Source organism: Mesomycoplasma ovipneumoniae ATCC 29419 (genome assembly GCF_028885435.1).
Classification (GTDB): domain Bacteria; phylum Bacillota_I; class Bacilli_A; order Mycoplasmatales; family Metamycoplasmataceae; genus Mesomycoplasma; species Mesomycoplasma ovipneumoniae.
The window spans coordinates 519,042-576,712 of record NZ_CP118522.1 but is presented as its reverse complement, the minus strand read 5'-3'; the positions used below and the strand labels follow the sequence as shown (position 1 = coordinate 576,712).

General features: G+C 28.5%; 42 protein-coding genes, 2 tRNA genes and 1 pseudogene (2 of these 45 cut by a window edge). 26 read left to right on the top strand and 19 right to left on the bottom strand.

Annotated elements, in window-relative coordinates:
* Together PWA39_RS02175 and pgmB are read left to right on the top strand one after the other, a co-directional pair.
* Positions 1-1,620, top strand: the 3' portion of a protein-coding gene (locus PWA39_RS02175) for a glycosyl hydrolase family 65 domain-containing protein (protein ID WP_069099602.1). Its footprint begins 753 nt before the window's first position; the window shows 1,620 of its 2,373 coding nt (coding positions 754-2,373); its start codon lies off the left edge, out of view; it ends in the stop codon at positions 1,618-1,620.
* On the top strand, positions 1,610-2,272 hold the full coding sequence (pgmB, locus tag PWA39_RS02170) for a beta-phosphoglucomutase (RefSeq protein ID WP_069099601.1): 663 nt from the start codon (positions 1,610-1,612) through the stop codon (positions 2,270-2,272). Before PWA39_RS02175 ends, pgmB begins: the two co-directional genes overlap by 11 nt.
* Before the next feature lie 436 nt (positions 2,273-2,708).
* Here pgmB and PWA39_RS02165 read toward each other — a convergent pair whose 3' ends face one another.
* Positions 2,709-2,849 carry a hypothetical protein gene (locus tag PWA39_RS02165; protein ID WP_165268365.1) on the bottom strand — a complete coding sequence of 47 codons (141 nt, stop codon included), beginning with the start codon at positions 2,847-2,849 and terminating at the stop codon, positions 2,709-2,711.
* A gap of 434 nt (positions 2,850-3,283) precedes the next feature.
* Between PWA39_RS02165 and PWA39_RS02160 the strand changes: the two genes are divergently transcribed.
* The 11 genes and pseudogenes from PWA39_RS02160 (at position 3,284) to PWA39_RS02110 (ending at position 21,688) form a co-directional block, all read left to right on the top strand.
* Positions 3,284-3,451 (top strand): hypothetical protein, encoded by a 168-nt coding sequence (locus tag PWA39_RS02160; RefSeq protein ID WP_274827402.1) that lies wholly within the window; start codon positions 3,284-3,286, stop codon positions 3,449-3,451.
* A gap of 229 nt (positions 3,452-3,680) precedes the next feature.
* Positions 3,681-4,793: a hypothetical protein gene (locus tag PWA39_RS02155; RefSeq protein WP_274827401.1), complete on the top strand. Its 1,113-nt coding sequence runs from the start codon at positions 3,681-3,683 to the stop codon at positions 4,791-4,793.
* The gene (locus tag PWA39_RS02150) at positions 4,765-6,540 is read left to right on the top strand and encodes a hypothetical protein (protein ID WP_318034665.1); all 1,776 of its coding nucleotides are present in this window, start codon (positions 4,765-4,767) and stop codon (positions 6,538-6,540) included. Before PWA39_RS02155 ends, PWA39_RS02150 begins: the two co-directional genes overlap by 29 nt.
* 161 nt (positions 6,541-6,701) lie before the next feature.
* The gene (locus tag PWA39_RS02145; protein WP_274827400.1) at positions 6,702-7,226 is read left to right on the top strand and encodes a hypothetical protein; all 525 of its coding nucleotides are present in this window, start codon (positions 6,702-6,704) and stop codon (positions 7,224-7,226) included.
* Positions 7,198-8,967, top strand: coding sequence for a hypothetical protein (locus PWA39_RS02140; protein WP_274827399.1), 1,770 nt, complete (start codon positions 7,198-7,200; stop codon positions 8,965-8,967). Before PWA39_RS02145 ends, PWA39_RS02140 begins: the two co-directional genes overlap by 29 nt.
* A 114-nt stretch (positions 8,968-9,081) precedes the next feature.
* On the top strand, positions 9,082-9,531 hold the full coding sequence (locus PWA39_RS02135) for a hypothetical protein (RefSeq protein ID WP_274827398.1): 450 nt from the start codon (positions 9,082-9,084) through the stop codon (positions 9,529-9,531).
* Between the two features lie 56 nt (positions 9,532-9,587).
* Positions 9,588-11,393 (top strand): annotated as a pseudogene (locus tag PWA39_RS02130) (hypothetical protein).
* 228 nt (positions 11,394-11,621) lie between these two features.
* On the top strand, positions 11,622-11,957 hold the full coding sequence (locus tag PWA39_RS02125) for a hypothetical protein (protein WP_069099682.1): 336 nt from the start codon (positions 11,622-11,624) through the stop codon (positions 11,955-11,957).
* Between the two features lie 198 nt (positions 11,958-12,155).
* On the top strand, positions 12,156-13,985 hold the full coding sequence (locus tag PWA39_RS02120; protein ID WP_274827396.1) for a hypothetical protein: 1,830 nt from the start codon (positions 12,156-12,158) through the stop codon (positions 13,983-13,985).
* Positions 13,986-14,852: 867 nt separating this feature from the next.
* Positions 14,853-18,710: a P97 family adhesin gene (locus PWA39_RS02115; RefSeq protein ID WP_069099289.1), complete on the top strand. Its 3,858-nt coding sequence runs from the start codon at positions 14,853-14,855 to the stop codon at positions 18,708-18,710.
* A 14-nt stretch (positions 18,711-18,724) separates the two neighbouring features.
* The gene (locus PWA39_RS02110) at positions 18,725-21,688 is read left to right on the top strand and encodes a P110/LppT family adhesin N-terminal domain (protein WP_069099290.1); all 2,964 of its coding nucleotides are present in this window, start codon (positions 18,725-18,727) and stop codon (positions 21,686-21,688) included.
* Positions 21,689-22,263: 575 nt separating this feature from the next.
* Here PWA39_RS02110 and PWA39_RS02105 read toward each other — a convergent pair.
* The 5 genes from PWA39_RS02105 to PWA39_RS02085 form a co-directional block, all read right to left on the bottom strand.
* A complete protein-coding gene (locus tag PWA39_RS02105; protein ID WP_069099415.1) occupies positions 22,264-25,404 on the bottom strand; it encodes an HsdR family type I site-specific deoxyribonuclease in 3,141 nt (1,046 codons plus the stop codon).
* 6 nt (positions 25,405-25,410) lie between these two features.
* A complete protein-coding gene (locus PWA39_RS02100) occupies positions 25,411-25,794 on the bottom strand; it encodes a restriction endonuclease subunit S (protein WP_240534018.1) in 384 nt (127 codons plus the stop codon).
* Positions 25,791-26,573, bottom strand: a complete 783-nt coding sequence (locus tag PWA39_RS02095) for a restriction endonuclease subunit S domain-containing protein (protein ID WP_075949686.1) — start codon at positions 26,571-26,573, stop codon at positions 25,791-25,793. Before PWA39_RS02095 ends, PWA39_RS02100 begins: the two co-directional genes overlap by 4 nt.
* The gene (locus tag PWA39_RS02090; RefSeq protein ID WP_069099414.1) at positions 26,573-29,254 is read right to left on the bottom strand and encodes a type I restriction-modification system subunit M; all 2,682 of its coding nucleotides are present in this window, start codon (positions 29,252-29,254) and stop codon (positions 26,573-26,575) included. Before PWA39_RS02090 ends, PWA39_RS02095 begins: the two co-directional genes overlap by 1 nt.
* Positions 29,255-29,627: 373 nt before the next feature.
* On the bottom strand, positions 29,628-31,292 hold the full coding sequence (locus PWA39_RS02085) for an Mhp366/Mhp367 family surface (lipo)protein (RefSeq protein WP_069099413.1): 1,665 nt from the start codon (positions 31,290-31,292) through the stop codon (positions 29,628-29,630).
* A gap of 166 nt (positions 31,293-31,458) precedes the next feature.
* On the opposite strand from PWA39_RS02085, the gene PWA39_RS02080 reads away from it, so the two are divergent.
* Complete coding sequence (locus PWA39_RS02080) at positions 31,459-31,977, top strand: hypothetical protein (protein WP_081311143.1); 519 nt, start codon at positions 31,459-31,461, stop codon at positions 31,975-31,977.
* A gap of 34 nt (positions 31,978-32,011) precedes the next feature.
* The gene (gene rnc, locus PWA39_RS02075) at positions 32,012-32,695 is read left to right on the top strand and encodes a ribonuclease III (RefSeq protein WP_069099412.1); all 684 of its coding nucleotides are present in this window, start codon (positions 32,012-32,014) and stop codon (positions 32,693-32,695) included.
* Here the strand turns inward: rnc and PWA39_RS02070 are convergent.
* A complete protein-coding gene (locus PWA39_RS02070) occupies positions 32,655-33,221 on the bottom strand; it encodes a DUF402 domain-containing protein (protein ID WP_069099411.1) in 567 nt (188 codons plus the stop codon). The genes rnc and PWA39_RS02070 overlap by 41 nt on opposite strands.
* A 74-nt stretch (positions 33,222-33,295) precedes the next feature.
* On the opposite strand from PWA39_RS02070, the gene PWA39_RS02065 reads away from it, so the two are divergent.
* Positions 33,296-34,159, top strand: coding sequence for an ECF transporter S component (locus PWA39_RS02065; protein WP_069099410.1), 864 nt, complete (start codon positions 33,296-33,298; stop codon positions 34,157-34,159).
* Here the strand turns inward: PWA39_RS02065 and metG are convergent.
* The 6 genes from metG to mraZ form a co-directional block, all read right to left on the bottom strand.
* Positions 34,156-35,697: a methionine--tRNA ligase gene (gene metG, locus PWA39_RS02060; RefSeq protein WP_069099409.1), complete on the bottom strand. Its 1,542-nt coding sequence runs from the start codon at positions 35,695-35,697 to the stop codon at positions 34,156-34,158. The two genes, PWA39_RS02065 and metG, sit on opposite strands and share 4 nt — an antisense overlap.
* Positions 35,690-36,460: a tRNA1(Val) (adenine(37)-N6)-methyltransferase gene (locus PWA39_RS02055; protein ID WP_069099408.1), complete on the bottom strand. Its 771-nt coding sequence runs from the start codon at positions 36,458-36,460 to the stop codon at positions 35,690-35,692. Before PWA39_RS02055 ends, metG begins: the two co-directional genes overlap by 8 nt.
* The gene (locus PWA39_RS02050) at positions 36,450-37,457 is read right to left on the bottom strand and encodes a nicotinate phosphoribosyltransferase (RefSeq protein ID WP_069099407.1); all 1,008 of its coding nucleotides are present in this window, start codon (positions 37,455-37,457) and stop codon (positions 36,450-36,452) included. The genes PWA39_RS02055 and PWA39_RS02050 overlap by 11 nt, the downstream gene beginning before the upstream one ends.
* A 202-nt stretch (positions 37,458-37,659) precedes the next feature.
* Positions 37,660-38,640, bottom strand: a complete 981-nt coding sequence (locus PWA39_RS02045; protein WP_069099406.1) for an FtsZ/tubulin family protein — start codon at positions 38,638-38,640, stop codon at positions 37,660-37,662.
* A gap of 32 nt (positions 38,641-38,672) precedes the next feature.
* A complete protein-coding gene (rsmH, locus tag PWA39_RS02040) occupies positions 38,673-39,563 on the bottom strand; it encodes a 16S rRNA (cytosine(1402)-N(4))-methyltransferase RsmH (RefSeq protein ID WP_069099405.1) in 891 nt (296 codons plus the stop codon).
* 1 nt (position 39,564) lies between these two features.
* Positions 39,565-40,005 carry a division/cell wall cluster transcriptional repressor MraZ gene (gene mraZ / locus PWA39_RS02035; RefSeq protein ID WP_044286005.1) on the bottom strand — a complete coding sequence of 147 codons (441 nt, stop codon included), beginning with the start codon at positions 40,003-40,005 and terminating at the stop codon, positions 39,565-39,567.
* 707 nt (positions 40,006-40,712) lie between these two features.
* Between mraZ and PWA39_RS02030 the strand changes: the two genes are divergently transcribed.
* The 5 genes from PWA39_RS02030 (at position 40,713) to PWA39_RS02010 (ending at position 44,207) form a co-directional block, all read left to right on the top strand.
* Entirely contained in the window at positions 40,713-42,095 is a 1,383-nt protein-coding gene (locus PWA39_RS02030; protein ID WP_069099402.1) for a hypothetical protein, read from the top strand.
* A gap of 78 nt (positions 42,096-42,173) precedes the next feature.
* Positions 42,174-42,257, top strand: a tRNA-Tyr gene (locus PWA39_RS02025).
* Between the two features lie 3 nt (positions 42,258-42,260).
* Positions 42,261-42,335, top strand: a tRNA-Gln gene (locus tag PWA39_RS02020).
* Positions 42,336-42,371: 36 nt separating this feature from the next.
* On the top strand, positions 42,372-43,811 hold the full coding sequence (gene proS / locus PWA39_RS02015; RefSeq protein WP_069099401.1) for a proline--tRNA ligase: 1,440 nt from the start codon (positions 42,372-42,374) through the stop codon (positions 43,809-43,811).
* A 66-nt stretch (positions 43,812-43,877) separates the two neighbouring features.
* Complete coding sequence (locus PWA39_RS02010) at positions 43,878-44,207, top strand: thioredoxin family protein (RefSeq protein WP_044284236.1); 330 nt, start codon at positions 43,878-43,880, stop codon at positions 44,205-44,207.
* 87 nt (positions 44,208-44,294) lie between these two features.
* On the opposite strand, the gene PWA39_RS02005 is transcribed toward PWA39_RS02010, so the two are convergent.
* From PWA39_RS02005 to PWA39_RS01980, 6 genes are all read right to left on the bottom strand, one after another.
* Positions 44,295-45,665 carry a hypothetical protein gene (locus PWA39_RS02005; protein WP_274827494.1) on the bottom strand — a complete coding sequence of 457 codons (1,371 nt, stop codon included), beginning with the start codon at positions 45,663-45,665 and terminating at the stop codon, positions 44,295-44,297.
* 698 nt (positions 45,666-46,363) lie between these two features.
* A complete protein-coding gene (gene gpmI, locus PWA39_RS02000; protein ID WP_069099400.1) occupies positions 46,364-47,881 on the bottom strand; it encodes a 2,3-bisphosphoglycerate-independent phosphoglycerate mutase in 1,518 nt (505 codons plus the stop codon).
* Positions 47,882-47,887: 6 nt separating this feature from the next.
* Positions 47,888-48,190, bottom strand: a complete 303-nt coding sequence (locus PWA39_RS01995) for a YneF family protein (protein WP_080684852.1) — start codon at positions 48,188-48,190, stop codon at positions 47,888-47,890.
* A complete protein-coding gene (locus PWA39_RS01990; protein WP_069099399.1) occupies positions 48,174-48,914 on the bottom strand; it encodes a ribonuclease HIII in 741 nt (246 codons plus the stop codon). Before PWA39_RS01990 ends, PWA39_RS01995 begins: the two co-directional genes overlap by 17 nt.
* Positions 48,901-52,095, bottom strand: a complete 3,195-nt coding sequence (locus PWA39_RS01985) for a DEAD/DEAH box helicase (protein WP_069099398.1) — start codon at positions 52,093-52,095, stop codon at positions 48,901-48,903. The genes PWA39_RS01990 and PWA39_RS01985 overlap by 14 nt, the downstream gene beginning before the upstream one ends.
* Before the next feature lie 44 nt (positions 52,096-52,139).
* Positions 52,140-52,496, bottom strand: a complete 357-nt coding sequence (locus tag PWA39_RS01980) for a PTS sugar transporter subunit IIB (RefSeq protein ID WP_069099397.1) — start codon at positions 52,494-52,496, stop codon at positions 52,140-52,142.
* Between the two features lie 66 nt (positions 52,497-52,562).
* Here PWA39_RS01980 and trpS point away from each other — a divergent pair, with 66 nt between their 5' ends.
* The 5 genes from trpS to PWA39_RS01955 all read left to right on the top strand — a co-directional run.
* The gene (gene trpS / locus PWA39_RS01975; RefSeq protein ID WP_069099396.1) at positions 52,563-53,546 is read left to right on the top strand and encodes a tryptophan--tRNA ligase; all 984 of its coding nucleotides are present in this window, start codon (positions 52,563-52,565) and stop codon (positions 53,544-53,546) included.
* A gap of 3 nt (positions 53,547-53,549) precedes the next feature.
* The gene (gene thrS / locus PWA39_RS01970; protein WP_069099395.1) at positions 53,550-55,289 is read left to right on the top strand and encodes a threonine--tRNA ligase; all 1,740 of its coding nucleotides are present in this window, start codon (positions 53,550-53,552) and stop codon (positions 55,287-55,289) included.
* Positions 55,282-55,695 carry an MAG3450 family membrane protein gene (locus PWA39_RS01965; protein WP_069099394.1) on the top strand — a complete coding sequence of 138 codons (414 nt, stop codon included), beginning with the start codon at positions 55,282-55,284 and terminating at the stop codon, positions 55,693-55,695. The genes thrS and PWA39_RS01965 overlap by 8 nt, the downstream gene beginning before the upstream one ends.
* A gap of 53 nt (positions 55,696-55,748) precedes the next feature.
* Positions 55,749-56,882 (top strand): type 2 glycerol-3-phosphate oxidase, encoded by a 1,134-nt coding sequence (gene glpO / locus PWA39_RS01960; protein WP_069099393.1) that lies wholly within the window; start codon positions 55,749-55,751, stop codon positions 56,880-56,882.
* Positions 56,883-57,151: 269 nt separating this feature from the next.
* Positions 57,152-57,671 carry the 5' portion of an IS1634 family transposase gene (locus PWA39_RS01955; protein WP_465223527.1) on the top strand. Its footprint extends 1,142 nt past the window's final position, so 520 of the gene's 1,662 nt are visible here — the first part of the coding sequence; the start codon lies at positions 57,152-57,154; the stop codon falls past the right edge of the window.

The window sequence follows — 57,671 nt, the reverse complement described above, 5'->3', positions numbered from 1 at the left end:
ATAAAATTAATGTCAGTTCATACTTCCATTGATGACTCCGAAAATTTAATTGAGGATTCTAAGCTCGAAAAACAAGCAAATTTAACACTAAAAACTTTACTAAATGCCGATTTTCATGAGTCTTTTTTAGAATCAAGCCAGGCTCTTGACAAAAATCTATGACAAAAATTTCTTGTCAAAATTGATTCAAATTCCCAATTTGACCAGCTTGGACTTGATTTTGGACTTTATCATCTAAATGGACTTTTTCGAAAAAATTCGACCGAAATTAACGCAGGAGCAAAAGGTCTAACCGGCGAAGGATATCAAGGCCATACCTATTGAGATTCAGAATTTTTTATTAATCCTAATTATCTTTTTGTTGAACCTAATGTTGTCAGAAATTTATTAATTTATCGTTATAAAGGCTTAGATGCTGCCCGAAAAAAAGCCGCTTCTGTTAAAGTCAGACCTCAAGAATCCAACCTTGAAGGAGCCCAATTTCCCTGAGAGATGGCACTGCCTAAAGATGGCGAAGTCTGTCCAATTTGAGGCCAGGTTGATATAATTTCTGGAAAACAAGTCCCAATTGCCTCTGCCCGTCAAGAAATTCATGTCTCAGCTGATATTGCATATGCAATTCAACAATATTTTGTTGTTACTTTGGATCAAGATTTCATGGAAAAATACGGCTATGAAATAATTTTTGATACTGCTTGATTTTACACTAACCGGGCTGAAAAAACTACTGACGGAAAATTTGAAATTAATGATGTAATGGGTCCAAATGAATACAAAGGCAATATTAACAATTCGGCCTACATTAATGCAATGGCAAAATATAACCTTGATCTAGCGCTTTTTTATTTTGAAAAAATAAAAAATACCCCAGTATTTGCTGAGGTTCTTGCAAAAATTCCTTATAAAATTGATTTTGAAAAAATCAAAAATGTTGGCCAAAATTTAGTCCAACAAAAACCAAATTCTGAGCTAATTATCGCCGAAAATGACAGCTTTTTAGAACTAGAACGAAACGATATTAGCGAATTTAAAATGCTTGGTGATGCAGGAAAAAAACTTTTTTCACTTGTAAAAGGGCAAAAAATTCTTGCATCTCAACTAGTTAAACAAGCTGATGTTGTCTTACTTTTATACCTATTTCCTGAACGCTATTCTGAAGAAATTAGAGCAAAAAACTTTGATTTTTACGAACAAATTACAACACATGACTCCTCACTTTCGGCGGCAACTTATGCAATTGAAGCAATAAGACTTAACAAAATCGACAAAGCTTATCAACTTTTTCAGTACGGAATTAACATTGATTTAGGTCAAAACATGAAAAGTTCTGATGCTGGAATTCATGCAGGATCGCTTGCTGCAATTTGACAAATGGTTGTTTTTGGCTTTGGTGGTCTAACTTATTTTGACCATAAAATTCATTTAAAACCTAATTTACCAAAAGAGTGAAATTCATTAATTTATAACTTTAGTTTTCAAGGTGCAAATTTACAAGTAAGAATTGATCACTCAACTTTTAGGGTTGAAAATTTCAATAAAAAACCTGTAAAAATTTGAATAAATAATCAAGAAGAACTTATAGAAAGCGTGCATTTTTTTGCAATAAACCATGAAAATTAAAGGACTAATATTTGATCTGGATGGAATAATAACAGATACTGCCCAATTACATTTTTTAGCCTGAAAACAATCACTTTTAGCCGAAAATATTGACTTTAGCGAGACTGAAAATGCCCAATTAAAGGGACTATCAAGAAAAGAAACGCTAAAAGCAATTTTAGAACTAAAAAAACTGACCTGAGATGAACAAAAAATTGACAATCTCTGTTTTAAAAAAAATGAAATTTACTTAAAATTACTTGAAAATCTAAATAAAGACCATCTTTTGCCAGGAATATTAGATTTACTAACAAGTGCAAAAAGTAAAAAAATGAAAATTGCACTTGCCTCAAGTAGCCTTAATGCCCCTTTAATTTTAGAAAAACTTGGAATTATTGCTTTTTTTGACTATATTGCTGATCCTAAAAAAATCAAAAAACCTAAGCCAGCGCCTGATATTTTTCTATTAGCTTCAGAAGGATTGTCTCTAAATCCCGAAAATTGCATTGGCTTTGAGGATTCTCTTTCAGGGTTTTTATCAATAAAAAGTGCGAAAATGAGATCGGTTGTTGTTTCTTTGGATCAATTTAGTGAATTTAATCAAGCTGATTTTTGATTTTCATCAACAGATCAGCTTAAAATCGACCATATTTTAACAGTTTTAAACAGCTAGTCCAAAAAATCTTTTTTAAATAACAAATTACTAAAAAAAATTCAGACACAAATAATTAAGCATCAACCCCATCTTTCTAAGAAAATTTTCCATTTTTCTTGATAAATTCCACTATCATTTTTCAGAAAAACCATTAATTTTCTATTTCTTTCTGCGCTAACAGAGATTTATTTTTCATAGATTTATCAAACTTTTTTGGCAATTTCTTATTAAACTGTTTCTTAAAAATGCAAAATTGACTTTTTGTGTCAATTTTGCATTTTTCTTTTTTATAAATTTGTCTAAATTCTTCCCGAAAATGCAAAATTGCAATTTTTAACCTTTAGATTTGTCAATTTTAATGTCCCGAGTTTCCCAGTTTCATAAGGTAATTTTAAAAAAGCATCTGGTTTTAGGCAGTTTTTAAGTTTTTTGGTAAAAGTTACTTACAATTTTTTTAGTGATTTATTAAGATATCAAAGTAAAAATCATACCTATTTCAAATATTCGGATCACTAGGAACACCATCTCGATTTTTAAATATCATTTGCTGATCTAAAGTGTTAAATTCAACCCTTTGCCTTAATTTTTGCAACATCGTTACTAAACCAACTTAGTTAATTTTTGTTTTTTCATAATTTATAATTATACCATAAAATTACTTAAAATGCTAGTAAATGATAGTAATAAAAATTAAGATTTTAAAATCAAAAAACACCGATTTACCGTTGTTTTTTCATATTTAGATTCACTAAAAAGCGAATTTTTGTCTTAAAACTGGGAAACTCGGGAAATTCTTCCCGAAAATGCAAAATTGCAATTTTTAACCTTTAGATTTGTCAATTTTAATGTTCTTAGATTTGTCTTGAACTATGAATCTGTATCGCTTGATTTTGACGCACCTTTTTGAAGATACCTAAAATTAGCGTGCTAATTTGTATTAATTTATTCTTTTTAAATGAAATTTTCACAAAAATTCTCAAATACATGTTACAATTTTATATTAAAGAATTTTAATATTAAGGAGAAAAAATGAAGAAAAAACTAAAACTTTTTAAGTTTATAACTAATATTATTGCTTTTTCATCATTAAGTCTAAGTGTTTTTGGGTCGCTTTGACACTTTCAAAATACAAAAACCTATTCAGATTTTAAACTTGAAACTCGTGATATAGATTTATCAAATTCAAAAAACCGGTAAATTTTGATGATTTAGTCCAAATTATTTCGACCAAAAACCAACAAAATTCGCTTGTCATCAACGCAAATATTAAAAAGCCAAAACACATCTAAACAAAACAAGTACTAATTCAGACTCTCCTAATCTAGATGATATCGAAATTCAAATTAATCAAGAAGGTGAGGTAATTTTAAATAGTGCTTCACTTGAATTCGTTAACAAAAAAGCTGAACTCTATTTTGAAGAAGGTGTGCCAAAACTAAAATTAGAAGGTTACGTTTTTGACTTTAGAGAGCTTCAAAATCAAATTCGGGTTGAAAAAACCTTCTTTTTCCTTTTGCCTTTTATTCCATTTATTTCAAACGCTGTCGCAGCTGCCATTGCCGCAGTAGCAGTTTCCACAGCTGCTGCGGTAGCTGTGGAAACTTTTCCAAAGGTTGTTGATGATGTAGGTAGATGATTTGGGAACCGTGAAAGTTACTATACGTCAGATGATTATAGTCCTGTTCATGACCCAGCTAATAATAACCCTGTTACTTGAAGAACTGAAAGCTCAATTGTGGTTGACTTAGATAAATTGCCAAAAGCAAAAGGTGAGCCTAGTATTAAAGAAATAGCAAATACAGCGACTTTAGAACTTTCTATTGTAAAAGCAAAAGATAAGGAAAAATTAAAACAATACACTGGAATTCATCCTGCATGATTTTTTAATTTTCACAATGAAAAGTTAGAACCTCATTTTGTTATTAGTAAACAAGCAATTCCAGAACCTGCAGCTTGACTTTTAGCGGTTGGAAGTTTGCTAGCCCAATCAGAATTAACCAAAATTATTATTAATAACTTGCTACCTAGTTCAGTAAAAAATAATAAAAATGTTGACGACCTTAAAATTATGGATAAAAAACTAAATTCACCTATTGATTTTTATTCATATAATGAACCAGTTATGAAAAGTTTGGCTGAAAAAACAAAATATACAGCAAATTTGATAGTGAGAAATAGATGGTCATGAGATCCAACTAATAATTTAAATAAAGATATCGGTTTTACTAAAGATCACTTTGTTGTTGGAGAAGGTCTAGCTAATGATGCTATTGATTGAACTAACCCTAAAAATGCGTTTGATATTTATGATACAAGTAAAAATGGAAATGAAAATGAAAATGAAAATGGAAATGAAAATGGAAATGAAAATAAAAACATACCATCATACGTAAAAATATATTTTCCCAGTTATCATGTAAGGAGAGCAAGAATGATAAAGCGAAAATTCGGAAAGAGGGAATTTATACCAAGAGAAAAAATGTTAAATGTTGAAAAGGTGCATTTTTTATATGGAGAAGCAATTAGATTCAGTAACTAAGGCAAAAAAACAGTTAATTAAACTAAAATATATAGAAATTAACATTAAAAGTCGCTGTTCAGTTGGCAATATGACTAAGGATGATGTTGATTTAACTTCTGATTGTTATTATAATAATTATCCATTTACAAATTTTTTATCCAATTATCTTTATGATAACATCTTCGATCCTAATCCAATTGAAAGAATTATAAGTTTAAATTATAAACAAGAAGATTATGTTTATAATTTAAAACTGGAAGATATCCCGAAAAGTGCGTTTTTTTCCAAAAAACTCAAAGATTTTCATTTTCATAACGATATTAAGTGTTTAATTGGCGACTGTCACCACATTGAATATTGTGAAATAAACGAAGAAGAAAATGTTGTTTATAAATCTGATCTTTATTCCGCATCTGCTTTACGCGATGGTAAAGCTTTTAAAAAGTTGTTGTTGTATTTGAAAACCTTGATGATATTGAAAAATGCGAATTTTCAATTTCTTATCCTGCTTATTTTTTGAAAAATATTTAAATCAAGAAGCAGATTGAGAGAAATTGAAGCTTTAATTATTAAGGAAATTCAGGAAAGTGTTCCTTATGCAAAGCCGAAAAATTTAGCAAATTACCACGAAAAAATCTTTGATTTTTTATCAAATAGATATGAATATAACTCAGAATTTCTAGACATAAATAAAGCATATTTAGGACAAAATGTAGAAAATATCTACAATTTGTTATTAAAAGAGAATTATAATTTTGGTGATAAAACGCAAATTGATCCAATTCAAAATGTATTTACTTTTGAAACTTATGAAAATTTGCTTAAAAAATTTGAAAAATACGGGATCAAAAAACTTAACTTAAATATTGAAAATCGTGATAAATTTATTCTTAGTTGATTTGATAAATTTGGTCCGGAATATCGCGAATATTGCATCAAACTTTTTGGTGAAGACGGAAAAAATTATTATGATCATGCGAATAATTGGACAAATAAAATCGAATTAATCTATTTGTTGCAAATTTTATTTGGCTCTAAATATTGAGTTGAAGATTGAGATTTTTATTATCCTACTGAACCTGATTTTTTTATTTTGCCAAGCTGAGCAAAATTAAAACTTGAAAATTTCGAAATTTTTTACTTTGGTGGACAAGAATATGGTCTTTTTGATGAAATAATTTCTCAATTTGACTCAAAAAAGCCAGTTTTTGATTTCAACCATATTACTACTCCGCCTATGGGTCGGCGATGCATGAATCTTGCCAATTGCATTGAAAAATTTTATTTTTATTGAATGTTGACGGTGAAAAAAATTTATTACTGATTTGGTCATTCAAATTTATATAATAATATTTATCAAGGTAAATACGAAATTTTAAAATATTATTTCAAACAAAAATTGGTCAAACTTGAACAAGATATTTTTCTGCGTGATGGCAAGGATCCGGAGTTCTATGTTTCTAGATCGCCAAGGCAAATCGATTTAGATAAAAATGTGATGGAATCATCTATGGAAGAATTAATTTTATATCGGGATGCGTTGAATAAATATTTAAAAGAAATAGACCATGAATTTGGGTTTTTTAGACGCTTTCTAGAAAATACTAATTTATATACCCAACAAGAAAAAGAATTAATTTTACAACAACACCTTATCTATTCTTCAGATAACGATGATAAAACTGAATATTATAATGAAATTGCAAGAGTAGATTTTCGCGGTTATAAAAGCAAAAAATTTATTGAGATAGAAGGGGAATCGTAGATCTTTTTGTTAATTAATAAATTTAAAGACAAAAGATTTAAGTTTATTTTTAAAATTCTTAACTTACTTTTTTAAATTCTTATTTATTTAAAAATAGCAATTTTGTTAGTTGAATTTATGTTTACTTGCGAAAATGTTACTGAATTTTAGCGGTTGGAAGTTTGCTAACCCAATCAGAATTAACCAAAATTATTATTGATACTTTCCTGCATAGTTCAGTAAAAGCTAAAATTAATGATAATTATTATGACCGTAAAAATATGGAGGAAAAATTAAAGTCCCCTATTGATTTTTATTCATTTAATGAGCCAGTTATGTGAACTTTGGCTCAAAAAACAAGAGATACAGCAAATTTGATTGTGGGAAATAGATGGTCAATTGATCCAAATAATAATTTAAATAAAGATTCCGGTTTTACTAAAGATCACTTTGTTGTTGGAGAAGGTCTAGCTAGCGATGCTATTGATTGAACTAACCCTAAAAATGCGTTTGATATTGATAAAAGTAAAGATGAAAAAATACCATCATACATAAAAATATATTTTCCCAATTATCATGTAAGGAGATTAAGAATGATAGGGGATGAGGAAAAGGGTATTGAGTCGGAATTTATACCAAGAAAAAAAATGTTAAATGTTGAAAAGGTGCATTTTTTATATGGAAAGGCAATTAGATTTAGTAACTAACGCAAAAAAACAATTAATTAAACTAAAATATATAGAAATTAATATTAAAAGTCGTTGTTCAATTGGCAATATGACTGATGATGATGTGGATTCAACGTCTGATTGTTATTATAAGAATTATCCATTTCCAAATTTTTTATACGATTACCTTAAAGAAACCTACAATCCTAATCCAATTGAAAGAATTATTAGCTTAAATTATAAACAAGAAGATTATATTTATAATTTAAAACTGGAAGATATCCCAAAAAGTTCGTTTTTTTCCAAAAAACTCGAAGATTTCCAATTTCATAACGATATTAAGTGTTTAATTGGCGACTGTCACCACGTTGAATATTGCGAAATAAACGAAGAAGAAAATGTTGTTTATAAATCTGATCTTTATTCTGCATCTGCTTTACGCGATGGTAAAGATTTTAAAAAAGTTGTTGTTGTCTTTGAAAACTTTGATGATATTGAAAAATGTGAATTTTCAATTTCTTATCCTGCTTATTTTTGAAAAATATTTAAATCAAAAAGCAGATTGAGAGAAATTGAAGCTTTAATTATTAAGGAAATTCAGGAAAGCGTTCCTTATGCAAAGCCAAAAAATTTAGCAAATTACCACGAAAAAATCTTTGATTTTTTATCAAATAGATATGAATATAACTCAGAATTTCTAGACATAAATAAAGCATATTTAGGACAAAATGTAGAAAATATCTACAATTTGTTATTAAAAGAGAATTATAATTTTGGTGATAAAACGCAAATTGATCCAATTCAAAATGTATTTACTTTTGAAACTTATGAAAATTTGCTTAAAAAATTTGAAAAATACGGGATCAAAAAACTTAACTTAAATATTGAAAATCGTGATAAATTTATTCTTAGTTGATTTGATAAATTTGGCCCAGAATATCGAAAATATTGCATCGAACTTTTTGGTAAAAGAGGCCAAACGTATTATGATATTGCGAATAATTGGACAAATAAAATCGAATTAATCTATTTGTTGCAAATTCTATTTGGTCCTAAATATTGAGTTGAAGATCTAGATTTTTATCCCGATGAGCCTGATTTTCTTATTCTACCAAGTTGGGCAAAATTAAAACTTGAAAATTTCGAAATTTTTTACTTTGACGGGCAGGAATATGGCCTTTTTGATGAAATAATTTCCCAATTTGACTCAAAAAAGCCAGTTTTTTGATTTCAACCATTTTACTATTCCGCCTATGGAGCTGGTGAAGCACGGATTTTGCCAATTGCATTAAAAAATTTCATTTTATTGAATGTTGATGGTCAAAAAATTTATTACTGATTTGGCCATTCAAATTTATATGATGATATTTATGGAGGTAAATACGAAATTTTAAAATATTATTTCAAACAAAAATTAGTCAAACTTGAACAAGATATTTTTCTGCGTGATGGTAAGGATCCGGAGTTCTATGTCTCATGACCACCAAGGCAAAATAATTTAACTAAAAATGTGATTGGATCATCTATGGAAGAATTAATTTTATATCGAGATGCCTTGAATAAATTTCTAAAAGAAACAGATCATGAATTTGAGTATTTTAGACGCTTTCTAGAAAATACTAATTTATATACCCAACAAGAAAAAGAATTAATTTTACAACAACACCTTCTCTTTTCTTGAGATTCTGATGATTGGACTGAATATTATGATGAAATTGCAAGAGTAGATTTTCGTGGTCATAAAAGTAAAAAATTTATTGAGATAAAAGGAAAATCGTAGGTCTTTTTGTTAATTAATAAATTTAATGATAAAAGATTTAACTTTATTTTTAAAATTTTTAACCTGTTTTTCTTTTTTATCTATTTAAAAATAGCAATTTTGTTAGTTGAATTTATGTTTACTTGTAAAAAATGTGCCTGACTTTTAGCGGTTGGAAGTTTGCTAGTCCAATCAGAATTAACCAAAATTATTATTGATATTTTCTTGCCTAGTTCAGTAAAAAATAATAAAAATGTTGATGACCTTAAAATTATGGATAAGAAACTAAATTCACCTATTGATTTTTATTCATATAATTGACGAGTTATGATAAATTTGGCTGAAAAAACAAGAGATACAGCAAATTTGATTGTAGGAAACGGATGGCTACGAAGACAAAATAATAATTTAAATAAGGATCCCGATTTTACTAAAGGTCCTTTTGTTACTGGAAGTGGACTTGCTCATGATTCTATTGATTGAAAGTACCCTAAAAATGCTTTTGAGATTCCTGATAAACAATCTAATCCAAAATCATATACAAAAATTTTTCCCAAGTTATCATGTAAGAAGAGTAAGGCTTAAAAAGAAACATGTAGACAGGGATAAAATGTTAAGTGTAGAAAAGGTACATTTTTTATATGGCAGTCCAATTAGATTTGAAGTCTAAAGCAAAAAAACAATTAAAAGAACTAAAATATTTAGAAATTGATATTAAAAGTTATTGCTTAATTGAACGGATATTTTCCGATGAAGATTTTCCCAATGATTGTAATAATGAATATCGAGCAATTCCAGACTTTTTATGAGTTTATGTCATGGATTCTTGCGCGGTTGTAAACAATCCAATTGAAACTATTATTGCCTTAGATTACAAACGTGATGATTATGTTTATAATTTAAGACTAGAAGATATCCCAAAAACAGTCTTTTTTTTGAAAAAACTGAAAGACTTTGATTTTTATGATGAAATTAGGTGTTTGTCACGTAGATGAACTGATAAAGATTATTGTCGAAAAAAAGAAAATCTAAGTGATAAATGCAAATGAGAACCCTATTTTTCGGACACTCCCTATGAGACTAAAGATTTTAGAGTACTAATCGTCGCTTTTGAAAATTTTGGTGACAAAAAAAATGTGAATTTTCAATTTCCTTTCCTGCAGTTTTTCAAAAAAATGTTCAAATCAAAAGATGAACTAAAAAAAATTGAAAATCTGATAATTAAGGAAATCAAAGAAAGCGTTCCTTATGCAAAGCCAAAAAATTTATCAAATTATCACGAAAAAATCTTTGATTTTTTATCAAATAGATATGAATATAATTCAAAGTTTCTAGATATAAATAAAGCATATTTAGGCAAAAAAGTAGAAAATATCTACAATTTGTTATTAAAAGAGAATTATAATTTTAGTAAAAAAACCAAAATTAACCCCATTCAAAATGTATTTACTTTTGAAACTTATGAAAATTTGCTTAAAAAATTTGAAAAATACGGGATTAAAAAGCTTGATTTAAACATTGAAAACCGGGATAAATTTATTCTTAGTTGATTTGATAAATTCGGTTCTGAATATCGAAAATATTGCATCGACCTTTTTGGTAAAAATGGTCAATTTTATTATGATAATTTGAATAAATGAACAAATAAAATTGAATTTATCTATTTGCTGCAAATTTTATTTGGTCCTAGATATTTTTTCCCCACCGAGAATGTCGACCTTGACGAACCGGATTATTTTATTTTACCAAGTTGAGCCAAACTTAAACTAGAAAATTTCCAAATTTTTTACTTTGGCGGCCAAGAATACGGACTTTTTGATGAAATAATTGCACAATTTGACTCAAAAAAACCAGTTTTTTGGTTTAAACCGTATTATCGTTCTGCTTATAGCGCCAACACCGGCTGAATTTCCCCAATTGCATTAAAAAATTTCATTTTATTGTATGTTGACGATCAAAAAATTTACTACTGATTTGGCCATTCAAATTTATATGATGATATTTACCAAGGTAAATACGAAATTTTAAAATATTATTTTAAACAAAAATTAGTTAAACTTGAACAAGATATTTTTCTGCGAAATAACCAAGATCCGCAGTTTGTTTTTGCTTCTCCATCAAAATCAAATTATTTAAATAAAAATGTAATTGAATCTTCTATGGAAGAACTAATTTTATATCGTGATGCAATTAAAAAATTTCAAGAAGAAACAACTCATGAATTTAAGTATTTTGACGATTTTGTAGAAAATTCGAGTTTATATAGCCAACAAGAAAAAAAATTGATTTTAGAAAGGTACTTTGATTTTTCCTGAAATTCTAGAGACGAAAATTACTATTTTGAAGAAATTTCAAAAACAGATTTTCGCGGTGATTATAGCGAGAAAGCTCTTGATGATGAGAAAATGTTCGCTGATCTTTTCGACGGCGAAAAACTTCGAGACTAAAAATTTTAAATTCTTTTTTTTTAAAATTTTTTAGGTTTTTTATTTTTGTTTATTCAAAAATAAAAATTTTGTTAGAAAAATTTTGTTTATTTGCAAAAATTGCTTGAATTTTTATCAATTTTTTTAAGACGCTGAATTTTTAATGAAATTTTCCCTAAAAAGTTTTAGTGTATGCTATAATTTCATTGAGTAAAGAATTTGAATATAGTATATAAAAAGTGAGAAAACATGAATAAAAAACTGAAACTTTTTAAGTTCATTGTTAATATTATTACTTTTTGATTATTAAGTCTAAGTGTTTTTAGCATACTTTGACATTTTCAAAGTACAAAAAGCTATTCAGATTTTAAACTCACAACCCGTTATTTAGATTTGTTAAATTCAAAAAAATCACTAAATTTTGGTGATTTAGCCGAAATTTTTCCAACCAAAAACCATGAAAATTCGCTTGTTATTAATGCAAATATTAAAAAAGCCCAAACATATCTAAACAAAACAAGCACTAATTCAGTCCCTCCTAATCAGATGATATTGAAATTCAAATTAATCAAGACGGTCGGCTAATTTTAAATAGTTTATCACTTGAATTTGTTAACAAAAAAATGAGCTCTATTTTGAAAATGGTGTGCCAAAACTAAAATTTAAAGTTCATGTTGTTGACTTTAGAGAACTTCAAAATCAAACTCGTGTTGAAAAACCTTCTTTTTTATAAATCAGTATACTAATAATAAAAATGTTAAATGTTGAAAAGGTGGATTTTATATGAAAAACCAATTAGATTTGATGTCTATAGCAAGAAAACAATTAAGAAAACAATCAATAAAACAATTAAGAAATCTAAAATATTTAGATATTGATTTTAAAACTTATCGCTCAGTTGAAGACATATTTTCCGATAATGATTTTTCCTATGATCCCTATGAAAAATATGAAGCAATTCCAGACTTTTTATGAGTATATGTCATGGATTTTTGTGAGGTTGCAGACAATCCAATTGAAACTATTATTGGCTTAGATTACAAACGTGATGATTATGTTTATAATTTAAGACTGGAAGATATCCCAAAAACAGTCTTTTTTTCGAAAAAACTGAAACACTTTGATTTTTATGATGAAATTAGGTGTTTGTCGCGTAGATGAGGTGACGAAGATTATTGTCGAAAAAAAGAAAATCTAAGTGATGAGTATAAATGAGAACCCTATTTTTCGGACACTCCCTATGAGACTAAAGATTTTAGACTACTAATCGTTGCTTTTGAAAATTTTGGTGACAAAGAAAAATGTGAATTTTCAATTTCCTTTCCTGCGGTTTTTAAAAAAATGTTCAAATCAAAAGATGAACTAAAAAAAATTGAAGCTCTAATTATTAAGGAAATTCAGGAAAGTGTTCCTTATGCAAAACCAAAAAATTTAGCAAATTACCATGAAAAAATCTTTGATTTTTTATCAAAAAGATACGAATATAATTCAAAATTTGTAGATACAAACAAACAATATTTAGGAGAAAATGTAGAAAATATCTACAATTTGTTGTTAAAACAGGGTTATAATTTTTGCGAAAAAACCCAAATTGAACCAATTCAAAATGTATTTACTTTTGAAACTTATGATAATTTGCTTGAAAAATTTAAAAAATACGGGATTAAAAAGCTTGATTTAAACATTGAAAATCGTGATAAATTTATTCTTAGTTGATTTGATAAATTTGGTCCGGAATATCGAAAATTTTGCATCAACCTTTTTGGTAAAAACGGTCAATTTTATTATGATAATTTGAATAAATGAACAAATAAAATTGAATTTATCTATTTGTTGCAAATTTTATTTGGTCCTAGATATCATATGGACACTGAGAATCTCAATCTTGCTAAACCTGACTATTTTATTTTGCCAAGCTGAGCAAAATTAAAACTTGAAAATTTCGAAATTTTTTACTTTGGTGGACAAGAATATGGACTTTTTGATGAAATAATTTCCCAATTTGACTCAAAAAAGCCAGTTTTTTGGTTTAAACCGTATTATCGTTCGGCTTATAGCACAGACACTGGGTGAATTTCACCCATTTCCTTAAAAAATTTTATTTTACTGTATGTTGACGGGCAAAAAATTTATTACTGATTTGGACATTCAAATCTATATGACGATATTTTCCAAGGTAAATACGAAATTTTAAAATATTATTTTAAGGAAAAATTAGTCAAACTTGAGCAAGATATTTTTCTACGAAATAACCAAGATCCGCAGTTTGTTTTTTCTTGTTCATCAAAATCAAATTATTTAGATAAAAATGTAATCAAATCTTCTATGGAAGAACTAATTTTATATCGTGATGCAATTAAAAAATTTCAAGAAGAAACAACTCATGAATTTAAGTATTTTGACGATTTTGTAGAAAATTCGGATTTATATACCCTGCAAGAAAAGAAATTGATTTTAGAAAGCCACTTTGATTTTTCTTGAAATTCTAGAGAGAAAAATTACTATTTTGAAGAAATTTCAAAAACAGATTTTCGCGGTGGTTATAGCGAGAAAACTCGCGATGATGAGAAAATGTTTGCTGATCTTTTCAATGGCAAAAAACTTCGAATCTAAAAATTTTAAATTCTTTTTTAAATTTTTAGCTTTTTTTATTTTTGTTTATTCAAAAATAAATATTTTGTTAGAAAAATTTTGTTTATTAGCAAAAGTTGCCTGAATTTTTTATCAATTTATTTTTTAAGTGCTGAGTAAATAACTTAGCCGATATAAAAACTCCTGAGTTTCCCAGTTTGATGGAAAACATTCACTTTTTATTCAATACAAATATTAAAAAATAACGGTAAATCCGGGTTTTTTGAGGCTAAAACCTTAATTTTTATTATTTAAAATTAAGGTTTTGCAAAAAAAAAAAAAAAAAGCTTGATCAAAAATAAAATTATGTTATAATAAACATCACTTAAGAATAGTTAATAAATTTAGAAATTAGAATTAAGGGGAATTACTTATGTTTTGGCATAAAAAATCAGAAAATGCGAATTATCCATTATGTTTTTAAATATAATGGAATGCTTTAAATTTACCTGTTTAGAAATCTTTAAATTTAGGGCTTTTGGTTATTGTTCTTTCAAAACTTCATATGTTTTTTAGGCTCTATGTAAATAAAAATGAGTTTTCTATTTGCATTGAGTTTAAATAGCAGTTGTATTTTTTATGATTTTTGTCAGTGTTTTAAACTAAAAAGCAGTTTAAATATTTTATAACTTTGCTTTTTAGCTAAAATTTTAGCTTTTTTAGTTTACTTTCTTTGATTAATAAGCAGATTTTTTTCATGATGGTCAGATTTAAAATTCAGTGTTTTTGCTTTGATAGTTATTTTTCTTGAGTTTGCAGTTTGACGCCGTTCATAGTGATTTGAATGCAAAAATTGGGCTTAATTTTTTAAATTAATGTAGATTTAATTTTACTTTAAGGTATAATTATATGATTATGAGTAAACCTAAACAAAAATCACTATTTAATGTTTTGAGAAAAAATATTTTGTCAAAAACGGGAATAGCAGTTAGTCTTTTTGGGGTTGGGGTTTTTACGGCTACTGCCGTTTTAACTACTCGGATTTCTTATTCGGGTAATCCGCGAGAAAATGTTCAAAATTTTGCCAAAAAAATTAACTTAGTCTCATTTAAATTAGGTGATTTATCTGCTAATGATGATTATTATAGTATAAAAAACATAATTTTTGATGAAAACGGAAACAAACAAAAGGATCTCGATCTTAGTCGCCTTGTTGATGTTTTTCAAAAAACAAATGATCTAAACCAAAAAATTGATCTCACTGATGAAGTTGATATTCATAAACCACACCTAAAATTTGTTGATATTACAGCAAATGATGATAGTCGAAGTTTTGAAATTAAATATCAAGTTAAACAAAAGTTGCCTGACCAAAGTTTTGTGCAATCAGATATTTATTCTCAAGAAATTAGTTTTTTGCAAAAATCACAATTTTTACGATCAAATTTTAGCTCTAAATTACAAAAAATTATCAAACTTTTTCAAACTAAATTTTCTAGTCTAAAAGATAAAAACTCAACCAAAGAATTCTCAGCTGATTCGGGAAATACCCAGGCGACTTTAAATGACAACATTTTTCTAAGGCGAGCTGAGGATATATTAAGTTTTTTGAATTTAGCCCGTACTTCAAAGGAGCTTGAAAATAAAATAAGTAAATTATTACCACAAATCAAGCATATTTTATTTGATATATACAATAGTGAGGAAAATTTAATTCCTGATTCTAATAATAAAATCTTTAATTTTACCTTTGAAAAAAATCAGTTAACAAATGAATATGCCTTTGTTGATGGTAGAGGTTTTTTAAATTTATTTTTGAAAGCTGAATTTAGTTTAGAAGCTCAAAAACTACTTGATTTTCCTGAAGTTAAAAGTTGAATTGAACCAGTTAGAATTGTTGATAATGAAGGAAACTCATTATTTACAACTTCAAAATCTTTAATAGAAAGTATTGAGTTATCAAATACTGAATCTAAAAAATTAGTCAATATTAGTGTTCTAGATTTTCTAAATTTATTACAGACAAAATTCACCTTATCGAATTTTGACATAAAAAACAAAAAAATTAATAAAGAAATCGTTCAAATAATCAATCAAGTTTTAGAAAAACCTTTGAATATTGGATTAAAAAATTCATCAAATAAATTACCTAATGAAGGTGTTAATTTAGTTTTTGATCCTTTTAATGTTGAAATTTCTAAAAATGACAGTAAATTTGACTTAAAATTACCTTATAGAATTCAAATTTCTGAGAAATTTTACGGTAAAGAATCATCGGAAATAGTTGAAGAAAAATTAGGTGTTCTTAACCTAGAAAACTTTAGCATTATTGATGAAAATAGCGACCAAAAAATTGACGATGGACGCTATTTTCTTTTTTTAAATCAAAATTTTGATTTAAAAATGCTCAAAAAAGATGATACTGCTAAGGATAAAAAAGAACTTTCTGAAGTTAAAAAAACTGAAAAAACTGAAGAATCAGAGGCAAAACAAGTTTCTGTACAAGATGATACTGTTTCCACCGAAAGCCAATCTACAACAACCACCCAATCTACAACAACTGACGCAACTTCCCAAAATGACACAACAGCTCAACCCGAATCTACTAACCAATCTGAAGGTAATACTCAAACCAAAAAACAACCAAAATACAAATACTTTTTACTAGATTCTAACAATCCTTATAGTAAAAAAGAAATTGATCAACTAATTCAAGATAATGATTTTGAAAAATTAAGTCGTTATCTTCAAAGTATAAGTGGTTATAATTATAATTATTCAAATCATGAAAGTCTAATCAAAGCTTGAACTGGAACATTAATTTTCCCATTTGACTATGCAAATAGTTTTAAGGCTGATAATTCACTACATGCGCAAAAAACCGGTACAATTTCATTAGATTCGACTCAGTTTTTGCAAAATCCTAATGAAACTGGTGCTTTTTATTCATTTTTAGCAAAACAAAATCCTAGACTTGTAGTTCAAGCATTTGTTGATTTTTTAAAAATATCAGGTTTAATTTTTAATTTTGTTGATCTTGATAGAGATTATAATTTTGATTGAAATAAAATTTTTGAAAGTGCAACACAAGTTAAACTTAATTCAAGCAATTTTAAGAAATTTAGCTTTAATAATCAATATAGCAACCTTGAAAATTCAGGATTTGTATCAACATTATTTTTACCTAAAGATGTTAAGTCCAAAATTTCAACTTTAAAAAATGATGAAAAAATTCTTGAATCATTAACAAGTCTAAACCTTTTTGCCCAAAAAAGTGATCAAATTGCAAAATTTGAAAAAATTGACGAAAATATCGCTAATTTTGAAACTTTAGCAGATGTAATTAGTGCCTTTTATTACAAAGCAGGTCTTCTAAATAATTATCAAAATTGGTCAGAAATTGCCCTTCTAGATTCAGAAATTATTTTTGAGCCAAATGATGAAATTTCACTGAGCGATCTTGAGGAAATTAAAAAACAAAACCCTTCTGTCCAAAATGAAGATATTTCAAAAAAATATAAAGCTATTAACTATTATTACAAATTAGGAATAAGGGATGAATTTGGAACAATTAGTGCTCCACTTTTTGAAAGTCCAAAAACCACACTAATACTCAAAACAATTGACGAAAAAACTGCAAAAATTAATGAAGTTACTAAAAAACTTGACCAAATAATCGATGCAATTCCCGTTTCTTACCAAACAATTCACCTTAGTGAGGAAGATTTTCAAAAATTAACCGAACAAAATGGCGGGACAACAAGTGGCTCAGGTGCAGTTGCGGTTCAAGCAGCTTTGGTTTCTAGTCTTTCTTCGCAAATTTTAGAATTAAAATCGCTTGCAAAACCTTTTAGTGATACTGAGAAAACTGAACAAGTTCAAGAAACTCAACAAGGTGAACAAGTTGGGCAAGTTCAACAAGGGCAAGAAGTTCAAGCCGAACAACAAACTCAAGAAGGCGGAGGAGAACAACAAGCTCAAGAATCTGAAACTGAACAAAAAACTGAAGAAGTTCAGCCAACTGAAGGTGAAACTGAAACTCAAACCCCTGTTGAAACTGAAAAACAAGACGAACTTACAAAAAAATTACCAAAATTTGGTGCAGAAATTAGCCAAATTCTTAAACAAAGTTTTACTAGTTTATTTACTTCAACAGAAAAAGATAGTCCTAAATTAAAAATTAACATCGAAATTAAGGATGATATTTTAAAGGATCCAAATAAAAAACTTATCACAATTCAAGTAGGAATTCCAGAATCTTATCTAGATCAACTTACTGCCGAAGAAAAAACCGATCAAGAAGCAAAAAAAGTCGAAGAAAATTCAGATCAAACCCAAACTGATCAAGAAAAAAGTGATAGTGAAAGCACTTCAGATCAAAACCAAACTAGTCAGCAACAAGAAAATAATGGGAGTACTTCAGATCAAGGCCAAACCGACCAACAAACAGATAGTGGATCAAGCGAACCAGCAACTGTTGAAACAAAGCAAGTTTTAACTTCTGAAGAAATCCCAGCTGCACCAGCTCCGGCAGCCCCATCACCAGCGCCTGCATCACCCGCTCCAGCTGCCGAACCAACAACTTCCCCAGCTCCAACTCCAGCAGTTCCAGCACCAGCTGAAACTCCAGCGTCCGCCGAACCTACCCAACAACCAAAAGAAGAAAAATATCGTTATTCAAAAAAATTCAATATTACTGTAATTAAACAAGTTAGCGCGAGTCAAACTTCAAGCGATTCAACACCAGAAACCACAGAGCAAAGTTAAAATAAGGAATTAAAATGATTGCAAAAAAGCATATTAAAATAATAACAATTGGCTTAGGAACGACAATTTTTGCTTCAACAGTTGTCGGTATTGCCCTTGGATTTAATAGTTATAATAAATCATATTTTGAAAAAGTTGCTGAAAAACCTAATGATTTCAAACTTGATTCTGCTAGTTCAATTGATAAACAACAAGTTTTTGGACTGCTAGATAAGGTCAAAATTCAAACTAATTTTAGTGATTTATCAGCAAAATCAGTGCTTGAATTAGCAACAAATCCTTTATATAGTTTGGATTTAGCGACAGTTTTTAACTTTGATGAGCTAAAAAATAACGGTTTTGAAATTAGTTTTGACTTAAAAGATGTAAAAGTTGAAAATAGCGCAATTAATGATGTTTTAGTTTTCGTTAGCGATCCTAAAACAAATGCAACAGTCACTAAAAAAATTAATTTGACCGGATTTAGTACAAAATCCGACTCAAATCAGCTCGAAAATTTTGATATTGACACAAAAAGATCTTCGCTAACATTAAAATCCAGAAAATTAGTTAGTCCAAGTGAGCTAAAAGCAAAAATTCAAGACTCTTATTCAAAATTCGTGAGAAATTTAAGTCCAGCTCGTGCGCTCGAGCGTGCTTTTATTGAAAACAATATCGGACTTAACCTAATTAACGGACAAAATTTGCCTACTTTTTTAAATTCAAAGCAAATTATCACTCCTGCTTTAAAAGACAAAAATCTTAGTTTTTCAGCACTTGACGATTCAAAGGCGACTTTAAGTCTAAATTTAGAAATTCAAAATTTAGACACTAAAACAAAAACAAATTTTGAACTTCCAATTCAAGGACTGTCCAATTTGTCCCAAATTTTTGAAGAATTATCAGTTTTTATCGCCCAAAGTGGTCAAGAAATTTTCAAACTAAAACCGCAAGTTCAAGCTGATTTAATTAATAAAGATCAATCCTTAGCAGAAGTTTTATACCAAAAAGCAAATAGCGACTTTAATTTTAGTTCATTTTTTGAATCTAATTTCCTAAAATCTTTTAAATTCCGCGCAAATGATAGCGATATTTGAGATATAGAAATCCAACCTTCTTTGAAAAAGGTTGAAGATTCCGAAAAAGATGAACTTTTAAAGGCCCAACAAGTTCGCTTTTTAGTCAATGTTAGTCCAACAAAAAATCAAAATTTAGCACTAAAAGTCCCAAATTTTGACTTAGAAATAGACTTCCAACCTGATTTAAGACCTCTAGAACGAAAAATTGCAAAAGCCCAAGGAAGTCTTGCAAAATCAACTAATTTTTCATTTCAGAAACCTGAAAATAGCCCAACAATCACAGCCACTCAAATTAATTTATATGTTAGCCAAATTTTTGATATAATTAAAAATAATTCTGAAGACGAAGATGATAAAATTATTGAAAAAGTTGCTGCTAATACTTACTTTTTAGAAAAAGGAAAAACTGGAACTCCCGAAGAAATTGAGCAATTTACCAAAGACTTACAAGAGCAAATCAAAAAAGATGCCGAAATTAAGCCCCAAAATCCTGATTCTGAAAACAGTCAACAAACTGAAAGCACAGGCGCACAAAAAACTTTTGGACTAGGAGTTTCAATCCTAAAAACTCTGCTTTTAGCAAAAAACAATGCCCAAAATGTTGAATTAGAACTAAATTCAACCCCACTTTCAAAAGCATTAGAGTTAAATTTTAGTCTTATCGATAAACAAACCGGCCAAAACCTTGCTGATTCAAAAATAGTTATTTCTAATATTTTTAGTGAAAAAACTGCTTATGATATTACTCGCGAATTTAATCCTTTAGTTTTTATTGACGGTAAAAATGATGTTGTTCTTCAAGAAGATGGCGAGTCAATTCTTAGTGATTTTGGTCGTCCTGAACTGAAATTTAAAGGTAAAATAACTAAAGAAAACGACGGATATTCAATCACTAAAACAATAAAATTCCAACCAAGTCAAACTAGTGCGACACCGGATTCGGGGACTTCAGGATCTTCAGGCGGTCAAGGACCTTCCAGTTCAGCAACTTCTTCACCAACACCCCCACAAAACCCAACTAATATTGACAAAGGTTCATTCTTTTTGGCTTTTAAAATTAGCGGAATTAACGATTTTAACAAGCATTACCTAGTTTCTTCAAAAGAAGGTAAAGGAATTTTTGTACAAAGAGTAAAAAACACTCGGGCAAGAGGATCTTTTTTAAGACAAACCGATTCTGGAACTGATAACGGAGCTACCCCGCCAACTGTTTCTGAAGCCCAAGAAATTAAAAATGCAAATCCACAATTTGCATATGTTTTAGGAATTGATTATGACTTTAAATTTAGTTTTGGCAACGGTGGTGAAGAAGCAAAACCCGTCAGATCCCAACAAGCTCTAATTTTGCCACCTGAAGTTCTAAAAGAAATTAAGCCTGATCAGTTTGCCGAACTAACAAGGCAAAGCAGTGATGAGACAACAATTACTTTGCAAAATCGATCACTACTTTACCGTAAATTTAACCAAAAAAACAACTTTGAATCAGACACCCAGTTTATTCAAGACGGATCAACAATTGTTGTTGAGATTTCAATGAACAAAGAAGCTGATGGATCTGGAACCTTAGAAGTAAGTGGATATTCATCTTCAAGCCAAAGACCTAAATTTGACAAGGTTTATTCAAAAACTATTTTTAACAAAGATGAACAAGGAAAACCTTCACCAAATAAATTTAACACCTACAATCTTGATTATTTCCAAATTGGGCCTAATCCTGAAGTGAGTGTAGAAAAACCTATTGATTCAGGACAACCTAATTCTTCAGATCTTCCAAAACCAGTTTTTCCAGATTCAAAAGCAAAAGTTTTAATTAAGGCTTTTGCGGTTGTAAGAAATTCTGATTTTGGCGATGATGAAAATGCTGTCAAAGTTGCTCGTGATAAAACATTAGAATCTTTTGTAGATGCTTATTTAAACTAGTAAATTTAAATAATTTTGAAAAAAGGTTAATTAAACCTAATTAAACAAATAAATTGCCCCTTTGAATTTCAACCGAAGGGGTTTTTATTATTTTGAAAATAACCTTTTGTAAAAAAAAAAAAAAAAATGTTTGGTCTAAGAAAAAATTCTGTTATAATAGAGTCACTCTAAGAATTAATTAATAAATTTTATATTGAATTAAGGGAGGGATTAGTTATGTTTTTTGTTTAAAAAAATCAGACAACGCGAATTTTTCATCATGTTTTTAAATATGATGAAATGCCTTAAATTTAACCGTTTAGAAATCTTCAAATTTAAGGCTTTTAAGTTATTGTTCTTTCAAAACTTCATATATTTTTTTAGGCTCATGTAAATAAAAACGAGTTTTCTTTTTGCATTGAGTTTAAATAGTAGTTGTATTTTTTTATGGTTTTGTTGTTTATTACATAAATTGATTTTGCCTGTGTTTTAACTAAAAAGGTAGTTTAAATATTTTATAATTTTGCTTTTTAGGTTAAAAAAGTGGCCAGAATAGTTTTTGTTAAGCTAATAAGAACAATAAATTTAAGTGTTTTTTATTGTTTAAGTTTATCTCTTTGGGCTTCGATAAATTCCAAAATTATGTCATAATGGTAGAATTTTTTGATTTTATTTTTGTTTTCATCGGTATTAGCTCATTTTTTTATTTTGATAATATTTTCTTTGACATTTTCATTTAGCCTGCCTTCGACTAACCTCTCGATTCGGTCGTTGAAATCAACAGGGTTATTATCATTAATATAATTTTTAAGTTTTTTACTATCAATATTCATTTGTTCAGCGAATTTATTTATTTCATTATCAGAATTTTCGCTCCGTTTTTCATCAACGCAAATATTAATATCAATGCCTCGATTATCATTATACATTTCAATAAAACATTCTCTAGCAAATGCCTGGTCAACTTTAAGAAATTTTGTAATTTCGCTTTGAACCTGTGCTAAAAATTCCTCTAAAGTTAGTTTTTTATTGGAGTCATAAAACAAACTTTGAATATATGAAGAATCGATTTTTTCTCTTAAAATACTTGGTTGAAGATTGTCTAATTCATTAAAAACTTCATCATATTCTTTGTTTGGATTAGTGTTGTTATATTCAATTCTAACATCCTCAATTCTCACGTTTAACTTTTTTCATTGCTCTTCATTTAATCAGATTTTCTCACTTTCTTTGTTTTTTTCCCAGCTAAATCCGAGAATTTCGGCACAAATTAAACTTTTTTTGATTTTTATAAAACATTCTATAAACTTTTTAGCTTCATTTGGCTCGATTGATTCAGGTACATTCTCAAAATCGGGATGCTTTCAATCGCTAAAAAGTTTTTGTAAACTTCTAAAATTCTTGTTAATTTCGTCGTAAAATATTTCAATTTTCTTTGGATCTGCCATTTTTGGATCGGCATAAGCATAAGCTTTTAAAGCTTCAGTAAGTTTTTCATATAAAAAAATTGGCCGGTGATAAAAAACAATATTTCCAAAAGGTTTATTTTCGTTGTTTTCAATGCGGTTTGTTCTTGAAATTGCCTGAATTAAATGTTCATATTTAAGAAGTCGATCAAAATAAACCGTGTTTATGTATTTTGAGTCATAACCTGTTAAAAGTTGGTCAACAACAATTAATAAATCTAATTGACCTTCGAGATTGCCATTTTCTAACTTAGTTAAATTATCCCTCTTTAATCTGTCTTGAATATCTTTTTTAAATTTTTTATGGGTATTATAATCAAAAGACTGACGAAAATCTTTGTTGTATTGTTGTAAAATTTTTTCAATATCCTCTTTTTTGTCCAATCCTCGTGATTTATTTGACGAATCAACAGATGAATCAATTGAAGGATCAAAAAGCGCTGTAACTTTTAAATTTAGATTTTGTTCTTCAATTTGTTCTCTAAAAATTTCAAAATATTTAATAGCACTTTCGATTGATTCAACAGTTAAGATTGCCGAATAAAAATATTTATTACTTCGATTAGGTCATATTTTTAGAATATCTTTGACAACCTCTTCTTTATATTGTTTTTCATGAGTTGTACCGTATCTTTCGAAAATTTTCTCTTCGAGATCAATAATTTGTTTATCATTTTTCCCAAATTTAGAACGGTATTCAGTAATTCCGATTTTGTTTTTAACGTTTTCCTGAACTAAATCTAGTGTTGTAGAAGTTAAGTGATCCATAAAACTGTATTCTGAACTAAATGCTAGGACTTTTTTGTCTTCCATAGCATTTTCCATTGTGTATTTGTGCAATCTTGGACCAAAATTATCTTCGGTAGTTACTCCCAGATCATCAGAACCTACCCTATTTTTAGCGTTTATTTCAAGTATTGGCGTACCTGTGAAACCAAAAATAACTGAATTTGTCATGTTTTTGAGAATACTAGTAAACATATCGCCAAATGTTGTTCGGTGTGCTTCGTCAAAAATGAATATTTTTTTCTTTTTTGTAATTTTGTTTAACTTTTTACTAAAATTTTCATTTGTTATCCGTGATTGTTTATGAATTGAAGTTATAATTAATTTTTGTCTTATAGAATCAGTAGAAAGATGATCAATTAAATTTTCTGTTGATTCTGCTTCAATAACATCGATTTTTCCTGAAGAATTAAAGTTATTAAACGATTTTAATGTCTGAGTGACGAGTTCAATTCGATCAGCAACAAAAATTACAATATCACTAAGCTCTTTTTCCAAAATGAGAGTAGCCAATTTAAAACTAGTTAGCGTTTTCCCTGATCCTGTTGAGTGCCAAACATACCCGCCTTTTTGGCACTCATGCAAATTATTAGAAAAATTTAGATCCCTTTTCAATCGTCTGCCAATTATTTCTTCAACCGCATGAATTTGATAACTTCTTAAAACCTTAAGATTTTTTTCCTTGTTATCCGCGATTATATAGTCGCCAATCATTTTATGAGCCATTGGAATACTGAAAAATTTGTCAATTAATTCTAAATAATCATTTATAGCACGATTATTTTTGTCAGTTCATTTTAAAAAATTTTTATCATTAATATTTTCAATATCATTTGTGTTTGGTAAATACAACATTTCATTAGGTTTCATTGCCACAACAATTTGTACTAATTTGAAGATTCTTTTATAAAATCCACTCTTGGCATAATTTTTAATTTGGGTTATAGCACTTTGAATTTTTTCAGATTGGTTTTTTAATTCGATATGAATTAAAGGCATCCCGTTAAATAAAAGCATTAAATCAGCACGCTTTTCATCATTCTTTGTTGTCTTGAATGTTACTTGACGCGCAATTTGGTAAATGTTATTTCCTATACCGATATCTTTTTTTGAAAATATTTTTAGTTGTACTTCTTGGCCAATTTTTTCCGGGTCTAGCGCTGGATTTGATCTTTTAATGGAAATATACTCATTAGTTAGTAGTATATTTGTTTCAACAAAATTTGGGCAATTATCAATTTTTTCAATAACTTGCTCCATTTCTTCATTACTAAGACTAACATTATTAAGTACGTCTTTGTTGTTATGAAACAAAATATCTTTCCAATTTTTTACTAAAATTTCTTCTGTGACATTTTCCAAAATGACACTATACCCATTTTTATAGCCAGATTCATCTCTAAAACCTTGCCAGCCATTTTTTGGGCTTGTTAATCTATCAACTATTGCTTGTTCAAATTCTTTTTCACTTTTAAAATTTTTCATATGCACCTAAATGAACATTTCATTTAATAAAGTTTTTTTAATTTTTTGAAAATAGGCAATTTTTTGCTCATACGCAAGAATTAGTGAGTCAAAAGTTTCAAAAAGTTGCGAAATTTTTTGTTGTTCAGCAATATCAGTAGTGAATTTTACCTCAATTTGGCCCATATCAATAATTTTTAGAGAAGGAATAATACCATTTGTGACATTTCTTTTCGTTTGAAATCCAATTGCAATGGCAAAAAATTCGCTTTCAGGATATTTTTTTGATTTTAATATTCCACAAGAACCTGTTGCAAAAAATTTTCCTTTTCGAAAATTAACAACTCCAGCATAACCAGCGGTCGTTCATGTCAAGACATTTTCAGCCAAAAACTCTTTATAATAGCCTAAAATCCCGTGATTTTCTGTTTGTGATGAGTAAACCGGGTAGATGTATCCGCTCTCTCTCTCTCTCTCTGTGTGTGTGTGTGTGTGGGTCTAGTTTTTATTTGGTTTTTCGTTATTGATTCGCCTCGGGAAAGCTCAAATAAATTTTTGACTTGATCAGTAATTCAGGTTGATTCGAAACCTTTGAATCTAATTGAAGGAAAATCTGAACTAAAATTAGCAAACATTTTATTAGTAAAACCATTTTTAAGATTTTTCAGAAGGTTCATTTTTTCTTCAAGTTTATTAACTAAGTTTTCAAGTGTTTCAAAAAGTTGTGAAATTTTTTGCTGTTCAAGTCAACCTGGTTGAAAAAATGTAAAATTAACAAAAAGGGGAAGTCAATGCCTGCCATGATGTCTTACGTTGTATTTAATTTTTTGTAAAATTAAATAATGAAAGTAAAGATTATCTTTTGGATTTTTATTGATTAACAATTTAAGTGCAGAACTTCTAACTTTGAAATCAAAATCGATAAACCGAGATTGAGTTGTAAAATCATCAAATAAAATTATTGGTGAATTTTCTGTTGCTTTTTTTATATTTTTTATGTCTTTCACATAACCAAGCACAAAAGTTTTTCCCGGAGTTAAAACGGGAATTCCATGATTAAAATATTTAGTGGATGACTCGATATATTTTCATGATTGTTCGTGTTTTAAAGCATCGCCCAATCTTTTTTTAACTCAAGGCTGATTAAATCCTTCTATTCTAATTTCAGGAATATTTTTATTTTTGGACATTAATTTGCCTTCAAAATATTAGACAATTTTTTAATAGCTTCCATGTCTGCGGGACTTCCCTCAAGCTCATCCAAAAAAGTAGACATTTTTGTTTCTAAATCAGAAACTTTCTTTTGAATATCAACAAAAGTGTGCTTATATTTGTTTAATATTTCGGATATTCCTGAGATTTGCTCATCAACGAATTCTTCACTTTTTTCCTTAAAGTTTTGAATAAACTTTTCTCATCATTTTGAAATTAACAAATCATAAAAATCTTTTTCATTCAAATTCAAATATTGATTGTAGGAATTATTAGTTAAATCATTTTTTAAATTAGTTAAATCTTTTTTTACTTTTTCGATATCTGAATATTTTTCATTAATTTGAATTATTAAAGATTCAAAAGAATCTTTTTCTCTTGATTCTTTTGAATCTTTAAATGTTTTAGCTAATTTTTTAATGCCACTTTGAATTCAAGTGTTTTTCTCATCGTTATAAATTTCATCAGTTTTATCTTCGTCACTAATTATCTGGTATAGCTCTTTTATTTCAGACTCAAATTGATCAATTTGATCTTGAACCTTATTTAATTGAGCAAAATCATCTGGGAAAAATTTTTGCTCAATTAAATCATTGCTAAAAAGTTTAGATTTTCATGACTTAATTCTACGAGAATCTTTCTCTTTCTGATTAACGCTATCAACTGATTCAATTTGATCATTTAAAAATTCTTTGATATCTAGGCTGCCAGAATCAGAAAAATTTTCCCGTAAAAGTTCTAAATCTTCCTTGACATTTTCAAAATTATCAATTATAATTTGGTAAACATCATAAGTATCAATTAATGGAAACTTTAAAGATGAAAAAATGTACTCAGTTATATCTTTTTCTAGCTGAATTAAGTTAATGTTTTTAATTGAATTAATATCAGATACTTTACTTTGGAAAAAATTGATAAAGTCACGCACTTTAGTTTCAAATGATTCTAGATAATTTTGAAAATCACTGTCATTATAAATAATATTTATATAGTCCTGCGAAAGCAAATCGTAATAATCGCTGTTTTCCTGGTTTTCTTTAAACATTTTTTCCTTGATTTGAGGGAAATTAAGGAAAAAACTATCAAAACGTTTTAGTTCTTTTTTGCTAATTGAGCCAAAAACTAATGAAAATAGGTCATGTTCTTCTTCTTTTTTTGCAGTTAGTTCAACATATCGTGAAATGTTTAAATTAAAATTATTTTTTTCTATTTCTTCAAAACTAATTATTTTTGAAATTTCAGTTTCAAGACGATGGTTAACAATATCAGCAATTTTTTTGATATGTGATTTAGCAAAGCGGTTATTTTTTCCATCTTTAACAAATAAATTTGATGCATCAACAAAAAGAATATCATTCTTAAAACGATCTTTTCTTAAAATGATAATAACAGTTTCAATCCCAGTTCCATAAAACATATTACCCGGAAGACCAATTATAGCGTCGATTTGCCCTTTTTCAACTAGTTTTTTTCTAATTTGACCTTCGCGACCTCCTCGAAATAAAACTCCGTGAGGCAAAATAACTGCACCAATTCCGTCTTTTTTTATGTGATATAAGTCGTGTAACAAAAAAGCATAGTCTGCTTTGTTTTCAGGCGGCTCTCCATATTCTTCAAATCTTTCTGTATGACCGGCATTTTTTGGTTCTCATCTTTGTGAATATGGTGGATTTGAGACAACAGCATCGACAGTTAACAATCGATATGTGCTAGTGTCTTCATTTTCAAATAAAGGTCAATCATCTTCCAAAGTATCTCCTCTACGAACATAGATTTGATCGGAATTTATGTTTGACATAATTAAGTTCATTCTTGTTAAATTATAAGTTTCGTTTTTAATCTCTTGAGCATAATAAGTGATTGAACTTTCGCTATATTTTTTAAATTCTTGACCGATGTTTAACAGCAGACCACCTGAACCACTTGTTGGATCATAAATACTAATATCTTTGCGGTCTTTTAAATAAAATGCAACTATTCGTGAGATTAAGTCGCTTACCTCATGAGGTGTATAAAATTCGCCAGCTTTTTTTCCAGCAGTTGAGGCAAATTGAGCAATTAAATACTCATAAATAAAACCTAGAACATCGTATTGTTGCCTAGTAGTTGGAATTTCATTGATAGTGTCAATAAGTTGAGAAATGACTTCAGTTTGTTCTTTGGCATTTGGTGCGAGTTTTGCCAAATCAGTTTCAAATTTAGAAAATAAACCTTTAAATAATGAAGCATGAGAAGACTTTTTAGATTTATTAACTATTTCATTAACTCCATCACTAAAATCCTTAAATGCACCTTGAAAAGCTTTAATGTCAAATTTTTGTTTATTTTTGACTCAAGAATCAAATAAATTCCGATGCTGGATAAAAAATCCATTTTTGTCTTTCAATGACTCTATTTTTCTATCAACCACTCCCCAACTTAAGACCCCAGTATTTCCAAGGTCAATATCACTACGGTCCAATTGATCATCCAAAAGATAGAGATCATCCTTATCAAATTCCTGACTAATTAAATATTCAGTCTGTTTTTGACATAAAAATTTGTATAAAAGTAAACCTAAAATATAGTCCTTATATTCATAGGCCTCAAGATTTTTTCGCAACCTGTTGACACCATGTCAAATTTTTGCACCAAGTTGCTGCTTAGTTATTTTACTCATAAAAACCACCTGTAAATTAAAAAAATTATATCATATTAAGGAATTTTCATAACTTTTTCCACATAAAGTTTACAAATGTCATTTTGCAAATTTTCTTTTTTTCTTTAATTTAGCCCAAAAATAAAAAAAGAAACATAGTAAAAAATACTAATTTACTGGCTTGTACAAGTCATTTTTATTTTTTTTATTTTTTTTCTTCTTTTTAAAAAAGTTGTGGTATAATTAATGTCGATTTCATATATATTATGAGATTTTTAAGATAAGTAAAAATATTTTAAAAATATTGGTTTAATTCCCATCTCATAATAATTCTAGCAATCGGTGCGCCGGTATGAAACCAAGCGTAAGTTTAAATTAAAAAACTTACGCTTTTTTATTTTTTATTTACAACAATTTTTTCGTTTTGAATCGCAGTAAATCCCCTCTTTTGACTAGAAGGGTAAAATTCTTTTATTAATTTTGTTAAATTAAAATCTTCAGTAACAAGAGGAATTCCACCTGATAATGAAATATTTGTGTTTAATTTGTCATAATAATTTTTTTCTATTCGTGAATTATTATCGTAAAAATTGTTGATTAAGCCAAATCCATTAATAAATTGGAGTTCACCTTTTTCGTTAAAAACTCCTGAACCAGAAGCGCCAGGCCCGTTGTTTGTATAAAAATACAATGATAAGCGTGAAAAATTTTGTTGAGGATCAGAAGCATAAACACCCTTGAAATTATTTTTCATAGGTTTTGACTTTGGTCAAAAAAGCCCTACATTAAAATCGTAGGTTGAATCGCCTTTTTTTCAAACTTTTTCTGAAATTTGAACAGGTTTTTCTTTTACCATTTTTTCTCAGAAATCAATAAAATTTTGATAAGTTGCTAGAAAATTTTCAAATTTTGATTCAATTGAATTATTTTTAGCACTATTAGGGTCAGGTATTGTTTGATTTTGTTGAATTTTTGCTAAGATATCGGCTTTATTCTTTCTGTAAAATTTAGCTAATTCTTTTAAATCATCAATAAACTTTTTGTATTTAAAATAAAAAACTCCAAGATCAAATTTTTGATTATCAAAATCAGAAGGAATTTCAAAATAATCATTATAGAAATTCATAAGAAATTCTAAAATTTTAACTTGATCAAAGTTACTAATTTTTTCCTCATAAATTTTTTTTACATAAAAAAGTAATGCAATATTATCCCTGTCGAGGCTATAAATTTTTCCATTTTGATATCATTCAAGAAAATTTCCACCTAAGGTATTTCAGAATCTTATTTTTTGGCTCTTAATTTCGAAATTTTCATCGTTGTATTTATAACTTTCCAGTGGTCTTAAAACGTGATTATTTGTAATTAATAATGTTTTTTCATCATTAGAATCTAATATTGCAGCAGTTCCGGTCTTAAATTTTACGTTTTTTTGGTAAATTCAATCAAATTTATCGGAATTATTTAAAGGTTGGGCATATGCGCCAATTCTATTAAGTTTAAATATTTGATTTCGAGCTTTTGAATCAAAAATTGTAAATTTTTGATTCAAAATATTAGCTTTAAAGTTATTATTTTCTTCAATTAAATTATCAACTAAAGGATAATTTAAGTCATAAACTAATAAATTATTATTTTTTGGGCCAAGAAAATTTTCATCACTTTCTTTTGTGACAAAGTTATTTTCAGTATTAAATTTAAAGCGCTCATAGCCTTCAGGAAAAATAACGTTATTTTTTGTTATTTTTTCAAGATCTAAAAGAGAAAGTTGTTCAAAATAACTTTCTCTTTGCCCATATTCTTGGCTTAAATCTTGATTTTGATCACTAAAAAAATCATTAAATTGGTCAATTTCGGCTAAGTAATCTTTGCTAAATTTGTCTTCACTGTCATCTTTTTTGTCTTTGTCTGATTCAAGTAGTAAATCAATGCCACTAATTTTTTTTACAGGGGCCACCGGTTGATTTAAATAATTGTAGGTCAAAAAAGCAGTAACTGAAGCTGCGCTTACAAAAAATAACGCAAAAATTGAAAATAAAATCTTTTTTTTCCTTGTCATGGCTCCCTTTATATTAATGGATAATTTAATAAATTATATATAAAAATACTAAAAAGGCAAAAATAAAACATAGAATATGAGGCAAAATAAAACATCAAAGTCCGAAATATGGTACAATTTAGTTAATTTTTATTTTATTAATATATTATTAAGAGAAAGTATTTTAATGAAAAAAAGCATTTTTTTGACTTTTGTGGCTTTAGGTTTTTTAGTTTCTTGCGGGGATACTAAAATAGAATTTAGTCCTATTAATTCAAAACCAGGTTTTCAAGATGAAGTTAATCCCAAAAAAAACCCTTATCGTCTTGAACTTGTTGATGAAAATTATTCCTATTCAGACTTTAAGGCAAAATATCAGCAAATTTTTAAGCAAATTAAAAGCAAAAATGTTGATGAATTTCCTTTTGCTTGTGATAATGGCGCAAAAAATTGTCTAAAAGATCAAGAAATTAATTATCTTGTTATAAAACAATTAGTAAAAGATAAAATTCTTAATTTTAGCTCTATTAGTGATTTACCTTTCCCTGAAAATATCCCTAAAATACAGGTTAGTTTTATTTCAATGATGTCAAAATTTTTTGATGAAGATAAAAAACTTACTTTACATCTCGAATTTGGCCACTTTCATTCAAGTCAACCACACATAATTCAAGATCAACACTTTACACTAAACTTCAAAAAATAAATATTAAATTGTCCGTAATTTTAAAAGGAGAACAATGCAATCTAATAAAAAAATTCACGAATTTTTGCAAAAATTAGATATTAAACCAAATTCAATAGACATTTATATTCAATCATTAACACATAAAAGTTACAACTTTACAAATCCCTCAACACCGCATTATGAAATGTTAGAATTTTTGGGAGATTCGGTAATTAATTATGCTGTAACTCGGGCAATCTATGATAATTTTTATAAAAATGAAGGTAATTCAACTAAACTTCGTGCGGTACTTACCTCTACAAATTATTTAGCTAAAGTTTGTCAAGATTTAGGTCTAATTGACCTTGTATTCTTAGGTAAAGGCGCATCAGAAATTCGTGAAAATAACAAGTTAAAAGCTGATGTTTTTGAAGCATTTTCAGCAGCAATTTTACTTGATCAAGGCTTTGATAAACTTAATGAATTTTTGGCAAAATATTTGTATAATGGTGTAAATTTTGCATGCGAAAAAGAGTACAAAGACCCAAAGTCAATTTTTCAGGAAAAAATTCAGTCTTTTTCTTCGCTTAGCAAAATCAATTATTTGCCAACCCGCCTTGCTGATGGAACTTTTCGCGTTGACCTAATTTGGGAAGAAAAAAAATACGGTATTGGCTACGGAAAATCTATTAAAGAAGCAGAATTTAATGCTGCAACTAACGCACTCAACATTTTTGCCGTTGACACAGATCAATAAAAACTTGAAGATACTCGTTACTAAAGAATGATTTTTTTTGCAAAAATAGGAGAAATATTTTACTAATTTCGTTTGAAAGTATGCCTTCTAATTTTGCTGGATAGTTCAAAATTTCCTTATTTTCAAGGAATTCTTCCCGGTCAACAATATCAAAACTTTTTTTATTATAAATTTTAATATCGATATCAAAATCAACAAATTTGATTGTATTTTCTTCAAAAATAAAATCTGAAGCTAAATTTATATAGTAATGATAACTAAAATGTTGACCTGGTTTAAAAGTAATAATTGCATTATGCATTGTTTTTTTTGGAAAAACAAAAATAGTCGGTTCAGAAAAACGTCATGATTTTGTCCCATATTTTTTCACAATGCTGCCATTTAAACTAACAACAACATGAGTAAGTGAATTTGAAATTACTCTTGCATTTGATCACTGACGATACAAAAAGCCATTATATTTATAGGCTTGAATGTTGATTATTCTTTCTGGATAAAGTTCTTGAAACGAGTTTTTTTCTATCATTTTTTTCATCCTTTTTTTATTTTTAAATTATAATATTTTATACTAAATTTTTATTATAATTTACCATTAAAACAATGAATTTAACAACATTTAAAGCAAATATTAAAGAATTTTTCAGAGTCAACCATAAAATATTTCGATTTACAAGCTTTGAACTCGTAATTTCAGGATATTTAATGGCGATGTTTTTAGTTATTGCTTTTATATTTAAAACTAGTCTTCCACGTAGATTTAACATAGCATTTGAACTTCCATTTTACGTTTTGATAGGAATAATTTTAAGTTGGTTCAAAGGTGCGATTGTTGCTTTTACGTTCGATTTTGGAAAACTTTTGCTTACAAGTCGCGTTTTTTTCTGAACCCCAGAATATGGAATTGTTCCGATTTTAGTTGCAATTTTCTCCTCGCTGGCTTTTAATTTTGCAAATAAAAATAAAAAAGTATTAATTTTCTTATTAATTTTAACTTATTTAATAACTTTTTCGGTATTTATTTTTTATTTTTTTATGAGCGAGTCTGAAATTCAAAGAGTCGCAAAAGATTGAAAAAGACTTTTTAATAAAAAATTAGTGCTTTTACTAATAGGGATTTTTGGTGTTATTTTATTAGCATTTACAACATTTTTGGTAATTTTATATTGAAAAAAACCGACTCAAAAATTTAAAAATGCAATAATAACGCTTTTTGTCCTTGGTATTTGCTTTCTCGTTTTTCGTTGATTATGACATCCGTTTGCATTTGTGCAATATTATAATCGTTTCTTGAATCGAAGTGGAAGAGATAGACTTATTGAAAATTATTTTTTCTTTTATTTAACACCAATAATTCTAAAATCAACAGTTTCATTTCCAATTTATTCACTTTTTTTGATAAACATAGTGCCATTAATTCAATTTTTAAACGATAAACATAATTTTCGCTGAAAATTTGGTTATTAAGATTTTTTTCTTGGAAAAAAAGGTTTTTCCAGTTTTTCAAAAATAATATTGTCAAATTTGTCTAATTTTGTAATTAATTCAAAACTTGTGGTTTTTATTCCTAAAAAATCAATAATTTTTCCGACGGTTTTAGGCATAACAGAGTTTAGACATGCTGAAATCGTGTAAATTCCATTTAAAACTAAAAGTAAACTTGCGCCTAATTTATCTAAGTTTTTTTCATTTCATAATTGTTTGATATCAAAATAACCGTTTAAATTTTTTGCTAGCTCAATTATTAGTTTAAAGCCTTTTTCAAGCTGAAAATTTGACAAATTTTCGGAAAATGAGTCAAAAATTACCAAAATTTTTTCATAATAACTAATATCAGTTCAGTCTAAAACTTCAATTTTAAATTTTAAACCGTTATTAAAATATTTCAAAACAAGCGCAATTGTTCGACTAATTAAATTTCCATATGTGTTGACAAAAAATGAATTATATAGACTTTCTAATAATTTTTTGTCAAAAATACTATCATTTTCGGCACTTATTTGACTTACAAAATAAAATTTAATAATTTCAGCATCAAATTCATCAAGTAATTCAAGAGGATTAATTACATTTCCTTTTGATTTTGACATTTTTCCTTCAGGAGTTATGAGTCAGCCGTGAGTCAAAATTGTTGATGGCAATCGGAAATTTAATGATTTTAAAAAAATTGGCCAATAAATACAGTGAAAACGGGCTATTTCTTTTCCAACAACATGAACAATTTCTTCGGCCTGGTTTCAAAAATTTTCAGTCTGTGGTGAGTCAATATTAATTTGGTCGTCAAAAATTGATAAATAACTAAAAAGAGCATCAAGTCAAACATAGATAGTTTGGTCTTGAAATTTTTCAAGATTTATTCCTCACTTTAAATTTTTTCGGCTAACGGATAAGTCCTCTAGACCTTTTTGGAAAAAATTTTGTCTTAGCTCGTTTGCGATTTTTTTGTCAGAAATAAAATTAGGATTAGCATCTAAATAATTTTCTAGCCATTTTTGGAATTTACTGATGGCAAAAAAATAAGAATTTTCTTCGACTAATTCCATTTTTGCACCGCTGACTGGGTGAAAAAATTCGTTGTTTTTTTCGATACATTGAACTTGAGATAAAAATTCTTCGTCACTTACAGAATAAAGTCCTTGATATTGACCTTGAAAAATGTCGTTATTTTCGTACATTTTGTAAAAAATTTTTTTAACAAAATTTTTGTGACCTTGACTAGTTGTTCTTAAAAAATAGTCATAATCAATGCCAAATTTTTGCCATAAAATTTTAAATTTTTCAACGTTTTTATCAACAAAACTTTGGGGATCTAAACCTGACTGGGCTGCTAGACGACTTATTTTGTGACCGTGTTCGTCAGATCCTGTTAGCATTAGTGCGTCAAAACCTTGCATTTTTTTAAAATTTCTGAGCACTCATGCCAAAGTTGAACTATAAAGATGACCAATATGGAGATTTCCGCTAGCATAATAAATAGGAGTTGTGATGTAAAATTTTTTAGCCATTTTTAACCTTTCGGGCTACATAAAGTTTCTGAATTTCTTTGCGATAAACATGTTCATTTTTATTATTAGGGTGTAAATATAGATTATGTAGGAATTGAGTTCCCCATTGCGCATTAAAATCTGATTCAATCAGAACAAATTTGGGACTAGACCCCACTCTTGCCATTACAAATTGAACACGCTTTGGCTCAAATCGACCCTGACGCAAAAATTCTATCACATCAATAAATCTCTCGATTGGTAAAACCAATGACAGTCTTCCTTTGTCTTGAATAATTTTGCCTGCGCCGAGAATTAATTGCGATAAATTAAGGCTAAATTCATAGATTGCATTTTTAAATTCAGGGCTAACATTGCGGATTTTTTTGGTTCCGACTTTAAAATAAGGAGGATTAGCAAAAATTAAGTCGTATTTTCGTGACTGTTTTTTATTATGTTCAACTCAAAACTGATTAAAATCAGCACAAATTAGATTAATTTGACTTTCTTTTTTATTGATTTCAACGTTTTTTTTAGCTAAATTAATGGCTTTTTCATTAATTTCGATTGCATCAATAATTAAGTCTTTTTTTCGATGAGCAACAAAAATTGCTAGTGCACCGTTATTTGTTCCTATTTCAAGTGCTAGTTTTACTTTTTTAGTTAAGGTGATGAAATTTCCTAGCAAAATAGTATCAACTGAATAATTAAAGCTTGTCTTGTCTTGTCAAATTTTGAGGTCATCATTATAACCCAAATTATTCAATTCAAGATTATTTTTCATATTCAAAAGTTATTAATTTTGAATTTTTACGATAAAAACGACCGAATTTAGCTAGCTTTTTGCCATTTAACACGGTTGCATCAGCACTAAAATGATTTCGAATTTGAAGCATATACTCACCAACGCCGTATAAGTCAACAGGGGCGTTTTGTTCTTCTAATTCTCTAATTTTCATAGGGTTTAGACCTGATGAGGCGATAATTTTTACGTGTTGACCGTTGTTTTTATCTAGCTCTTCACGTAGTTTTTTTATTAATTTTGCATTAATTCCAAAATCGTCTTTTTTAGGATCTTCGAACATTTGATCAGCAATATTTGAAGAAGTATCAACTCTGACTCCAGCTAAATCTTGACCAAATTCAGCCAAAACAGCTAAGGATTCTTCAATTACATTGTTGTTAAAATCTACAAGAGCTACAAGTGGTTGGTCTGGGAAAATTTTACGGTAAGCCTGCGAAGTTTTAATAAGATCGCCGTCAAAATTTTGAATTAAAGAGTGAGGCATTGAACCAAAATTTTTAGTAGCACTTTTTCCTGACTGAGCTAAATTGCTAAATATTGAAATACCGCCTATTTTTGCTGCTTTTCCGTCAATTTGGTGCATCAAATAGTGATCAGAACGATCGGCCATAAAGATTATTTCTTTATCATTTGCTGCTTTTTTGCATAAATAAGCATTTGTTGCTATCGAAGTTGAGCGAGCTAAAATTCCGTCAATAATTCCTTCAACATGACCAAAAAGATGCAAAGGACCCTCTAATTCAAGAACTATTTCACGTTTTTTTACACGGCTTCCATCTTTTAAATAACGAATTTTATATTTTTTATAGTCAGTATTATCTACTAAAAATTTTAAAACTTCATCCATTCCGCCAATAACGGCAAAATCTTTACGTTGGAAAAACTGTAAAATAACAATATTTTTCGGATTAAATTTTGCAAGTATTTTTTGACTATCAAGAAAATAGTCAGATATATATTTATTGATTTTTGACATAATAATTTAGTTGATAAAATAATAGTAAAACTACAATATTATTATACTATATTTCCGTCGATTTGGCCATAAAAAAAATTTTTTAAAAAAAATAATACAAAAACACCTTTTTGTTATAAAATTTTGTTTGCGTACTAAATTTTATAATTTTTAAAGGTGTTTTATAAGCATTTACTAAAAGTTTAAATCAAAATCAATTTGCTTAGAAAATACTAAATTTGTTATCGAAGGCAAGATTTAATTTTGCTGCTTTTTTGCTTTCATAACTATGCTTTTTTTGACTTGCAATTATACCAATTTCAATTTCTTTATCTAATTTTGTGTTTGTATACACGCCATAAGAAAATTTTAAGTCTGGTTTGAAATTTTTTCTAATTGTGTTAAGAACATCGTTAATTTCGGTTTGTAAAATTGAATTATTAGCACTAATTGTAATTAACATTTCCTCGGAAGATGAGAGATCAAATTCGACAAAATGGTTTTTAAAGGCATTTTCAGTTGCAACTATTGCCCTATTTGGACCAGTTTCGCTTGCATATCCGACAAAAACAAAGTTATTATTGGATAAAATTGACTCGATTATAGAACTGTTAACGTGAATTAATGCATTTTGTTGACAAATAGCTTTTGTTAGAATTGAAATTTTCTTTTGAATAGTAAGGACTATTAATTGAAGAACATTTTCAACCATAAGACTCGGAAAAGTTAAACTTATTTCCTCTGGTGAAATTAAAATCAATGAATCAACAATTTTTTTTAGATTTTGAAGCACGTCAAAACTTGTTTCTCGTCTAAATTTTGACTCATTTTCAGAAGGATTTGTTGCTAAAACTATTATAATTATATTCATTTTTTGAGCAATTTCAGCTACTTCTAAAATTGCTCCTGATCCAGTTGATCCGCCTAATCCGACAATCAAAAAGAGAATTTTGACCCCAGCAAGAATTGATTGAATTTCTAAACTTTTATCTTTTACTGCTTGGTTTGCTTTTTTCCAGTCATATCCAAAATTTGATTGACTAAGAATTAGTGAATTTTGGTCGCTAAAATTGAAATTAGAATATTCATCGCGTGAATTTATAAAAAATTTTGGAAAGTTAGCTTGATCTAAATTGATGTTTTGAACAATTTTAGATCCAAAATCACCTAATCCCATTAGCATAATTTTACTACATCTTTCCATAGTATTTTTACCTATTTTTCAATTTATCTTTTCTATGAATTTTTAATTAAAACTCGTAATTTAGCTGATTTTGCTCTTGGATTTAGCAAAACTTCTTCTGGTGATGGTCGAAAAACTTTCGTTGAGAATTCTGGATCGCCTTTTTTAAAAAAATCTTGCTTAGATTTGCTAACTAAATTTAAAAATGCATCTTTTACTAATCGATCCTCTAGCGAATGGAAGCTAATAATTAAAACTTTTGAACCGTGCTTTAAGAATTTGGGTAACTTTTTTAACAACATTTGCAGAGATTCAAGTTCGTTATTTACTTCAATTCGCACAGCCTGGAAAACATTTTTTACAAAGTTTTTTTTAGATAACGCCAGTGCTGGAATAACTTTTTTGACAATCTTAGTAAGATCAAAAGTGGTTTTCAAAGGTCTATTTTCAATGATTGCTTTTGCAATTTGCCGTGCAAATTTTACTTGTCCGTATTTGTAAAAAATCTGAACTAGTTTTTCTTCAGAATATTGATTTAAAACTCAAGAAGCATCAAGAGATTGACTTGTGTCCATTCTCATATCTAAATTGCCATCTTTAGAGTAAGAAAAGCCACGCTCAGGATTATCAATTTGAGGTGATGAGACACCTAAATCAACAATAAACCCGTGTATATAATCAATTCCTAATTTTTCTAAGTGATAATCAAAATTTGCAAAATCTGAACAAATAAAATTAACATTTTGACTAATTGCAGTTAATTTAGATTTAGTTTCGTCTATGGCTTGGATATCTTTATCAAAAACAATCAGTTTCCCCGTTGTTAATTTTTCAAGAATCGCCTTGGAATGTCCGCCACGTCCTAAAGTTAAATCAACATAAAATCCTTCGGGATTAATTTCAAGAGCTAAGATAACTTCTTCTAACAAAACTGGAATGTGCATTTTATAATTCTACTCCCGATTTTAGCAATTCTTTTTCTAAATCAGCGGTGACATTGCTGTCAGAAAACTTTGCAAAAAATTGATCGTATCTTTCTTCAGGCCAAATTTCAATTTTGTTATTAACCCCTAATAAATAGATTCTTTTTTTGACAGCGGCCAAGTCAAGTAAATTTTTGGGAATCAAAAACCTACCTTGCTTATCGACAGAAACTTTGACGGTATTTCCAAAAAAATATCTTGCAAAATCACGAAGTCGTGGATCTAATGAGTTTGCTTTTCCAATTTTTTGGGCAATAATATCAAATTCCGCTTGGCTTCTGATCTCAAGAATTTTGTCCAAATTAGCTGAAATATAGAAGTCACCATCAAGTTCATCACGAAAAGCAGGAGGTAGCACAATTCTATTTTTTTCATCTAATATTCTGAAAACAGTTCCAAACATTTTTTATCTCCACTGTCAACCACAATTATACACTAAATCCCATTTCAAACAAAAAAAAATTAATTTTTTTTATTTATCATTTTTTGTTTGAAAAAAAATGACTGATTTTAGGTGGTGTTTTTTAAATTTTTTGCATTTTATTAGTGGAGTGAAGTGGGAGTGATTTTTATTAAAATCAACAAAAAATTTAAAAAATATACAACTTTTATGATTAAAAGCTCATTTTTTTGGACTAAAAAGGGTATTTTTATGCAAATATTAAAAATTATTTCAGTTATTAAAATTAATTCCTAAAATAAACCAGCATTTTGAAAAAAATTTTAAAATAATGATTTATTTTTAAAATTTTAAATTAAATTATAGATTTGTCAAAAAATGCAATTTTATTGACTCAAAACAAGCAAAATTTAGCTTAACTGTTTTGCTTATTATATATTATATAATTAGTGTGTTTTTGATGTCTGAATTTTGTATTGTAAAATTTTTAAATTTATTAATATAAGTTCTTATAAGAATAAAAATGCCGAATCATTAAAAACATGCGTTTTTTTACCTTATTTAATTAAAAAGAAAAAAATAATTAATATTAGTTATAAATTGGTAAAATTTAATGAAGAAATTGAAAAAGGTGCTAATATTAAATTAACTTTTTAGATTTAAATTAAATTGTAAAATAAATAGGTTAAATAGTTACTCAGGAGAATTTAATGAATCAAAATCATGACCAAGAAAAAAATAATCAAAAAATAAACGACCAAAATCAGTCTAATTTTTATAATTCAAAAAATTATGGCGCTAATAAATCTCATAATTCGCATTTTGCTTCCCGTGATCGCAAATATCAACATTATAGTAATTTTCAAAAACCAAATCACAGTCAAGATTTAAAAACTAACACCGCTAATCCATTTCAAGGTGATGACACTCAAAAAGTTGTTGACCAAAAAGATATTGAAATTCAGGCCCAAAATAGCCCTCAATATGATCATCAACAAGAAAAATACGTTACTTATCAGCCTAATTATCTAAAATCACAGCAAAATTCACAAACAACTCAAGAGCAAACAAAAGAGTCAAAAAATTTCCTTCAAAAAGTTACAAAACCAAAAAAATCTAACCAAATTAATTTTTCATGACTTTTGCATGATGATGAAAATCAGTTTTTTTACTTTCTTTCAGACTCAAGAGCTGTTGCTGAAATTAGTGATTTAAATAAAAAAATGCAATATCGCGAAAAGCACTCAGCTTGAACTTCAAGTTTTTACCAACTTAATTCAGATATTTTTCAAAAGCATGAAAAAAGAACTAAAACTAAAATAAATCCTGTTGAAAAACTTTGAAATAATATCTCTTTTACTGCAAAGTCAATTTATTATTCAATTTCAACCTTGCTAGTTTCGATGTTGATGCTTATTTTTTGATTATTTTTTGCCGGAATTAATAATTTTCAATTCTGGCAGTATTTAGCATTTGTTGGCTCATTTGTTCTATTTTTAGTAATTATTCAAACTTTAGTTTATTTTAATAATTTAAAAAACCGCAACAAACCAAGGAAATTACTTTTTTATTATATTGCCGATTCAAGTTTTTTACTGTTAAATTATATTGTAAGATTAATATTTTTACTTAGCCCGATTTTTAGTCATAAATTGATAGTTTTAAATGTTAATTCTGAAATAATTAGTCAAAATTTAGCCCAATTAAATCCTTATAGTCAAATTTTATATTATATTTTTTGGTTTCCAGCACTAAGTTATTTTTTTGGCCTTGGATTTTTTATTGTTATTAAGTGATCTGAATTTGTTAAAAACTTTTGATTTACCTTTGCTATTTTTAAAATTTTATCTTATCAAAAATTAGCAAATGAATATAAAATAAGACATGATGATGAAAAGCTTGCTAAAAAATTAAAAGATAGATGGATTGAACTGTACAAAATTGGACGTCCATTAGGTAATTTTTTACATCCATCCTTTATTTTTGCTTACAAGCAAATTAAATTAGACCCAAATCTTCCAATTGAAGAACAAGAAAAACTAGTAAATGATGTCCTCCAAATAGTAACTGAAGATGTGGCCAAGTATCGCTAGTCCGAAAAAAAAAAAAAAAATAAAAAAAAATTATCAAATCAAAAAAAATATGTTATAATTAAAAAGCTGCAACGGATCGGGGGGTTTGCAGAGCGGCCAAATGCGGGTGGCTGTAACCCACTTTCTTCGGATTCGGGGGTTCGAATCCCTCACCCCCCACCATTTTGCCCCATAGCCAAGTGGTAAGGCAACGGTTTTTGGTACCGTCATTCGTTAGTTCGAATCTAACTGGGGCAGCCAGATGTTAATTCACCAATTTTTTTAATTATTTATTTTATGAAACGACCTGAAAAGATAACGCCAAGTAGCGAAGATTTTGCAAAATGATATGTTGACGTTATAACTCAGGCGAATTTAATGAGTTACGGTCCAATCAAAGGAACGCTTTACTTCAAACCTTTTGGATATGCAATTTGAACTAATATAACCAAAATAGTTGATGCATTTTTTGCTTCCCAAGGTGTAAAAAATGTTTATTTTCCGCTTCTTATACCTGAAAATTTTATAGAAAAAGAAAAACAACATATTAAAGGTTTTGCACCTGAATTATTAACAATAACTCATGTAGGCCAAAAAAAACTAGCCGAAAATATTTATATAAGACCAACTAGTGAGCTCCTTTTTGCTGATTATTTTAAAAATGAAATTGCTGCAAATAACATTTTACCGTTAAAATTAAATCAGTGAACTCAAGTTTTGAGATGAGAAAAAACTACTAATCCATTTTTACGAAATACTGAATTTCTTTGGCAAGAAGGACACACAATTCATTCAGATAAATTAGAGGCTCAAAATTTTACTAAAAAAATAGCTAAATATTATAAATTCTTTTTAGAAAATTATCTTGCTATACCAACAATATTTGGTAAAAAAACTAATCGTGAAAAGTTTGCCGGCGCTGTTACAACTTACACTATTGAATCAATGATGCAAAATTTCCGCGCGCTTCAAACAGCAACATCGCATTTTTTAGGCCAAAATTTTGCTAAAAATTTTGGAATTCAGTTTAAAAACAACAAAAACGAATTTGAAACACCATATCAAACATCTTGAGGGATTTCAACCCGTCTAATTGGCGCTCTTGTAATGGTTCACAGTGATGATAATGGTTTAGTTTTGCCGCCAAAAATTGCCCCATATAAGGTTGATATTCTTGAATTTTTTGCAAAAAAACATCCAGAAGTAAAAGACTTTTCAAAAAAAGTAGCTAGAATTCTTAAACAAAGAAAAATTAGCTATCAAATAGATGAATCAGACGAGCAAATTGGATTTAAAATAAATAAATCTGAAGTTTCTGGCTCACCAATTCGAATTGAAATTGGGCCAAATGATGTAAAGAAAAATCAAATTTGCCTTGTTCGCCGTGATAACCGCCAAAAAATTTATTTTAGCCTTGATCAATTAAAAGACAAATGCCCTAAAATTCTTGATGAAATTCAAAAAAACTTGTTTGAAAAAGCTAAAACTCGCATAATTGAAAATACAGTTTTTGTAACTTCATATCAAGATCTTCAAACTGAAATACAAAAAGGGAAATTTGTTATCGCCCCTTTTAGTGAAACTTCGGCAAAAGAGAAGCAAATTCAAGACGAAACTACCGCAACAGCCCGTTGTATTTTGCCAAAAAATGCAATATTTAATATACCTCAAAGCGCTAATTCAATATTTAGTGGTAAAAAAACTACTAAATTTGTCTTATTTGCAAAATCCTATTAATTTTTTCTATTTATATATTGCAAAAAAGCGAAAATGTGGTATCATTTATATAAAAAAGGAGGTATTATGCCAATCTTTGATATTCACTCAACCGATGACATTAATCAAAAAATTTTAACAAGCAAAGCTGCAATTCTCGTATTTCACCAACCTGGATGCGGAGCCTGTGTTCTTTATGAACCTTCAATCGATCAAATGAACGATAAATACGGAGTAAATGGTCTAGTTATAATTAGAGTTAACGTGCGTGAAAATATTTTATTTGCGCGTGATAACCAAATCCATGGAACTCCAACAACATTATTTTATAAAGATCACAAACTTGTACATCGTCTTGAAGGTTATGTTCCTGCTGATGTATTAGAATCACAATTAAAACACTTTGAATTAATTTAATATCTTAATTTAATCTTCGTTATTTTTAAGACAAAAAAAGCAATTTCATTCGAGAAATTGCTTTTTTTTATTATTTTAGATATTATCTTAAAAAGGTTTATAAGGTAAACTAATTGTTGCAAAGGAGTTATTTTTAGATTGAATTAAAATTCTATTAAATTTATAACCGTCTTGTAAGTCAGCTCTAAATTTATTTAACGAACTATTGAAAGTGGTATCTACAACTTTTTTCATTGTTGTGTTGTCAGTTTTAATAAATTCAGCTTTTAACTCGACATTTGCATCAGTGTTTATTCAATTTTTTAAAAGTTGGATTTGAGGATCAATTCAAAGCGCAGCATCTTGTTTAACTATCGCAATTTTTTTCTCAAACCAAATGTCACCTTTTAAATCATCAGGGAATTGATCTTGCGAAATTTCTTCAGAGCTACCATTTTTAACAACTTTAATTTTTTTGAGCGATCACTTATAGTCGTATTGTCATTTTCCGGCTGTGTTAAAGGTTGCGGTTGAATTGTTTATGTTTGCATTAACTTCGGCAGTCATTGGCAGAGTAATAGCTGGATCATCACTTTTGCCTTCAAAATGGGCCACTACTTCTGTTGCACCTTTGAATTTGTCATTTTTAATAGTAAAAACATGATTACCATTTACGTCAAAGCTTAGACTTGACCCTAATTTGTCAGCGATTTTTGCGCTCATCTGTTGCGGTGTGTTTTCTTTTTGCTCCAAAGGTTTATATGGTAAACTAATTGTTGCAAACGAGTTATTTTTAGATTGAATTAAAATTCTATTAAATTTATAACCGTCTTGTAAGTCAGCTCGAAATTTATTTAACGAACTATTGAAAGTGGTATCTACAACTTTTCTCGCTTTTGTGCTGTCATTTTTAATAAATTCAGCTTTTAACTCGACATTTGCATTAGTGTTTATTCAATTTTTTAAAAGTTGGATTTGAGGATCAATTCAAAGCGCAGTATCTTGTTTAACTATCGCAATTTTTTTCTCAAACCAAAGGTCACCTTTTAAATCATCAGGGAATTGATCTTGCGAAATTTCTTCAGATCCAACTTTAATTTTTTTGAGTGATCACTTATAGTCGTATAGGAATTTTCCGGCTGTGTTAAAAATTGCAGTTGAATTGTTTATGTTTGCATTAACTTCGGCAGTCATTGGTAGAGTAATAGCTGGATCATCGCTTTTACCTTCAAAATGGGCCACTACTTCTGTTGCACCTTTGAATTTGTCATTTTTAATAGTAAAAACATGATTACCATTTACGTCAAAGCTTAGACTTGACCCTAATTTGTCAGCGATTTTTTCGCTCATCTGTTGGAGTTTTTGACCTTCTTTTTCCCCCTCGTTTGTTTGGCTAACGCCACAACTTGTTGCTACTAAAAAAACAATAGGGGTCGAAAGGATAAATAAATTTCTTAATTTTGTTAGCTTGCGTGCCATTTACACCTCTTATTTTGTTTAATATTTTAATATTACAAATTATACCATTTTTCTTAATATTTTCTAGGAATCTGACAAAAATATTAAAAATTTACAAAAAATTATAAATTTTAATTTTTTAAAAAAAAGCACCTTAGTTTGACAGTTAGATGGTAAAAATTCACTTTTTAGTGGGGCAAACACACAAAAATACCCGTAAATCCAGGTTTTTTGAGGCTAAAATCTTAATTTTATAGTTTTAAATTAACCTTTTGTAAAAAAAAAAAAAAATGCTTGGTCAAAAATAAAATTATGTTATAATTAACCTCACTTAAGAATAGTTAATAAATTTAGAAATTAGAATTAACGGGGATTAATTATGTTTTTTGTCATAAAAAAATCAGCAAATACGAATTATCCATTATATTTTTAAATATGATGGAATGCCTTAAATTTACCCGTTTAGAAATCTATAAATTTAGGGCTTTTGGTTATTGTTCTTTCAAAACTTCATATGTTTTTTTAGCCTCGCTGCAAATAAAAACGAGTTTTCTATTTGCATTGAGTTTAAATAGTAGTTGCATTTTTTTATGGTTTTTTTATTTTATCCGTAAATTGATTTTGTCAGGTTTTAAAATAGGCAATTAACTTTTTAAAAAAACCAAAATCAAAAGGAAAATGATTTTGGTTTTAAAGAAGAAAAATTAGTCTGTAAAAGTTTAGTTTTGCTTAATTATTAAGGATTCATGATCCATGTCAGGATGTTTTTTGATATTTAAATAATCAAGAACTGTTGGGGCAATATTTGCCAATCTTCCATTTTTTAATTTCAAACTTTTATCACTTGAAATTAACATAACGGGAAATACGGTATGTTTTGTTGAGGGTTTATTATTTTCATCCTCAGTAAGTTCGGCATTACCATGGTCGGCTGTAATGAAAAAATGAAAATTATTTTCTTTTGCTCAGCTGTGAATTCGACCAATCTGTGAATCTAAAATTTCAACCGCTTTTATAGTTGCTTTTAAGTTTCCTGTATGTCCGACCATATCTGGATTTGCAAAATTGACGATAATAAGGTCATAATTTTGCCCAACTTGGATTAATTTATCAGTAATTTCGACGGCCGACATTTGCGGATAATCAGCATAAGACTCAACTTTTAATGAATCAACAAGAATTCGGTCAGAATTTTTTAATTCAAGTTCTACGCCACCGTCAACAAAGAAAGTTACATGGGCATATTTTTGCGTTTCAGCGAGTCGAAGTTGTTTTAATCCTGCCTCATCAGCTACTTTTCCAAGTGGATTTTTGACTTTCATTTCCTCAAAAGCAATATCGCAATTTATCCCTTCATATTTCATCATTGACACAAAAGTGTCGATTTTTACAGGATATTTTGGTTTAAAAGTATATAAATCTGTTTGCAAAATTAAATGCGAAAGTTGTCTTGCACGATCAGGACGAAAATTGAAAAAAATAACACCATGATTGTCATTAAGAAAATCATTTTTATTAACTTGCAAATTTATTGCCGGTTGTAAAAATTCGTCACTAATTCCTTTTTCGTATTGAGAATCGACATAATCAATTGGATTTGTGAAGGTATTTTCGGCTTTTCCGCGAATAGAATTATATCCTAATTCAACACGGTCAAACATTTTATCACGGTCCATTGAATAAAAACGACCGGAAATTGAAGCAATTTTATAATTTTCAAAATTTTTCAATTTCTTTATTAATAAATTAAGATTTGGCTTAATTGATTCAGGTGCAACATCTCGTCCGTCACCAAAAAGGTGTAAATTAAGTTTTTTAACACCAAATTCGGCGGCAAAATCAATTAGGGCAAAAAGGTGATCTTGATGTGAGTGAACACCTCCTGGCGAAAAAAGTCCCATAATTTGCACAGGTGTATCAGTTTTGATACTATGCTCAAAAACCTTAATAAATTTTTCATTTTTGAAAAACTCGCCGGTTTTTAAAGCATTATTTATAATTGAAATTCCGGTATAGACAATAAATCCGGCTCCGATATTTAAATGGCCAACTTCTGAATTTCCCATTTGTCCTTCAGGGAGTCCAACTTCTTGACCTGATGCGGCGATCAAACTATTTGGATAATTGTCAAAAAGGTGATCAAAAACCGGTGTTTTTGCAAGTGCAAAACCATTTCCTTGACTTTCAGGTCGCAATCCAAGGCCGTCAATAATAATTAAAATAACTTTCTTTTTCATTATTTCCTACTTTTTAGCGTTTTTTACTGATCGCATAACCGCTCTAATTTGTGCCTCAGATGGTTTTCGACCCATTTGCATGTACATTGCGCGAATCATGCCTTCAGTTATTGGTGGATTTTCGCGGATTTGTTTTTCAAACATTTTTTTTGAGACTATTAAGGCAATCACTCCGCCAATAATAAATAAAATAATTCCAACACCAATAGTTATGCCAATTCAGCCACCAAGACCAACTCCGCCAGCTGTACCGACATTTGAGATAATTTGTTCTGAATTTTCTTGAAATAATTTAGCTATTTTTTCCATTTTTTTCCTTTAGTTTCGTATAGACTTTATCAGTAATGCTAAAATGTAATTTTACATTTTCTTCAAGGAAAATTGTCCCGTGTTTCTGAATTTGCCCAAGGCAAAAATTAACAATTTTTTCAATTTGATTTGAACCAGCCGGAAAAATTGCTTTTCATTTTTCTTGCCGTTTGTTGAATTTTTGACTTAAGACATGTTTTGCAATTATTGAAGCAGCTCCAACTTGTTTAATTTTTGTGTCGGCTTTTTTCTCCAAAATTAAAGGATATTTTTCAAAATTTCATGGCTCAATGTTGAAAAATTTACTTATTTTAGCAAAATATTGACTAAATTTTTGCGCCGAGACAAAACCATCAATGAAAATTTTATCAATTGGAACATCTTTAAAAATTAAAACTAGATCTCTAAGCACTTTAAAATATAAAAAAGCTTTGATTTCATGCGAGTTTAGTCCTTTTTGGATTAGATCATTATAGTCTTTCATCTCTAAAGAGATAAATTTATAAGTAATTTTTTGGTCCAAAATTTCAAAAAGTTCACTAATCTTCTTTTCATTTAAAAGTTTTGAGTCAACAATTTTTTCAATAAGTTGTCCTTCAATTTCTGACTGGCAAAAAACAGCGCAGCAAACAGTTAAATTTGTAAAATACTCGCCAACACCAACCTCATCACAGCCAATTACTAAATCATCAACCTGATATAACTCCGGTTTAAACAAGATCATCTTCCTTCAAATTGATAATTTCTTTTTTGAGTTTTTCGGTTACTTTATTTCTATTGAGTTTTCATTCAACAAAATTAATTATAATAATTGGATATTTTTTTTGTTGAATGAATTTGATTGCATCAAAATATTCAATATACTCTTTAGGTTTGCGATATTCAAGTGAGTCTAAATAAATTCCAAGTAAAAATTTGCCTTGATCAAAAATAGCAACATCAATTTGCTCGGTTCCGACAACATAGTTGGTTTTTAGCTCTAAACTTGGGAAAAGTCCTAAAAATTCTTCGGCAAATTCTTGCTGAAAATCAGCAAAAAAGCTTGATTTTGCAACATTTTTTAACTCTGAAAGTGAAAGTTGTACTTTATTTTTACGTGAATAATTAATTTGTGATTGAACATCAAGATCCAAGAAATTAATTCATGATTTAAAAATTTCTAGATCGTCAGAGTTAGAAGTATTTTGAATTTCATCAGCATTTATTGACTTGCAAATTATCATTTTTTGACGCGCACGAGAGGTTGCAACATTTAGGGCGTTTTTTCCACCTTTTCGTGCTATATAAGTTGAACCAAATTTTGCACTTTGATCGTAGGCAACTGAGACAATTACTAAATCAGCCTCATCTCCTTGAATGTTTTCAAGACTATTTACAATAATTTTATCAGTATAGATTAATTTTTCAATTTCTGGATAGGATTCAAAAATTATTTTTTCAATTGCATTTTGCTGATTTTTGTTAAAAGCCAAAATTATCATTGTTGAAAACTTGTTGATATTTTTTTGGGCAATATCAACAACCGCTTTTGCCTCAACAATATTTTGCTGACCGTCTCACTGACCATTAACATTATGAACTTCAATTACATCATTACCTTCAAAATTATGATTATTGGCAATTTTAAGCTCTGAATCATAAAAATGACGGGAGTTAAATGACATTAAGGAGGCATGATGTGAACGATAATTTTTGTCTAACATAATGTTAAAAACACCTTTGGAATGGGCATATTCGAGAATTGATTCAATATTTGCAAAGGCATCATCTTCTGATTCATCATTCATTTTTGAAGCAAACCAACGAATTGGTTGCATTTGTTGGTGGTCACCAACAAGAACTTTAATTTTTCCGTAAAATAAAAGTGGGAGTGCTTCTTCTAAAAACATTTGTGAAGCTTCATCAATAATAATGTAATCAAAATAACGTTTTTCAAACATTACAAGTTCAATGTCAGGAGTTGTAATAATAACTGGGAACAAAATCTTAATAATTTCGGCATGTTTTAGTAAAAACTTGTAAGGAGACATTTTCTTTTTTTGTTTAACGCTAAGTCTGAAGCGAGTATAGAGCTGTTGAAATTCAGGGTCATTATTTAATTTTGCCAAGACTTCAAAGACTTTTTTTGCATGGTAAATAAATAAAGCCTTATCATCAAGAACTTCAACTTTTGGTTTTTTAACAAAATTGAGAAACTTTTCGAGATTTTCAAAATTAGAAATTTCTAATTTTGAAATTTTGTTATAGATGTTTTCCAAATTGTCATCATAATTAGCTAGGTTTTCAAGAATTAAGTCAACGTCTTGGCGAAGTTCATTGGAAGCTATATGCATTGCTTTTTCATAAAATTTCAATTTACGTTTGAGTTTAGACTCAATAATATGTAATTTTAGATTATTTCTTGACTGTGGTGATCTTTTTGGATTGATATTAATCGATTTATTTAGTTTAAAAAGAGTTTCAGCAATACTTAGTTTGAAAAAATTGTTAGCTTTTTCGATTGTTTTATAAGCATCAAGTGTATTTGTTAAAGTTTCAATTTTAGGAAAAATTTTTTCTAAAAGTTCTAAATATTGGCGATCATCATCGGAAAAAACTTTAATTTCTTTAAGTTTTGATTCCATATTGAAATTTTCAATATTTTCAATATACTCTTCAATTGGCTTGTAAAAATCTTTATAATTTTCCAACTTTTCATTAATGACAAAAAGACAGAAAAATGACATCATTTTTAGTCTTTTTCTTAAAACAACAAGGGCAATTTTTTTCTGCGAGCTAACAAGTGCGGTTCGATTTAGGGCAATAACATTTGAAATAATGTTTGCAATTGTCTGGGATTTTCCAGTTCCAGGAGGCCCTCAGATAATTGTGTTTTGTAAAATTGCCGAAATATGGGCGCAATCTTGGGTAAAGTTAGTTGGCTGAATTTTAAAAAATCCTGTAAATTTCGGTGAAAAAATTGATTTTTCAACATTGTTTCTGTATGTGGTTTTGTTAATATCAACTTCAATTAAGTTGTGAATTTCACCAGTTTTGATCATTTTTTCCATGATTTGACGTTGATGTGATCCACCAATGTTGAAAAATCCTAAAACAACTCCGGGGTGAAAATTTATTGTATCTTCTGGAGTTGAAACATCTTTTGCAATTTTTCCTTCAATGTTAGGAATTTCAAACTTATCATTGTAAAATTTTTTAACATTTTCAATTACTTCTTCAATTGAAAATTCTGAAAAATCAAAGTCAAAATTAAAATCAATGTCAAGTTTCTTTAAAAATGCAAGAAGTTTATTATTTAATTTTATATGCCCATCAGCATTAAGTCTTGGCACTGAATTTACAATTGTAACTTCACATTCTTTAACAAATAAAGGTCCAAAAAAACTTCGGTCTTCAATTGACAAAGAAATATAGCAAAATCCAATGTGCAAAGGCCAAACATTTCGATCTCTAAGAATATCATAAGCTTTTTTGATCAAACGCTTTCATTTTGCTAGACTTGTTTGTTTTTTATATGATATTTTATTTAATATGTCTTTTTTTGCTGACTGAAAATCAGAATTAAGCGCTCTTTGGGCAAGCGGGTTTAGTTTGTAGTCTGAATTTTTCAAGTATTCAATTAATTCATCTTTGTCATTTATTGATTCTATTTTTTCAATAAAATCATCAAATTCACTTGTTGTCAGTGACACAGAAGAAATTGGTGAAGAGATTAATTTTCTAAGATCGCTAGTTTTTAGCGCAGAAAATAAATCAATATAATTTTCGTTGTCGATTCTTGTAAAAAGTGCTGAATCTGCACGTTCAATTGTAATTAAATTTGCTAGTAAACGCTCGTAGCTTAAATTTTGATTTGTACCAGTTGAATTTTGGGTTTCACGGGTATGGGTTCCAAATTTTTGCATTTTTTTATGTAATTTCCTTAGGATTTTTTAAACTGTTTTTAAACTTATTCAAAATTATTTATAGCTTTTCAAATAGCTTTAGATTTATTACCAACTATTAAATTAATTTCGTTTAAACCAACAACAACACCTGAAATCCCTTTTAATTTTCCAATTTCTTCAACATTGATACCTTCAGTTGATTTTAATTTAATTTTTAATCTAGAAACTGTAAAATCACATGAGTCAATATTTTTAGTCCCGCCTAAAAATTTAACTAGATCATCAACATTGAAACCGATTTTGTCATCAAAGGTGATTTCAGACTTTGTTTTATTATGTTTTTTTTTAATACGTTTAGCAAACAAACCAAAGCTAAAAATTTGCAAAAGAAAATAAATGATTTTGGAAATTAGCTTCATAATATCTTTTTAAATTATACTCATTTTCTAAAAAATTCATTATAATTATGCTAAAATTTTTTTGCTATGAAAAAAAGATTAGTAAGTGGAATAACTGCAACTGGAAACTTGACGATTGGTAATTTTCTCGGTTCGATAAAACCGAGTCTTTCTTTTCAAGATCAGTACGAAAATTTTATTTTTGTCGCCGATCTTCATGCCCTTACTTTGCCAATTGACCCAGAAAAATTAACCCAAAACCGCGCTAGTATTTTTGCATTTTATCTTGCATGCGGTTTTGATCCTGAAAAAACAGTGTTATTTTTTCAATCTGATGTTAGTGCTCATAGTGAACTTTTTTGACTTTTACAGTCCCAAACAACAATTGGCGAACTCTCAAGAATGACGCAATTTAAAGATAAATCTCGTCAAAAACAGGAAAATAATACCGAAAAAGTTCCAACAGGCTTGCTAACTTATCCAATTTTAATGGCTGCAGATATTCTTTTATATAATCCTGATTTTGTAACCGTTGGCGCTGATCAATTACAGCATTTAGAACTTACACGAAAAATTGCTCAGCGTTTTAACAAAATTTATAAAACAGATTTTGTCATTCCTAAGGCAATAATTTCCCAAAATGCGCAAAAAATAATGTCACTTACTGATCCAACCAAAAAAATGTCTAAATCAACAAGCCAAAAAAACTCGGCAATTTTTTTAACCGATTCGCCTCAAGAAGCCTATAATAAAATTCAAAGAGCAAAAACTGATTCTGAAAATAAAATTTATTTTAGCCAAGAAAAGCCGGGGATCAATAATCTTTTGAATATTTATATGGGCTTTACTGATAAAACTCAAGAAGAAACCCTTAATTTTTTTCAAGATCAATCCTATAAGTTTTTAAAGGAAACAGTCGGAACAATCGTTGCTAATTTTCTCGAAGATTTACAAAAAAAACACCAAAAAATGTTACAATTTGTTGATGATTTTGCAAAAAATGGGGCGAAAAAAGCAAATCAAATAGCAAATTCAAATTTAAAAACAATAAAACAAAAAATGGGACTTTAACTCATGGAATTAAAAATTGATTATGAACTCAATCATTCTACCTCTCATCTTTTAGCGCTTGCAATAAAAACACTTTTCCCAAATGTAAAATTAGGAATTGGTCCTGTTTATGATGATGGTTTTTATTATGATTTTGATCTAGAAACTCCACTTTCTGAGTCAGATTTTGGAAAAATTGAAAAATTAATGAAAAAATTAGTTTCAAAAAATTTAAGAATTGTTCAAACAGAAGGTAATAATCTTGATTTTCAAAGTCAAATTTACAAACAAGAGCTAAAATCTGATCTTGAAAACAAATCTGAAAAAGTGACCTATTTTTCAATTGTTGACCAACAAAACAATATACTTTTTGAGGATCTTTGTGCTGGAAGGCATCTTGAGAGTTTGAATCAAATAAAAAATTTTAAACTCCTAAAAATTGCAGGTGCCTATTGACGTGGAAATTCAAAAAATAAGCAGCTCACAAGAATTTATGGTACAAGTTGAGATTCAAAGGAAAATCTTGAAAAATTTCTTCAAATTTTGCAAGAAAGACAAGAAAGAGATCACCGCCGAATTGGTTCAAAGCTAAAACTTTTTAGTTTTAGCCATTATTTTGGACTTGGTTTCCCAGTTTGACTTGAAAATGGGATGAAAATTCATAACAAAATTAGGCAAAAAATACTAGAATTTGACCGAAATTACGGTTTTAGAGAAGTTTTAACTCCTCATTTTGGTCACCAAAGCCTTTATGAAATTTCAGGGCACTTACAACATTATAAAGATGACATGTTTTCGCCAATTAAAGTTGAAGATGAAGCACTTATTCCGCGACCAATGACTTGTCCACACCATATAATTTTATTTTCTGAACAACATTTTAGTTATCGGAATTTGCCTTTTAGAGTTTCAGAGCAATCTAGGTTGTATCGTTATGAAAAATCAGGTGCACTTTCAGGTTTAGAACGAGTTCGAGCAATGGATTTAACTGAAGGGCATATTTTTGTCACAAAAAAGCAAATTTTTAGCGAAATTAGCCACCTTTTTAAGATGATTCAAGAAGTGCTTGATTTTTTCAAAATAAAAGTTTTTTATATTTCTTTTTCAAAAAGAGACCCACAAAACAAAGAAAAATTTTTCCAAGATGATTTAATGTGAAATCAAGCCGAGAATGATTTAAAACAATTTCTTGATCAAAACAACGTAAAATACGTTGAAAAAATCGGTGAAGCTGCTTTTTATGGCCCAAAAATCGACTTTCAAATTAAGACAGCATTAAATAAAGAAGTTACAATTTCGACTTTACAGCTAGATTTTCTCTTGCCACAAAAATTTGGAATTAGTTTTACTAACGAATTTAATCAAAAAGAAACTCCAATATTGATTCACCGTGGTCTTATTGGAACTTATGAGCGATTTATTGCAATTTTATTAGAACAAACTAAAGGAAAATTGCCATTTTGACTCTCACCAAAGCAAATTATCGTGATTCCCGTCGGTGAAAAACATTATGAATATAGTAAAAAAATCCACGAAATACTATTTAATTTAGGGTATAATTCTGAAATTGATTTAAGATCTGAGCGAATTACACGTAAAATTCGTGAAGCAAATTTACAAAAAACTGCTTTTCAGATAATTATAGGTGATGAAGAAATAGCAAAAAACCAAATTACTTATCGTGAATTTGGTTCACAAGAATCTTTCAAAATTTCATTAGTTGACTTTATTGAATTGCTAAAAAACCGCGAAAAAAATGTATAAAAAAATAACAAAAATTCCGGATTTTGTTTTTGCCTTAATTGTAATTTTTATTCCAATTAGCTTAATTTATATATTTTTTTCGCCTGATTTTTGGCAAAAAGAGATAATTTCATATTGAATTTTAGCCATTATTGGGATTTTAAATTTTTTTGTCTGTTTTTTTGCCTCACTGGTTTTAACTAGGCTAAAAGTGGTCGATTTTTCTTTTATTTTTTATTATACTGTTATTTTATTTTCACTAACTTTTTTACTGCTTACCTATCCACTTAATTCAACAAGAGCTTTGCTAATTTTACGAGTTGTTTTAGTTTTAATTTCGATTTTTTTAATTATTCCGTCATTGATTATCAAAAAGAAAATTGCTAACCGTTTATATAAAAACAAACTAAAATCAACCAATAAATAGTGATTATTTTGATATAATTAAGTTATAAAATTATCAAAAGGAATTAGTGACATATGGAAACTAAAAAAATGCAAAAATACGATGTAGTTATTATTGGCGCTGGTATAATCGGCACAAATATTGCTTATGAATTGAGTAAATTTAAACTAAAAATCGCAATACTTGAAGCAAAAAAATATGCTGCATCAGAAACTACAACAGGAAATTCAGGAATAATTCACTGTGGTTTTGATCCAAAACCACATAAATTAAAAGCAAAATTAAATGTTTTAGGACATAAATTGTGAATTGAAAACATATTTCCAAAAGTAAATTTTCCTCGCCAACAAGCAAAAAGCATTGTTCTTGCCTTTGATTCAGAAGAAGAAAAAATTATTCATGATCTTTATGAGCGCGGAATTATCAACGGACTTAGTCAATCACATTTAAGAGTTTTATCAAAAAAAGAGCTAGAAACACAGCATCCTTTAGTTTCAAAACAAGCATCTTTAGCTCTTGAGTGTGATAATTCTTGAGTTATCGATCCGGTCAAATCTAGTCTTGCTTTTTTAGAAATTGCCCTTAAAAATGGTGTTGATTCTTATACTAATACAAAAGTTGTTTCAATTTCAAAAAATGACCAACAGTTATTTGAAATTGAAACAAATAATGATGAAAATAAAATTCTTCAAACTAAAATTATTATTAACGCCGCCGGTCATTATGCTGATGAAATTGGAAAATTAGCCGGATTTGCTGAATTTAGTCAAAAACAAAGAAGAGGCCAATATTTAATTCTTAGAAATCACCCTGATGTAAAAGATGTTTATTTTCTAGTGCCTCAAAAATATGGAAAAGGTGTAATTGTAGCACCTCGTCCTGATGGTAATATTTTAGTTGGGCCAACAGCAGAAGAAAATATCGATAAATCAAAGGTAAATTGTCTTGACTTTAGTCTTGTTGAGCAAATTCAAAAAATCGGTCATAAAATTATTCCAACCTTAGATTATCAGGAAACAATTTTTGCACTCGCAGGCTCAAGACCAATCGAAATTCAGAATAGCGATTTTGTTATTCGACCTTCTTATAAAGATCCTAATTTTATTTTTGCCGCCGGAATGCAGTCGCCAGGTTTATCAGCAGCCCCTGCAATTGCTTTAGAAATTGTAAAATTAGTTGAAAATCAAATAAACTTAATAAAAAAGTAATTTTAGATCAATCTAGCGAATATTTATCACGAGTTTCCCAGTTTGATAGATAATCTTAAAAAAGTGTCCGGTTTAAAATAGGGCAAAAAAATAACACTAAGGTGTTGGCTTTTTCCCGAGTTTCCCAGTTTGAAGGCAAAAATTCACTTTTTAGTGAATATAAATATGAAAAAAGACCCGTAAATCGGTGCTTTTTGAATGTAAAACCTTAATTTTAATTGGTAGCATTTGGTAGCATTTTAAGTAATTTTATGGTATAATTATACATTATGAAAAAACAAAATTTGTTTTTATTTAGTGTTTGAGGATCTTCAAAAGATAAACCATATAAATATGTTGGCTGAACACAAGGTTATTCCAAAGATCCAAAACGTTGATTTAGTTTAGGAAATGAGCGGAATTTGGAAAAAATTAATCCAAATGCTGTTCAAATTATCAAAGAAAAATTGAAATTGTTTTCAAATTTAGATGACAAAGATAAAGTCAAGGCTATTTTACTTGATTCTATTAAAAATTCAAGCATAATCGAAGCGTTCGGTTTTTGTTGGCGGGGAATTAATTGAAAAAACTTATTGAAAAGCACAATATTTTTTGAATCACTTCCTAAAAGTAGACATAAAAATATGAAGGAAATTTTTAACTACTTAATTTCAAAACGGATCACTGATCCTGGCAGCATTATTAATGCTTTTGATAAAAAGGATGACTACTCAAATCAAATAAATACTTCCAAAAATAGCTTTTATAGACTTTTAGATCTTGTCTATGAGTCACAAAATCAACTTTTAA